The sequence below is a fragment of the Marinobacter sp. genome (assembly GCF_040882185.1).
GTDB lineage: Bacteria > Pseudomonadota > Gammaproteobacteria > Pseudomonadales > Oleiphilaceae > Marinobacter.
Window position 1 is genome coordinate 1 of sequence record NZ_JBBEBW010000018.1, and the last position, 57671, is coordinate 57671.

The following is a 57671-nucleotide window of genomic DNA, read 5'->3' on the forward strand; positions in this document are numbered from 1 at the left end:
TTCTGGCGAATTCTGGTCAGGCGGATAAGATGGGGTTCGTGGACCGCTTACGAAAAATGTACTCGTTCGGGCCCGGTTTCTTGGTGCCGAGGGTGTGGCGGTTTATGTGGTTTTGCTGAAAGGCTCATTCGCAGAACGTTTCGCAGGACTGGAAAATGTGGCGACTATTGAGGTTCCTTCTCGCGGGGGGGATTTGAACATCTTTGTCATTGCAAACTACGTCAAGATACTCAAAGAGATACATCCTGACGTTGTTTTCGCTGCCTTGAAAAAAGACTGGTGGCTTGTTTCCTTTGCCTCGACGTTAGCGCGGGTTAGCCGGGTTGTCCTTTATCTTGGAATTGCGAGGAGGATGAAAAGCCCTATCAAGAATTTTATCGTTTTCAGGTTGATGAAAGCGGTTTTGATGGTAAACAGTGATTCATTAAAAGGTGACATGTTGAAATACCCGAAGTTGTTCGGACATCACAATGTGATCAGGGTCTACAACGGATTTGAGCGGCCCTCAGTTGAGGGTGAGTCACTGGATTTAAGGACTCGATTTGATCTCCCGCCGGAAACAGTACTGGTAGGGTGTGCCGGCCGCTTTAGCCCCCAGAAAGGTTTCGATTTATTACCCGATATCCTCTCTGCTCTTCCCAATCATGTGCACGTTGTCCACGCGGGTGATGGCGAGTACGAAGACACGATTAAGGCTGCTATTAACGCTCGGTCAGAATCGAAACGAATTCATTTTGTGGGTTACCAGAGCAACATGCAGGCTTTCTTCAGAAGCATCGATCTGTTTTTATTGTGTTCACGGAACGAAGGTATGGCGAATGTGCTCAATGAGGCAATGAGCTTTGGTATACCGGTGGTTTCGACTCGCGTCCCAGGCAGTGAAGAGCTTCTGGCCCATGGAAAATACGGCGTTCTGACTGACGTTAACGATGTGCAGGCTATGGCGGAAGGCATTAGATCTATCGTTATAGGGGAGAGAGTCTTTCAGTCGGCTGACCTCAGGCAGTGGATCGATCAGGAATTTGGTTTTCAAAAAATGATCCTGGAAACAAACAGACTTTTTTTCGAAACTGAATTGAAGTGATTGTCGTGCCAATAAGTATTGTCCTAATTTTCCGGCCGCGTGCTGGCCCTGGTATGAAGGATTTATTTTGCCGATAAAGTATAAGCTGAGATCGTTTTGGATTGATGCGCGCAATAGATTTCGATATGGCGCCCATGCCCCTCGATACGCTGAGCGAATTTGGATTCACCCTGAACAGTGTAAGCACTATATCGAAGCCGCGGATTTAGTAGCCCATTTCGGAGCCAGTGTCCGGCAGATGTCTGGCCGAGTTGTATCGACCTGGCCAGCCGCGCTTGAGCAACCTTTTGATAACCATTCCAAACTCTCCTACTGTTGGCCGCACTGGCTTGAGGGACAAAGTTGGACTGAGTCAGGTGCGATAGACTTCATGATGGGGAAAATCGCTATATCGCCTACTGGGGTCACTGATAAATGCCGCACTCTTCAAGATGTCGAGAAGCGATTTGACACCCTGGATGCGATGTGGTCAGAAATCAGTGCGCGGGGTAGTTTCCCCTCCCGACTGGAGTTTATTCCTGACAATTTCCGCGAAGTGGGTGGGATTCTAATGCATCTTGGGCCCGGCGGAGAGCCTGTATTTTCGGGCGCAGGTTGCCATCGTTTTGCCATGGCGATGATGCTTGATACTCCTTTCCCCGCGCAGTTGGGTATTATCCACATCTCGGCATTGGAGCATTTGCCCGCGTTGCGCAGGCCAAATCAGTAGTTTTTGTTGCGTTTCCAATCCAGCTTCCCAGCGGCGAACTCGTGGATAGGCGTATTAGCCTTTTTGCGCATTCTTTTCAGGTTGACTGAGAAAGGCCGACACTACGACATGGCTACCGAACGGCGCTAGCCATTCTGGTTTCACAGTGACAGGTAGGCGAGCAACGGTGTTGGATAGACCTTCAGCCAATCCGTTTACTGTACGCGGTGTGAGAAAGGTTTCGAGCTCCCCGCGAAACACGTCCTTTACACCCCCGCGGCTCTGCACCGACATGATTGGCGTGCCACACGCTAGTGCCTCAGTGAGGACAATCCCCAGCCCTTCATATTCGGACGCCAGAACAAACAGGTCCGCTTGTTTCATCCAGGGGTAAGGGTTAGTACGTTTGCCTGCGAACAGAACCCGGTGAGCGATGCCTAGCTCTCCCGCTTTTCTCTCCAGTGCACTTCTGAGATGGCCATCACCTACGATAACAAGCTGGTGGGGTATGTTCGCCTGGGCGAATGCTTGTAGTAGCAAGTCATGCCCTTTTTGCGGTACCAGACGGGCAACATTAATGAGGTAGGGTTCTTCAGGAATATCCAGGTCGTTTTGCGCGGCAAGTTCCCGTATCTGCTTCACCGGACATGGATTGGTAATCACTCGCATACTCTTTGGCTGGATATCACTGGTTGCGAAGGCTTCCTCTGCTGACTCCAGAACACCAGAAGACACACCGGCGAGATGCCGGCCATGAAACACCAGCTTCCATTCGAGTTTTTTCTGCCACATTGGACGGTCGTAATGCATCACGTTTTCAAGCACGTACACATTGCGATCGTCCCGGAATGACCAGAAATATTTGAAGGTTCCCAAGCCCCGGAATATGATCCGGTCAAACCGGCCGTAACGTTTTTCCAGCGAACGGATATGGCGCTTGAGCAACCAGCCGCTGAGCCAGCCTGTCCAGATAAAATGAGAGCGCCGGATCAAAACGCCGAGCAGCAACCGTGAAAGCAGAAACACCGGTATGCCAACAACCGATTTGAACAGTGCTTGCACCTGATCGTAATGATGAAGCCTGACATCCGGATGGCTGGGTTTGAGGTCGTTGGGTTTGGCTTTGCAGGAGAGCAAGTGGCTTTCGTGGCCCTCTCCTGCAAAGGCATCGGCGAGGTTGACTGCAACGCGCTCCATGCCGCCGAGTTTGAGGCTGTGGATGATGACCAGGGTTCTCACATTATAAATCCCTTTAAAGGCACGATAACTTTCTCAAACGGACGGAGTGATGCTGGTTTTGACAATCCCGTTGCCTGCCCAGTGGGTTCTGTCCGTTTTAACCGCTTTGCGAATGGCGCGATTTTTGGCCCATATCTCTGGCTTCGAATAGCCGCGGGCATGGTCCAGGTGCAGGCAGACGGTGCTGTAGCGCATCTGTACCGACTTGTGGCCATAGTTCCAGAGCCGCTCCCCCAGCTCACGGTCGAGCCCGCCGTATTGCATGTCTTCATTGAAGCCATTTACCGCCAGCAGGTCCTTGGTCCAGGTTGAGCTGTTCATGCCGTTCCAGCTGGCGGCGGCTGGTGTTATGGCATTCAGCAGAGATTTTTTCAGCGTTGAACGGGATAGCTTCCACAGTTTGTGACTCTTCGGTTGACCGTGGGCGATCAGCCAGTGGGTGTCGAACACATCTCCGTTGCGGATATCTTCTTCGGAGATCGCCTCGGAGACGGGCATGGTGAGTTTGATGTAGCCCCCGGACAGAAAATGGCCAGGCTGGGCTAGCCGTTTGTGGGTTGCAATAAAGTCTGGCTCAGGGATGCAATCGCCGTCGGTAAAAATCAGATAGTCGCAGTCAGTCTGTTGGATAGCTTGGTTGAGAATCTGACATTTTCGAAAGCCCTGATCTTCATGCCAGACGTGATCAATTTCGAGCACACCCCGTTCTCTGAAACTCTCGATAAGCGTCCGGGTTTCGTCGGTGGAGCCGTCATCGGCCACGATGGTGCGGAAGTGCTTTTCAGTCTGATTTTCATAGCCAGTCAGCACCTTGTGGAGCCACAAAGGGGAATTGTAAGTAGTGATCACAACACCAATACGCTGTGGGGACATTAATCAGACCTGAGTTCTGCAAATGGGACGACAGTTACTTTATTAGCTGCCCGGATTATACAGTTTTTGACTGGTTGCGCGCACGGGCACTTCGGGTAGCCCCTATAACTCCCTTCAATCGTTACTTGCACACCCTGCCGGGCTGGTAGGGTTGGGGCTCGCCGGTGGGTCGATGTCGAAAGCGTTTGTATTCCCACTGGTACTGTTCGGGTATTTCCCGTACACAATGTTCGATGGAAAGGTTGAGCGCGGTGGTGGCGACCACGGGGTCCGGGTCATTGATACCCGGTTCGCATTCGCGGATCACGAGCCTGAAACCTTCTCCGTCTTTCAGCCGTTGGGCGAATGTGACCAGAGCCGTGGCGCCAGATTTCTGCAGCAGTTTGGACACCAGCGTCATGGTGCGAACCTCAATTCCGAAGAAGGGTGCAAACGCAGCACCCTTGCCCCGGCTGGGGCTCTGGTCCGGCAAAATCCCGGTAACACCACCTTCCCGTAGCAGGGAAACTAGGCGCACCAGGCCACGGCGGTCGCCAGTAACCAATTCGGATCCGAGGCGGCCGCGAACCCTGATCATGTAGTCTTCGAATTCCTTGACCGGCGGTGGGCTATAAAGGGCCGCCATTTTGTATCGTGATGAAAAGTACAGCCCGGCGAGCTCCCAGTTGCCCAGGTGCGGCGCCAGAAGAACGAGGCCTTTACCGTCCTTCAGCGCCTGGTCCAGAAGCGATTCGCCGTCAATTTCACGGATCAGCCCGAGGCATCGCTCTACCTGCCATTCCCAGATCAGTGGGATTTCCATCATGGTTTGTCCGGTGTGACGAAGGCTGGAACGCGCCAGCGCCTGGCGCTGCGGATCATCCAGTTCGGGTAGACAAAGTTTCAGATTGATTTCGGTGACGGTTTTCGAGCGGCTCGGGAAAATCCACCCCAGGCTGCCCAGAAAACGGCCAAGCCGCTGAGCTCCCCGCAACGACAGTTTGCCAGCAAGTTTGAGGGCGAATTCCAGAAATGTAGCTTTTGACAGAGCCATAGAGTGGGCACGATTATCAGTTGTCAGGTTGAGCGCGAAGCTACCACCATAAGGGCCATGCGGCAAGATGACGGAATTGCTTCATAGCTTCTGGGAGACTTCCCAACTGTTACGCCGATCCCCCAGTTCCCATTCAATTCGAAGGTAAAAACGCTGGATGCGCCGGGCAATGTAACGTGCGCGCCATGCTGGCAGAATCGCAAGGGACTCAGGTATTAGCGGCGCGCCCAGTCCATCGACAAGAAAAAGCGTTAATTCCTCCTGATGGTCTGAAACCACCAGATTGTGAGGCAGCAGGTTGCGGGTCAGGATGCCGGTGGTGCTTAGCCATTCGCAAAAGCGCGTGACAGCCGCTCGCGTTGGCGCGCCAAAACCATAATGCTGAAGATGTGTTTCCAGAGTTATTGCGGGTTCGCCACTGCTGTCCAGAATCAATTGGCTCTCATTCGCAGGGCCCAGCGTAGTATTTCTGGTGCCATAAAATTTGGGTAGGTGGGCCCAGATCAGCGTTTCCTGTCGGGTTTCGAGCAGGTGCCGGATGACAGACTGTTGATGAGCGATCTGCTCCTGTCTATTGTCATTCAATCGCTCTTTACCCAACGTCTTTTTTAGCCAGGTTTGCCGTTGGAACCGGGCTTCAATGTTTTCTGGCCGGACAATTTTTAGGCAGTGCTGGGGGTCATCAGGATGCTGGAAGCAGTGCCGATTGCTCCCTGAAGCGAAGGGGACAGAGTGGGTCAGATCAATCATGAGGGTGCTGCTGCGCAGATTTTTCTGTGACTAATACCCGGTAAAACGTCTCAGTGGACAAGGCCATATTTGCTGCCGTGAACTGGGTTCTTGCTGTTCGGAAAGCCTTAGCCTGAAGTCCCCGTAGTTTATCCATATGATCTGCATGAGCTGATACAAGCTCGGCCAGGGCCTCGGGGGAAAAATTATCTGCGAGGCTTTTTGGAGGTAGCAGATCCAGCGATCCGTTCACCGGTGTTGAGATCACCGGACAGCCAGCCTGCAGGGCTTCGATAAGGACATAGGAGAAGCCTTCCCGGTCGGAGCTGATGATGCATCCGCAGGCATGACGAAGCCAGTCTCCAACATTGTTCTGATAGCCGGTCAGAGTCACGGTCTGTTCCAGGCTGTGAGCTCGAATCAGGGTCTCAAGAGCGCCGCGCTCGCTGCCATCGCCGATGATCGTCAGATGACCCTCGGGCCGGGCCAGGCCCCAGGCCCGAATTAACCGTTCAAAGCCCTTCACGGGCTCCAGGCGACCCACCGCAACCCAGTGGGGGCCAGGGCCAGTAAACGGTGACGGTGCAGTAGCTAACGGAGCATTAGGTGACCGTCGCGGATCAGTGTGCTCAGCAGTGCCGTTGTAGATGAGTTTTTTACGAGGATGCTCAAGGCGCTCATGGATAGCCCGGTTGACTGAAATAATGCCATCCATTCGACTGTAGCCCCGATGTGACGATTTGACGCCATGAACAGTGCCAACACGTGAAGCCGTCACTGACGCTTTTATCTCGCCCAGCAGGTATGCAGCTTTGTAACCCTGAGCGTGGTGGATGCCAGCTTTGAGGGACTTCAGTACGTTAGAGAGGCGGAATTTAAGCCAGGGGTTTCGACGGCTCAGATGAAAGGGCAGTGGGTGAAAGTGAAGCGGCGTGTTAAAACGCGTCCTGTAAGCTTCATGAGCCAGGATGTGGAGGGTGTGGCCGCGGCGGATCAAAACTTCAGCCAGATTGAGCGTGTGGGTTTCCATACCGCCCCACGTAGTGCCCGGTGTAGCGATGATCAACGCTATTGTGAGCGGTTGATCGATCATCAAACAGTTCCGAGTCTCGCTGCCAATACCGAATGATAGAGTCGCAGGGTAGTTTCAGTCTGGGCTTCGAGTCGAAAACGCCAGGGGATATCAATAGTATGGTCGGTGGCGGCTAGCAGTCGCAGCGCGGTTTTAGCGAAAGCAGCGGTGTCATCCGGCGTGACGAGCCCCACGGGGAAGCAGGCCCGTAAGGTTTCAGCGGCCCCGCCCCGATCAAAGGCGACGACGGGGGTGCCAGAGGCCAATGCTTCGGTCACCGTTCGGCCAAAGGGCTCGGGTTTCGTTGACATATGGCAGACCAGGCTGGCGATCAGGTAGAGATTGCCCATATCGTTTCGCTGCCCCAGGAAGCTGACCGTTTCCCCCAGGTCCAGCTCTTTGCGGCGTTGTTCCAGTTCTGTCATGAAATGGTCTTTGCCGGGTTCAACGCCGCCAACCACGATGCCATGGCAATCCGGGTTTTGTTGCCGGATCAGCGCCATCATCTCCAGAAAATTAAGCTGGCCTTTCCATCGGGAAATACGCCCGGGCATCATGATGAGGCGCTTGCCCTTTAACTGGGGATTGGCGTTCAACAGCTCATCCCGCCATGCCGTGTCCAGTTTGCGCTCGCGAAAGCCGTCAACGTCGACGCCACGCTGAATCACGGTGAGCTGCTCCGGTGCGACCTTGAAATTATTGAGAACATAGTTGCGAACACAGTCAGAGACAGCAATGACATGATCGGCTTTTGCCATGATGGCGCTGTAGGCATTGACCGAATACATACCGTGAAACGTTGATACCAGGGCGGGTCGGTCAACACGGGGAAGGCCTTTGCAGGCTAGCCAGGTTATCCAGGCGGGCATGCGGGAGCGAACATGCACGATGTCGGGTTTGATATCCCTTAACAGGTCCCGCATGGGCAGGATCTGGCCAAAAGAGGCGGGGGATTTTCGATGTACTGGCAGTTTGATGTGCCGGGAGCCCCTTTGCACCAGTTGCTCGACCATCGGGCCGCCGTTTGAGACCACGAACGAGTCGTGGCCCTGTCTGACGAGGTCTGACGCAAATTCCACGGTGCCACGTTCTACGCCGCCACTGTATAGCGCTGGTAAGACCTGCAGGATTTTCATCGACGTTTTCCCGCCGGAAATAGCTTTATCAACCATCGGGCCGCGCGGTCCGCTTCCCATAGCGCGGGGGAGGGCTTTCTGTGGGTATCCATGACAGCGGAATGGTCTTTGTAGGCTGCCACCCGCCCACGCTCGACGAGCGCCGCTACGCTGTTGGCAACACGGCTGTTCGGGCAGGCGGTAAGTTCAAATACGCCTGTTGGCAAACCCGCAGTCACAGCTTCGAATACCATCGAGTTGCTGTCAGGTGTAACCCATGTCGCCCGTGAGGCCGCCAAGGTGTGAGGCAGCCAGTCATTATGGGTCTGGGTGGCGTCAACCACAGTGACCTTTGGCCCGGCAAGTCCGACAATGCGTTGTTGCAACACTTCGGGGGTTCGTCGGGACCCACTGATGGTCCAGCGCCAGTCAGGGTAGGTCTTGAGTAAATGCATAAGCTGGTTGAAAACCAGATCGTCATCCCAGTTGTAATGGCGTGACGGGCCACCGATCAATACCAGGGCTTCCGGTTTGTCGGTGAGACGGGCCATCGGTGAAAGAGTGTTGATGACGCCTTCTGTAATCAGGGTCGTCTTTGAGGGCTTGGCGCGATCGTGTTCCGGGATAATCGCAGCGTCGACCCAGCTCAAGGGGAAGGCGGGCCTCATCAGAACCACGGTTCTGGTTTTGCGTTTTCGGCGCAGAGCCAGCAATAGGCGATGGGTAGACGTGCCAGCGCCAAGAATCAGGTTGGGGGCAGGAAGGTCAGGGTCTGGATTTGGTGCACTACCGAGCAAGGCTCGCCACAGAGGGGTTTTGATCTGGGTTGTATCAATCCAGTGTATGCTTGCACCACTCAAGACCCGTAGGCGGTTACCCAGGCCTTTGAGCTGGTTGTAATGCCCCGGTTTGTCGTCTGTCAGCAGCCAGATCACCGGTGCTGATGGCAAGCCTGATTTTGTCCTGCTCATGTAGGTGTGGTCCGGTAAAGGTCAGGATCGGTCCGGGACGGACGGGTTTTAAAGCGTCGGTGCATCCAGAGATACTGATCCGGATGGCGCCGGATTTCCTGCTCAATGGTCTGGTTTACCAAGGTCGCGTCTGCCATGTCGTCCCCTGAGGGGAAGTTTTCCAGCGGCGGATGAAAATGCAGGTTGTAGCCGACCCGGTTCTCGCTCCTGAAATGACTGAACGGGATAACCGCGCATCTGCTATGAGCTACAATTCTGGCGGTGGCGGTGATGCTGGCTGCAGGCACATTAAAAAATGGGGCAAAAACGGCGCCCTTGCGTCCATAATCCTGATCCGTCGCATACCAGACGATCCGGTTTGCCTTAAGTCGTTTTAACAGACCTCGCAGATCTTTGCTGCCCAGAACGACACCGTACCTCCGCTCCCGAGCCCGGGTCATAACCGCGTTCATTAGCGGGTTATTGTGGTCGCGCTGCATAACATCGGCTTCGATAAACAACGTGACGAGGCTACCTCCCAGGTCCAGAGTACTGTAGTGCCCCCCCAGCAAAAGTATGCCCTTACCTTTTGCCAGGGCCGTGTTGATATGTTCTATTCCGCTTACTGTGGTGAGATTTTTAAGGGCTTCCGGTTCACGGAACCAGGCAGCGCCAATTTCCATTGCGCCGATGCCGTTGGCGCGGAAGGATTTACGCACCAGAGCCTGTCGCTCTTCGACCGTCAGTTCAGGGAAACATAGATGGATGTTGGTTTCGGTGATATGACGCCGGTTTTCCAATGTTCGAAACGCCAGCTCGCCCAACCACGTACCCAAGCGCCACTGGACCTCCATGGGAAACTTGGCCACAAGCCTCATCAGGCCGACACTGGCCCAGGTCGTCCACCAACGCGGGTGTCGATAATGACGATAGTCCATGTCTCTGGTTTTCTTCCTGGGTTTGCTCACGGGGGCAGTCCGTCCTGTCATAAGGCGTAATTCGCAAGAATAAAGCGGAATGTCTCGTCAAACCGGTAGTTTAGCAGTGTAAGTACGCCAAATATAAGTTCGGACCAGTCAGTCAGAATGCGGAGCGAGCTCGGGGGCCAGGAAACAAGCGAAATTCCGGGGGTTTCTGTAGAATGTCGCCCGACCATCCAGTCCAGTCCGGAGCAATGATGCTGCATTATCTGTATTCACTTTTTTTTCGGCTGGCGTTGCCTTTTGTGCTTATCCGTCTTTGGTGGCAGGGCCGCCAGTCTCCGGAAATCTGGCACCACTGGCAACAGCGTCTGGGGTACGTGGCCCGTTCACCTGAGCCCGTGATCTGGGTACACGCTGTCTCGGTCGGTGAAACGATCGCCGCAGCGCCGCTGGTCAAGGCGTTATTGCGCCGTAATCCGGCGGTGCCAATTCTGATGACTGCGATGACTGTAACCGGTTCTGAACGCGCCAAAGCGATGTTTGGGGATCAGGTTCATTATGCGTTTTCGCCCTATGATACGCCGGGCTCGGTGAAACGTTTTGTTGATCGGATTAACCCCAAGGCGCTGGTGATCATGGAGACAGAGCTCTGGCCCAACATGATAGCGCTGACTCACAGCCGCAACGTGCCTATTTTTTTAATCAATGCCCGACTTTCGTCCCGCTCTGCCCGAGGCTATAGCAGGGTAGGTAGCCTTGTGAAGCCGCTGTTGGAGAGTATCAGTTGGGTAGCCGCCCAGGCCGATGGAGACGCCCAACGTTTCATGAAAATAGGGGCAAAACCTGAAACGGTTTCGGTCACCGGCAGTATCAAATTTGATGTCGAAATTTCCCGCTCGCTACGGGACGAAGCTGCTGTGCTCAGGGCAACGCTGGGTGGAGAGCGCCGGCCAATCTGGATAGCCGCCAGCACCCATATTGGTGAAGACGAACAGATCCTCAGTGCCCATCAAAAACTGCTGGCTGGCGATCCAACTACTCTGCTCATTATTGTGCCCCGCCATCCGGACCGCTTTGACGACGTTGCAGCCTTGGTAAACTCTAAGGGGCTCAGTTTGGCAAGGCGCTCCCTCGGTGATGGGGGCAGCAACGCTCAGGTTTATCTCGGTGACACTATGGGCGAACTGCTGATGCTCTACGGTGTCTCCGATGTGGCTTTCGTTGGGGGGTCATTGATCGAACGCGGCGGACACAACCCACTAGAGCCCGCGGCCTGGGGTAGGCCGGTGCTTTCAGGACCACACGTCTTCAATTTTGAAACAATCTATGCCCAGCTTAAAGCGGGAAACGGCCTGTTTATCACCGATACGCAAGAGGAGCTTGCGGAGCGAGTGGCCGCCCTGTTGAATGACCTGGAGATGGCCCGAGCAGTGGGAGCCTGGGCTCTGGCAGTGGTAGATGCCAACCGCGGGGCGTTGGAGAAGGTGGTAAGCGGCATCACCGACCGGACGTGAGACGGGTAAACCAAGAAATGAGCCTGTATCCACATCAGTGGCTACAGGCTTGGTCTCAGTCCAGCGTCGGGTCTTCGAGGGTTTCCTGCTCATTGGCGAGAGCTTCAATGCCGGGAGCTGTGGCACTCAGCCAGGTATTGAGGTCAATCAGATCCTGGGGGCTGAGCGTTCCCGCCGCCTGTTTAAGGCTCAGAGTATTTATGACGTAGTCGTAGCGGGCGTTGGCGAAGTCCCGCAGGGCAACGTAGTAGTTACGCTCAGCGTCCAGAACTTCAACGATGTTTCGGGTGCCCACGTCATACCCGGCCCGGGTTGCATCGAGGGCACTGCGGCGGGAGATGATGCTTTGCTCCAGCGCGGACGCGGACTCAATGTTGGTATTGACGGTGCGGAACAGGCTGCGGGTATTCACCCGGACGTCACGACGCACGGTGAACAGAGACTGTTCTGCTACATCAACCAGTGAGCGCTGTTGGCGAACGCCTGCCTGGATGCCGCCTCCGGCGTAAAGTGGAACGTTAATAGATAAGCTGATCACGCCTTCAGTGGTAGTCCCGTCTGAAGAGCGCTGGCCGGGTACGATGACGCCAGAGTTGTCGGAAAGACCGTCAATTTTTGTGTCGCCGTAGGAGGCGTTCAAATCAAGTGTCGGGTAGTGTTCTGCCTTGGCTGCTTTCAGCGTGGACTCGCTGGCCTCCAGTTCAAAAAGGGCCGACTGGATTTGCCAGTTTTGACCGATAGCAAGTTCTTCCCAGTCATCCGGATTCATGGGCACCGGGCGCATCAGCGGAAATTCGCGCTCCAGGTTTTCCAGACTTTCGGTATATTCACCGGTCAGACGCGCCAGTTGCTCCCGGGCAATATCCAGGTCGCTTTCTGCCGCGATGCGAAGACTTTTGCTGTCGTCATAGCTGGCCCTGGCTTCGTAGACTTCCGTAATGGCAATCAAACCGACATCGTAACGCTCACGGGCCTGCTCATACTGACGCTGAATGGCGGATTCGGTGGCTCTGGCGGTGGTGAGCGTGTCACTTGCTCTCAACACGTTAAAGTACGCTTCCGCCACATCCAGTATCAGTTGTTGCTGAGCCAGGTTGTATTCCGCTCTGGCGGCTTCGCTCTGGATCTGGCTGGTCTGGAAATTGAACCAGGCATCCGCCCGAAATAAAGGTTGCGTCAGCTCAACACCGTACTGATAGCTTTTATAGGAGACGTCCTGGCCGGGCCCGTCACTGTCAATATGGCTGGCATCGCCAAAGGCGCCGATCTGCGGCAGCAACGTGCTGCGGCTGACGTCAATATTGGCCTGCTGAGCTTCAAAAGTGGCGCGGGCAGACGCTATGCCGGAGTCGTAAGAAAGCGCTTTCTCATAGGTTTCTACCAGATCCATGGCCAGAACAGGGTGGGCTGACAAGGCAGCGATCACCGCTGAGAGTATGCGTTTTTTCATAAAAACTCCTGAGGACATGAATGCGATCGGCTGTTCAAAAAGGGGCGGCAGTCATTATGGACAATAATCATTGCGATCTCTACACTTGCAGAAGGCATCGAATATCGGGAGTACTGGATGGAGGTCGTTCTGGCGCCACCCTTTTCGACAGGTGCCTGTTCAAGCGTCTTGACGGGGTGCTGGCCTTTGGCTGGCTGAGATTGCATCGCAGAACCCGCGAACCTGATCCGGTTAGTACCGGCGTAGGGATTTGAGACCAGACCGACGTACCCGCTGGTAAAGTAACGGCGGCCGCTCGCTCTCCGTCATACGCGACCTGACAATAACCCAAACAGGGGCGCAAACATGACGATACCCAGCTATCTCAGCGATGCCGCAACCGTTGATTCGGCAGCCATACAACCTTTACCCAACTCCCGCAAGATCTACGTGACCGGCAGCCGCCCGGATCTGAAAGTGCCCATGAGGGAAATTACCGTCAGTGATACGCCAACGGAAATGGGCGGTGAAAAAAACGCACCAGTCACCGTTTACGATACTTCCGGCCCTTACAGCGACCCTGCTGCACAGATCGATTTGCGCAAAGGCCTGGCACCGATTCGTGATCGTTGGATCGAAGAGCGGGGCGATACCGGGCGGCTGGCGGACTACAGCTCCGAATTCACCCGCCGTCGTTTGAAAGACCCGTTGCTCGACCCCCTGCGCTTTATGGATGAGCGTAAACCCCGGCGGGCACTGCCCGGCAAAAATGTGAGCCAGATGCATTATGCCCGCCTGGGCATTATCACTCCCGAGATGGAATATATTGCGATACGGGAAAATATGAAGCTGCAAGAAGCCCGATCTGAAGGACTTGTTGACCAACAGCACCCGGGGCAGTCATTCGGTGCGTCGTTACCCTCAGAGATAACGCCACAATTTGTGCGGGAGGAAGTCGCCCGCGGCCGCGCCATCATTCCTGCCAATATCAACCACCCGGAAACGGAGCCGATGATCATTGGTCGCAACTTTCTGATAAAAATTAATGGCAACATCGGCAACTCGGCCGTCAGTTCGTCCATTGAAGAAGAAGTGGAAAAACTCACCTGGGGCATTCGCTGGGGCTCCGACACCGTGATGGATCTGTCGACAGGCAAAAACATCCACGAGACCCGGGAGTGGATTATCCGCAACTCTCCAGTTCCCATTGGCACCGTGCCCATCTATCAGGCACTGGAGAAAGTTGGCGGTGCAGCGGAAGACCTGACCTGGGAAATCTTTCGGGACACCTTGATAGAACAAGCCGAGCAGGGCGTGGATTATTTCACCATACACGCTGGCGTGCGTCTGCATCATGTGCCCATGACTGCGAAGCGGGTGACAGGCATCGTGTCTCGGGGCGGCTCCATCATGGCCAAGTGGTGTCTGGCGCATCATCAGGAAAGCTTTTTGTACACCCATTTCGAAGACATCTGCGAAATCATGAAGGCCTACGATGTGTCATTCAGCCTGGGGGACGGCTTGCGCCCCGGCTCTATTGCAGATGCTAACGACGCTGCTCAGTTTGGCGAGTTGGAAACTCTGGGAGAGCTCACGAAAATTGCCTGGAAACACGATGTGCAGGTAATGATTGAGGGGCCCGGCCATGTGCCGATGCACCTGATCAAGGAAAATATGGACAAGCAGTTGGACTGCTGTGACGAGGCGCCGTTCTATACCCTCGGCCCACTCACCACAGACATCGCGCCCGGCTATGACCACATTACCTCGGGCATCGGCGCTGCGATGATCGGCTGGTTTGGTTGCGCCATGCTTTGTTACGTTACGCCTAAGGAACACTTGGGCCTGCCGAACAAGGATGATGTCAAAACCGGCATTATCACCTACAAGATTGCTGCCCACGCCGCAGATCTCGCCAAGGGCCACCCCGGTGCCCAGATTCGTGATAATGCTCTGTCCAAGGCACGTTTCGAGTTTCGCTGGGAAGACCAGTTCAACCTGGCTCTGGACCCGGATACCGCCCGTTCATTCCACGACGAAACCCTGCCGAAGGATTCTGCCAAGGTTGCGCACTTCTGTTCCATGTGCGGGCCCAAGTTCTGCTCCATGCAGATATCCCAGGAGGTTCGGGATTATGCCAAAGAGCATGGTCTGGACGAGGTTTCAGCGGTAGACGCCGGTATGCAGGAAAAGTCTCAGGAGTTCCTGGCGTCCGGGTCGCGGCTTTACGATAAGGTCTGAGGCAAAACCTTTATGGCCTAACATCCCCGGTGTAAGAGCGATGGAGGAGGCTCCGTGCAGAAAACGACTCGAGACGTCCCTGTGCGTCTCGGGCTCCGCCATCCATGGCTCCGCACGTTTCTGCACAGAGCCTCCTCCATCCCTCGTTCGAACTTTCGGATGTCTTTAAAGGAGGGCTACCAGAGAACAATTAAGCGTAAGTCTGTGGGAAAGCTGCTTTTCGTATAACGGTAGCGCTTTATCGGTGTGCTGGCGCCGCAGTTCGCTGGGGTCAGGCGGTAGGCGGCGTCGTAGCCGTACTGCCAGTCGGCGCCCTCGCCCTGCCTTTGGCTCACACGTCCGTTGCTGTCATAGCCATAGCTGAACTGCGTGCCCCGGCTGTCGCCAAACTGCTGGCTACTGGTTTGGCCTGCTGCGTTATACGCCGTGCTGGCGTTGCCGCCGGGGTAGTTCATGCCGATCATCTGGCCGGCGCTGTCATAACTGAAACTGTAGCTGCCCGCCGGGGTGTCCAGAGCCGTAATCTGGCCCCGGGCATTGCGGGTCAAGTCCTGGGCTTCGCCGGCATTACTTATTCGCAAAATATCCCAATCTTTTCAATCTATTTAAATACTTTACCTTGAAAACAAAAAGACCTGGAAACATTGACAAAAAATATAAAACCATCAGATAGACCATATAGAACATGCTTTCATTAAACTCCAGCCGCCATTCGTCAAAAAGTAAGAATGGGGTAAAAATCGGGACCATGAGAAACACCCCAAATATAAGATATACAGAAATAACAATCGGTATTCTTATAAGCCCTCTGAACTTAGAAAAGAATTCGAGAGCTTTTGCATAAGCCACAAACCCGGCAACTATAATCACCGAAAACACAGAAAAAAAGATGAAGGGTTCAATCCACGACATATTAAAACTGCTGCCCTGCCAGCTCACCAGCACCAACAGAGGCGCCCTCTATGACTGATCCAACTGTCTTACCGGGAGCATTACTAATCCCTGGAGAACTCAATGGCTTACCAATAATATCAAATCGGTAAGGTCCGACACCTTTGCTGGCGAAGTCGGGCTTCATGCCTTCTATGACTTCTCCGCCACTGTAGTCAGCAGGGTTGTGCACCGTCTCTCCCATAATCAAAATCGGGATGTAGGCTTCGTCCGGCACGATTGCATTGCCAGTATCCCGGCCGTTCCACTTCAAAACGACTCGCTCGCCGACAGCATTGTCCGGCACGGTGGTCTCAAGCCGTCTTACTTTGTCGCCGTCTGGGGTTTTGATAATCACTGCGAGCGTACCGGCCTCATTCGGGATTATGGGAATCTCGAAGTGCTCGCCATTGGATGGGTTGAATGCAGGTCTGTCATACTCTGCGATTGTGACTGCGGCCACGAGTGGGGGGCATACAGCGAGATAGAAAATGATTAAACGGGCTACCATTGTGAAACCTTTAGTTCGCGTAAATCGGTGATTGTTTCCGGTATAGGTACCGCTACGGCACTGTCAGAACCGTTTTTACACATCAGCTTTGATTGACCAGCCTCTCTCCGGATAAAAAACACTGCTCCGCTGGCGGATACAGCGGGGTAGAGGTCGATACCGGGTCCATCGGTCAGGCGGCTTGTTCGGCTCTCTGAAAGGTCATGAGTCCAAATCGCGTAGTTGCCATCGCCGTTGGAGCTGAAGTAAATGCGATTGGCTACCTCCGAATACACAGCCTGTTTCGAGATGCTGTTCAACAGGGTGAGTTGCCGGGAATTGGCGCTGGTCAGATCTTTGGACCACACCTCCTGGATAATTCGCCCGCAGGATTCCACGCAAGTAACGTTCGAAAAGAAGAGGGTGGACTTTGTTGCAAACGGCTCGAACTGAGCCGACCGTTGTGTCGATACAGATGTAAAAATCTGGCTGTCCAGCTCAAGCTGAATAATATCGGTGTCCTGACTGTTGCCGTCCTTCATCTCAACGAAATAGGCAGTCTCACCATTCGGATTGAGCGCAGGCTGAGTAAAGGAGGAATGGCCTTCAGGTTTGGAGATCGGATGACCACTGGTGGCGTTTGAGAGATAGATGCCATCATCAATCCCGACATAAAGAAACGTGGTAGTGTCAGGATGGTAAGCAAATGATCTTGGTTCAACTGCTAGATCTATTGTTCTGAGTTCTTTCTTGTTCTCAGCGATATAAATCTGCCAACGATCACCTTCGTACCCCATAAAAGCCAAGTCTTTGGGGTATGAGTCACAGTTAGACGCACTGACATCAGGGTTAAGTAAAATTGCTAAGGTTGTTCAGGCACTTCACGGGATCTTGTGCGCATGAATCGAGTCGGGCCAGTGCAGAGACGCTAAGTTCATTCTCTGTGGCTAAGGGGAGGCCCAGGCTCCGCCAAGCGACATACCCATGTGGGTCCATAATGGCTGAGTTCTCCACGCCGTGGTGCATGAGTTTCCTCGCCACCTCGTACCCGCGAAAATCCTTCAGGCAATAGCTAATGACGAGATCCGCACCCTTTAGCGCTACCACAGACTTGTCGTTGATGTCGCGAAGCTTGATATTGATGGCGCCTGGAATATGACTTTCCTCAAACTCTTGCGTTTCTCGGGTATCCACGAAAATAACCTTTCGGCCTGCTGCGATAGACGACAAGATATCTGCCACTTGCACAGTCTCTACGTGGTTTTTCTCTCTCAACGCAATGTCGCCTGCGCCGCCAGCAGACGACCATTCGCAATCGGCTGAAATATTGGCCAAAGCTCCGTCCAGCGCCCGGGACATTTGCACCGGGCCATCTTCTTGCTTGACGGATTGGTAAAGCGTGTCAAAGAACTGGCCATAACAGGTAGCTGGCACGTACTGTTGGTCAAAGCGAGCCTGAAGTGTCCGATAAGCCTGTTCAACTATTCGTGGTGCTTCGTCGCCTTCGAATGACCAGGTTGCGCTCTCCATGCCATGAACAATTTCCCCCATTCGGATCAGCGCGGAATCAGGTTCTTCAACCCGGTCGAGTAGCTTTTCAAATCCGGAGGAATGCTTATCTCTCGTATAGGGGCTGTTGGGGGTAGCAAAAGGGGTATCGACTTCAAGCCGCGAACCGGCAGGACGAATGACGATGTCTGCATTTGCATCGATATGGGTGCGTATCAACCATACGGACGCCCAAGAGTCAGGCTCGAGGCTTTGCCAGGTACCATAAACTTCTCCGCCAAACGAATCGATTAGGGAAGCATACGAAAAAGTTGCAATGAGAAGGGCAGATAAGGCTAATCCATGCCAGAGTTTCATGTTTAATCCCTTAAACTTTTGTAAACGAAGCCGTCATGGCTTGATGTGCCCACTTAGTTAACATATTTTAATTATTTTTGTAATCTAGCAGGAGTAACTGTTTTACTCAAATCCTTACTTCAAGAAATAATGTAACCGTGTGAAAGCATCCACAGAAATGCCAGAAAGGCTTCATTCAGGTTTGTTTCTTCTATAGTTGGCGGTCTCCATTGTTCCGGTACTGAGAAGTGGCTCCTAATCGCTGCCTCGCCGAGCTCGAACGCTGGGGCTGTGCTTGCAGTTGTCCCGCCGTTCCGGCTATCGTTCATAATCGAATTCACAACCGGATCTGAAATGACCGAGCCGTTCCAGTTTAAAGCTACCGACGTCAACATCGACAAACGCGAAACCGTCTATCAGGGCTTCTTCCGCATGGACAAGCTCTGGCTGAGCCATAAGCGGTTTGATGGCCAGGATATGCCCGTGTTTACCCGTGAGCTCTTTATCCGGGGAGATGCCACCTGCGTATTGCCCTACGATCCGCGGCGGGATGAGGTGGTCTTACTTGAACAGTTTCGGCCCGGCGCGATGGAACGTGACCAGTCGCCGTGGCTGCTTGAACTGGTCGCGGGTATGAACGAGCCTGGTGAAACCCCGGAAGACGTGGCCCAGCGGGAGGGAGACGAAGAGGCTGGACTGAGTTTCAGCGTGCTTGAACTCATCTGTAATTATCTGGTTTCCCCTGGGGGCACCACAGAAATGATTCATCTGTTCTGCGGCTGTGTAAGCACTGAATCGGCTGGCGGGCTATTTGGTGTCGAGCATGAGCATGAAGATATCCGGGCGCATATTTTTTCCGCTGATGAGGCGATTTCAATGATTGCTGATGGGCGCATCAACAATGCGGCGGCGATTATTGGCTTGCAGTGGCTGCAACTGAATCGCCAGCGCTTGCAGCAGGAGTGGCATGAGAGTGTGTGAGTGGGCGATCAAGCGTAAGCGTTATGTTCCGGACCTGCGGCGACTCGGGGCTTTATGCGAAGGTAATTACATGAGGATTTGCCGGTTGCGGCAACTCGAAGCCGGAGGCAAGCCGATTTCGGAGTTTGAGCTGCACCGGGGAGAGGAATATTTTGGTAGGGTTCGGCTCAAGTTGTTGCAGGAAGCCCGGTTCACGGAAACGGTGCTGTTTGAGCAGATTCACAACGCCGGTAAGTGGCTTAACAATCCACAACTCACAGTACGTATATACCACGATGCCTCCATGGCGGAAGTGATCAGTTGCTATCGCGATCGCCAGATTGCGGCGGTCAACGATTACCCCAACCGTTACATGCATCACCCGGATGAGAAAGTGCAGGTGAATAATTTCCTCGCTGACTGGCTTGATTTTTGTCTGCAGTTTGGCCATTTGCCACTCGCTCTGTCCAATTGGCCGTCTGCCGATAATGTGGACGAAGGTTGAATGCCTACCGTCCACTGTCTGAGGTATAGTCCTCACACTCAGGTCAAGCACCCGTCATACTGTGATGATGATTCTGGAAACCCTTCCTGAATAGCACTACTCTCCGCTCAGGTATGGTCGAGACAGCCGATTTAAGATGATAAACACCGAACAAACCTCCCCGTTTCGAGTAATGCAGCTAACTGACCCTCACTTGATGGCTGAGCCGTCAGGTGAGCTTCTGGGTGTTAATGCCCGGGATAGTCTGGATGCCGTTATCGCGTTGGCGTTACGGAATTTGGTCGCGCCAGATTTGATTCTTGCGACCGGAGATCTGGCGCAGGATGGCAGCGAGCAGGCTTATCGTGTGTTCGCTGACAAGCTTCAGGTTTTCGATTGCCCCTCAGTATGGCTGCCAGGCAATCACGATCACGTTCAGGTGCTTCAGCAGGTAATTGCCGGTACGGGCCAGGGCCGGCGCCAGGTAATCGCGGGCGGTTGGCAGTTTATCCAGTTGGATACCTCGGTGCCTGGCAAGGTACATGGAGAGTTGCTGGCGGAAGAGCTCGAGTTCCTGAACGCTTCGCTCGTGGCTCATCCTGCATTGCCTGCGATGGTAACCCTCCATCATCACCCGGTGGATATCGGGTGTGACTGGATGGCGGATATAGGCCTGCGCAATCGGGAAGCATTCTGGCAGGTGATAGACCGGTTTCCGCAAGTTAAAATCGTACTCTGGGGTCACATCCACCAGGAGTTCGACGAGATGCGTCATAACGTTCGACTGTTGGCGACCCCTTCTACCTGCATCCAATTCGAGAGTGGGTCACGCGACTTCTCGGTTGAAGAAAAGGCGCCAGGTTATCGCTGGTTCGATCTTTATCCCTCGGGTGATTTTGAAACCGGCGTTTGCCGGGCGGTGGAGTTTGAATACGACCTCGATTCCAGCAGCGCCGGATATTGATCGCTAAAAAAGGAGTCCACGGTTTGCAGGGTTCCTGTTCCGCCATACTGTCGTTTTTCAGTGTTCCTTGCCATCCCGGCGCCATCGGTTAAACTGCCCGAAAACCAGGTAAGGATTCAACGATGAGCGATATTCCCGCAGACGTTAAGTACATTGAGACCCACCAATGGGTACGGTTGGCTGAGGACGGCACCGCCACAGTGGGTATTACTGATTTTGCCCAGGATCAGTTGGGCGACTTGGTCTATATCGGTGTGCCGGACGTCGGCGCGACGGTTACCGGGGGTGAAGAGGCCGGTGTGGCGGAGTCCGTAAAATCAGCATCCGATGTATTCAGTCCGGTGACCGGTGAGGTGCTCGAAGTTAACGAGAGCCTTGAAGATGAGCCCGAGAAAGTTAACGAAGATCCCTACGGCGACGGTTGGCTATTCAAAGTCAAACTGGCGGACCCGGGAGAACTCGCCAGTCTGATGGACGCCGAGGCGTATGCCGCGCACGTGGCCGCCGAAGAATAGTTCCTGATTCTGTACAAACCTGCGGCAACATGAACCGGGTGTTCCTGTCCCGTGTATGACCCGTTTTCTTCTTTGTGTTCTCATGGATGGCTGTTATGAAGTTTCCGGTACTGTATTTGCGAAAAGGCGCAGAGCGCCGTCTGCGAGCAGGGCATCTTTGGGTATACAGCAACGAAGTGGATACCCGGCGTTCGCCGTTGACCGAATTTGAAGCTGGCAGCCAGGCTGAACTGAGATCTTCGGTGGATAAGCCGCTGGGAACGGTATTTGTTAACCCCCATACCCTGATCTGTGCGCGGCTGATCAGCCGTGACGCCTCCCACGGTATGACCGCCCAACGTTTGACCCATCGCATGGAAATGGCCCTGAGTCTGAGAGAGCGGCTATTCTCTGAACCGTTTTATCGTTGGGTATTCGGCGACGGTGACGGTCTTTCCGGCCTGGTGATCGACCGGTTTGACCAGGTTGTGGTGGTACAGATATCTACCGCTGGCATGGAGACCATGAAGGATGCCATCGTACGTGGGGTACAGCGGCTGGTGCATGACGCCATTGTAGTGTTGAAAAATGATGGCAAGATGCGTCAGGTGGAAGGTCTTGCCAGTTATACGGAACAGATGAACGGTGCAACTGTTGACGCTCTGCAGGTTCGCGAGAATGGTGTGAATTTTGAAGTACCCCTCGCTGGCGGACAAAAGACCGGCTGGTTCTACGATCACCGAATGAACCGTCAGCGTTTGCAAGCCTATGCCCAGGGCAAGCGGGTGCTGGATGTGTTCAGTTACGTCGGCGGTTGGGGGATTCAGGCGGCATGCGCGGGCGCGGCCCACGTGTCGTGTCTCGATAGCTCCGCCCAGGCGCTGGACGCCGTACACCATAACGCCGGACTTAACGGGTTGGATAACGTCGAAACGCTGGAAGGTGACGCCTTCGAAGCGTTGAAGGTGCTGTGCGATGAGAAAGAAAAGTACGATATTGTCGTGCTGGACCCGCCAGCGTTAATTCCCCGTCGTCGCGACCAGAAGGCCGGTGAGCAAGCATACGCACGACTGAATCAATTGGCTTTGCGGCTTCTGGATCGGGATGGCCTGCTGGTTTCGGCCTCCTGCTCAATGCATCTTTCTCAGGAAAAGCTGGTGGACATCATCCGCGGCAGCGGTCGTAAGATTGATCGTTTTGTTCAGCTTCTGGAGCAAGGTCATCAGGCGCCCGACCACCCTATTGTGCCCGGCATACCTGAGACAGATTACATCAAGTCCTGTTTCGTGCGCTCACTCACGGGATTCCTCTGAGTCCAGAGGCCCCAGAGCCTGCTCCTTTGTGTTTACCTGGTCAGCAGGCACATTACTCTGAGCAGATTCTTCGAGTTGGGGGGGAGGGCTCAAAGCGGCTATGAGTACGTTGAGCTCGTCCCGGGTAAGCGTGATACCGTCCACAGTCTGATTGTTGCCAGCGTCCGCATGCTGATTCAACCGCTCTGCCAGTGCTGAAAACCGGTTTTCCAGCGTGTTATCGGATTCTGCCTCACGGGCGTCTGGCATCAGTGCTGTTAGCCATCGAGTCTGTAACGCGTCGACCTGACTGGCCATTTCAGTGAAATCGGTTTTTGCGAAAGGTGCGTGCCATACGGGCATCCCATTTCTGTCTTCACCTCCCGGATTGTTTTGCCAGGCCGAGAGTCTGGGCTCAATCAACGTTTCAAGTGCTCTAGCAATGGCCTGTCTTGCGAGCGCCTTATTGTCGGCGAGCAGGGTAAGGTCTCTCATCAGAGTCTCCAATCCGGCTGCTGGACAGTGCACCCTGGCATCGCGGCTCAGGCGATGAGCTATGAGTCTGAGTAACTCGGCTCTACGGGCATGGGAATCGACCTTGTCTTCCGCGACACTCTCCTTTTGGACGTAAAGCTTTGCGCGCTCTTCAGTACCTTGGTCAGCACTTCCCCAGAGCATGGTTTCAAGTGGGTGAAACCCGAGCGTGAGGTAAAGAAAGTCTGTCGATTGGTGCTCTGACCGCAAGAAATCCGGTGTCAGCGGTACTTCTGAATAGACGATGCCACTGCGAGGATAGCCGGGTACGCGATCCAGGTAGCCAGAGAGCATCGGAAAGGCATCCTGGGTATCCCGATCCTCCTCGATATGGGGTGGTTCTCGTTCGGCCAGATTATAGGCCACCATAAGCCTTGCATAGGACTGGTGAGCCTGACGCCACTGGGCGCGCGCCTCTGATAGCGTCTCGGGGTTGGGGGAGTTCAGGAAGGTCGTAATGTTGGTTTTGAGTCCTTCCGCAGAGTCACATACCGTAGTACTCAACGCATCAACCTGGTCGCGAATAACCGCCGGGATTTCTGCGTTCGGAAAGGTCTGGCCAGCGTTCTGATTTTCCGGCTCAGGCGGCTCGCCGCAGGCGGTAAGTAAAAATAATGCTGGTAAAAACGTGATCCGGAAAACCTGCGCCCACATAGGAAAACTCCTTTCAGTCCCGTAAAGAAATTATATCCCAACCGTGTTTCTCGGCGTGGGCCGCCAGAGTGGGGTCCGGGTCGACGGCTACCGGATGAGTAACCTGCTTGAGTAACGGCAGGTCGTTGTGAGAGTCGCTGTAGAACCAGGCGCCCTCCAGGGTTCTCTGGTGTTCATCAAGCCACTCAAGCAGCCGGGTCACTTTGCCGTCCTGAAAGCTGGGTATACCCTCCACACTGCCAGTGTAGCGGCCGTTGACTATCTCGGGATTGGTGGCTATCAGGTGTTCAATATCCAATACGCGTGCGACAGGCTCGGTCACGAATCGGTTGGTGGCAGTGATGATCATCAATGTATGGCCTTGCTTGCGATGGTGTTCCAGCAATGCCGTGGCTTTGGCCTGGAGCATGGGCCGGATCTTGTGGTCGAGAAAGCGGACCCGCCATTGTTCCAGTACCTGCGGTTCGTGCAAGGACAGCGGTTCGAGGGCGAAGCGGAGATAACGAAAAATATCCAGATCGCCGTTGATGTAATCCTGATAGAACTGGTCATTGGCGTGCTTGTAGGTTTCGGCATCCACAATACCTTCTTCTACCAGAAATTCGTTCCAGGCATGATCGCTGTCACCCGCCAGTAGTGTGTTGTCGAGGTCAAATATAGCCAGCGTCAAATCACCGCTCCTTGTTTGGCTTTTCATTGAGGTTTTTTCTGGGTCTTGGGCTCTGTTCCCGTCGGCGGGAGCTATTCTAACATGCTGAAAAGATGACGGCTTCGTTTGCCGAAGGTTGGGCTTTCTGTAAGAATGAAGTCAACTTGGATTTATACCGACTTCAATACAGGACTGTGCCGTGATCGATTCAGACGGTTTCAGACCCAACGTCGGAATCATTCTGGCCAACCACAGAGGCGAGGTTCTCTGGGCAAGGCGAATAGGGCAGGACTCCTGGCAATTTCCCCAAGGTGGCATTAATCAGAACGAATCACCGGAAGAGGCATTGTACCGGGAGCTTGGAGAGGAAGTTGGCCTCGGGGTAGCGGATGTTGAAATCATCAGCTGCACCCGTGGCTGGCTCCGCTATCGGCTTCCCAGGCGCATGGTGCGACACAACTCGCACCCGGTCTGTGTTGGACAAAAACAGAAATGGTTTCTGCTGCGGATGCTTTCACCGGATGCGCGTGTGCGCGTTGACGGTACCGATTCACCGGAGTTTGATGGATGGCAGTGGGTTAGCTACTGGTACCCGCTTGGCCAGGTAGTACCGTTCAAACGAGAGGTATACAGACGCGCGCTGAGAGAGCTTGCGCCAAGACTGTTCCGGGATATGGAGCAGGCTGGTCGAGAAGATGCCCGGCGACGTTCACAGGACCAATAATGACGGATTGAGCCCGCCATGCTGAGCACACTGCGAAATATCGTACAAGAGGTGAATAGCGCCCGTGATTTGCAGGAGGCGCTGGATATTATTGTTTCGCGGGTGCAGGCAGCGATGAATACCGAAGTCTGTTCAGTCTATCTGCTGGACCCGGAAACCAATCGCTATATTTTGATGGCCACCGAAGGACTCTATAAAAAAGCAGTTGGCAAGGTCAGTCTTGCTCATTCGGAAGGGCTGATTGGCCTTGTGGGCTCCCGGGAAGAGCCGATCAATCTCGAAGATGCTCCCGCCCATCCCCGCTACCGTTATTTCGCCGAAACTGGTGAAGAGCGATTCAGGTCTTTTCTGGGTGTGCCCATTATTCACCACCGGCGTGTGCTTGGTGTGCTGGTGGTTCAGCAGCGCGAAAGTTCCCGATGTTTTGATGAGGGCGAAGAGGCTTTTCTGGTAACGGTGTCTGCGCAGTTGGCGGGTGTGATTGCCCACAGTGAGGCGACCGGTGCTATCAGCGGTTTGTCGCTGACCGGTCAGGAAGCCCGGGATGTCAGTTTCAAAGGGGTAGCGGGAGCACCGGGAGTCGCTATCGGGGAAGGTGTGGTTATTTACCCACCTGCCGATCTGGACGCGGTGCCTGAGAAACAAACCGAAGATATCCAGCAGGAACTGGCTCTGTTCGGTGAGGCCGTAACTGCGGTAAGGGAGGACATTGATCGGGTCTCGGAACGGCTGGCTTCCCAGTTGCGTCCGGAAGAGCTGGCTCTGTTTGAAGTGTATCTGAGAATGCTGGACGATAATGCGCTGCCCGGCGAGGTTGTCAGCAGGATCGAAGGCGGTCTTTGGGCCCAGGGCGCCCTCAAGCAGGTGGTAAACCAGTACGTTCGTCATTTCGAGTTAATGGGCGATCTATACCTGCGCGAGCGCGCGGTCGATATCCGGGATCTGGGTCGTCGCCTACTTGCACACCTTCAGGCAGGGGACCACCAGGACGTCGTTTATCCGGAGCGCACAGTACTGGTCAGCGAAGAGTTGACTCCGGCCATGCTGGGTGAGGTTCCCAGAGGCAGTCTGGTTGGCCTGGTGTCTGTTCGGGGGTCCGGTAATTCTCATGTTGCCATCCTTGCTCGTGCCATGGGCGTGCCCACTGTGATGGGGATGGTGGATATCCCGGTCAATCAGTTGGACGGAAAGGAATTGATTGTCGACGGCTTTGAGGGCCAGCTTTTCGCCTCTCCGTCGGCCGAGCTCCGGGCCTTTTACCAGGAAATATACGACGAAGAGGCTGCCCTGTTCCGGGGCCTGGAAAAATTACGGGACCTGCCGTGCGAAACCACCGATGGCCACCGGGTATCGTTACTGGTCAATACGGGGCTGATGACAGATGTGGTGCGATCGCTAAGCCATGGCGCTGAAGGCATTGGTCTGTATCGCACGGAAGTCCCCTTCATGATCAAGGAGCGTTTTCCATCCGAGCAGGAGCAGCGGGAGTATTACCGCGAGCAGCTTGAGGCATTCGCCCCCAATCCGGTCACCATGCGCACGCTGGATATTGGTGGTGACAAATCCCTGAGCTACTTCCCCATCAGTGAAGAAAACCCTTTCCTGGGATGGCGCGGTATTCGCGTCACGCTTGATCATCCTGAAATTTTCCTGGTGCAGGTCCGGGCGATGCTCAAAGCCAGCGAGGGTCTCAATAACCTTCAGATCATGCTGCCGATGATCAGCAATATTTCGGAAGTTGAAGAGTCTCTTCACCTGATTTATCGGGTTTACCACGAGGTCCGTGAAGAAGGTTACGACATTCACATGCCCAAAGTGGGTGTGATGGTTGAGATTCCGGCGGCGGTATATCAGGTTCGTGAATTAGCGGATCGTGTCGACTTTCTTTCAGTGGGGTCAAATGACCTGACCCAGTATCTGTTGGCGGTTGATCGAAACAATCCTCGCGTTGCTCAGCTTTACCATTCGTACCATCCAGCTGTTCTTCAGGCCCTGGTGCGTATTGCTCACGACGCTCATTCCGTGGGTAAGCCGGTGAGTATCTGTGGGGAGTTGGCTGGAGATCCCGGTGGAGCTGTGCTGCTGATGGCCATGGGCTATGACGCCCTGTCTATGAACGCAGCCAGTTTGCCGAAGGTGAAGTCCGTCATTCGTAGCATCAGTCAGGAATGGGCTGCCCAGTTACTGGAGGACGTGTTGTTGCTGGACTCACCACACGTTATCAAAAGCTGTGTTGAACTGGCATTGCGGGGCGCGGGATTCGGGCGTTATCTGCGGCCTGGCAAGGCCGCTTCGGATACGCTGAGCCAAAACTCCTGACCCAATGACACGGAACGTTACGAAAATCGTCGGGAGAATAGGCTGTGTATTCTAACCTCGCCTGCTAACGTGCAGAGATATGCTGTAATCAGGACAAGAAGCTGCCCATGACTGCGACTAAGACGGACATCAAGCCAAAACCCCGTATCGGCCTCGCCCTCGGCGGCGGCGGTCCGTTGGGTGGTATCTACGAAATTGGTGCTATGCGAGCACTTGACGAAGCGCTCGAGGGTGTCGATTTCAATGAGCTTGATGTCTATGTCGGGGTCAACGCAGGTTCGTTTGTCGCTGCCAACCTCGCCAACCAGATGACCACCGCGCAGCTTTGCCGGATTTTCGTGCGCAATGAAGCAGAAGTTCATCCTTTTCACCCGGAAGTCTTCTACCGGCCTGCCTTTAGGGAGATGGGCAGTCGTATGCTGGCGGTACCTGGCTTGATGGCCAGCGCGATCAGCCGTTTTGTAAGCAATCCTTATGATCAGAGCTTGCTTGAGGCCCTGACGATACTGGCTCAGGCAGCCCCCGCGGGCCTGTTTGATAACGAAGGCCTGCACGATTACCTCAAACGTGCATTCACCATGCTGGGCAGAACCAACGATTTCCGCCAGCTCAAACGCAGTCTTTATATTGTTGCAGCAGACGTGGAAAGCACTGAAGCCGTCTGCTTTGGTGCGCCAGGCTTCGATCACGTGCCAATTTCCAAAGCCGTTCAGGCCAGCACCTCATCGCCGGGGTTGTATGTGCCGGTTGAAATCGACGGACGCTATTATGTTGACGGTACTCTGCGCAAAGGCCTCCATGCATCGGTTGCGTTTGAGGATGGAGCTGACCTGGTGTTTGCGGTAAACCCCCAGGTTCCGATTGATGCCAGTGCAGCAGTCCGGTCAGGCTCAATGGAGCCGGGAGCTTTGACCCGTTCCGGAATGCCGAACCTGTTATCCCAGATGTTCCGGACCATGGTCTATTCCAGGATGCAATCGGGTATCGCCCAGTATGTTAATGACTATCCCGATAAAGATATTCTGCTTTTCGAGCCCACCCGGGATGACGCCAAGCTGTTCTTCTCCAATGTCTTCAGTTTTCAGTCACGCAGAATGGTGTGTGAGCACGCCTATCAGATGACCCGGAGAGATTTACTCAAGCGTGCGGATGAGTTGGAACCCAGGCTCGCACGTTATGGGATCAAGCTCCGCCGGGACCGCTTGGAAGACGAGCAGCGCACCATCAGTACCAGTCTTTACGGTGAAATGCTGCCGCTGTATGTCGCCCGAGGCCGTAAAAAGCTGGCACAAAAAAGCGGGCTTAGTGCCCGCCTTGATAACGTAACTGATCTAATCCAGAAGGCGCTTTAGGTTTTCGTTTGTGAATGTCCCGGGTGCAACTGCCTGGGCTCATATTTTCCTTAATGCCGTTTACCACCTTCCTGTTCCAGTCGTGCCAGGTAGTCCCGCCAGAAGCGTTCCTGTTGTTCCGCCAGTTCCTGCAGGTATTCCCAACTGAACAGGCCTGAGTCGTGGCCATCGCTGAAGGTCAGCTTAAGGGCGTAATTGCCGACCATGTCGGCGCCGGTCACCATCACATGCTGTTTGCCGGTCTGCAGGACGCCCGGCCCCGATCCATGCCCCCGAACTTCCGCTGACGGAGAATAGACCCGGAGCAGCTCGAAGGGCAGCTCGTAAATCCTGTGGTCGGCATATTCCAACTGGACAACCCGGCTTTGCTTTTTAATCCGAATTGCTGTCGGCCTGGATGTCTCCGTCATGACGGCTGCGCTCTTGATTTACAGAATATAGCGGCTGAGATCTTCGTCTTCTGCCAGATCCCCAAGCTTTTCATCCACGTATTCCGCGGTAACTTCGAACTGCTCGGTTATCTTGTCACCGGCATCGAAAGACAGGCTTTCAAGCAGCCTCTCCAAGACGGTGTGAAGGCGACGGGCACCGATGTTTTCGGTGGTTTCGTTAACCTTGTAGGCGATTTCGGCAATGCGGGTAATGGCGGCTTTGTTAAAGGTCAACTTTAACCCTTCGGCGTTCATTAGAGCTTCGTACTGCTGCACCAGCGAAGCGTCAGGTTCGGTCAGGATGCGCTCGAAATCGTTCGGCGTCAGTGGTTGTAATTCAACCCGTATGGGTAACCGGCCCTGAAGCTCGGGAATCAGGTCTGACGGTTTGGTCAGATGGAAAGCCCCAGAGGCAATGAACAGGATATGATCCGTTCTAACCATGCCGAATTTGGTGCTGACGGTGCTGCCTTCAATCAGCGGCAATAAGTCACGCTGAACACCTTCCCGTGAGACATCCGAGGATGCATTCTCAGAGCGCTTGGCCACTTTGTCGATTTCATCGATAAACACGATGCCGTTCTGCTCGACCGCGTAGATGGCTTTCTGTTTGATCTCATCTTCATTGACCAGTTTAGCCGCTTCTTCTTCCCGGGCGCGCAGGAGCGCATCCGATACTTTCATCTTCCGGGTCTTGCGGCGCTCTGATGACATGTTGGAAAACATGCTCTGAAGCTGGTTGGTCATTTCTTCCATGCCCGGCGGTGCCATGATTTCGACACCAGCGTTGGGGTTTCTGAGTTCGATTTCGATTTCCTTGTCGTCCAGTTCGCCTTCCCGTAATTTCTTGCGGAACAGTTGACGGGTGCTGGAGTCCTCCGCCGGCTTGCTGTTTTCCTCGAAGTCACGGGGAGGGGGTAGCAAAGCGTCCAGGATTCGGTCTTCCGCCGCATCAGCCGCCCTGTGTTCATGCCGTTTCATTTCTTTCTCTCGAAGAAGCTTCACCGCCATGTCCGCCAGGTCGCGAATAATAGACTCGACATCCCGGCCAACGTAGCCCACTTCGGTGAATTTCGTCGCTTCCACTTTCAGGAAGGGCGCATCGGCAAGTTTGGCGAGCCGCCGTGCGATTTCGGTTTTGCCGACGCCGGTGGGGCCAATCATCAGGATGTTCTTTGGCGTGATTTCGTCGCGCAGGTCGCTGTCCAGTTGCATCCGGCGCCAACGGTTGCGTAAGGCAATCGCGACCGCGCGCTTGGCTTGATCCTGCCCGACGATGTGTTTATTGAGTTCGTGAACAATCTCACGGGGAGTCATTGCAGACATGGTCGCTCCGAATCAGTCGTTGGCGGACAGCACTTCAAGAGTACGGTTATGGTTGGTGTAAATACAGATATCAGCCGCTATATCGAGACTTTTGTCTACGATGTTCTGGGCGTCCAGCTCAGTGTTCTCAAGCAGTGCCCGGGCAGCTGACTGGGCAAAAGGCCCGCCTGAACCTATCGCAATCAGGCCCTGTTCCGGCTCAATGACATCGCCGTTGCCAGTAATGATCAATGAGGCGGTTTTATCCGCAACTGCCAGAAGGGCTTCGAGTCTGCGTAACGCTCGGTCAGTTCGCCAGTCTTTTGCCAGTTCCACGGCCGCGCGGGTCAGGTTGCCCTGGTGCTTTTCCAACTGGGCTTCAAAGCGCTCGAACAGCGTGAAGGCATCAGCGGTGCCGCCCGCGAATCCGGCCAGAACCTGATTGTTGTATAGGCGCCGGACCTTGCGCGCGTTGCCCTTCATGACGGTGTTGCCCAGGGATACCTGGCCATCACCACCCATGGCAACGCTGTCGCCGCGTCGTACCGAAAGTATGGTTGTCATGTCAGCTCCGGTTAAAGGGGAGTGAATAAAACTTGGTTCCGGTTATATGGCGGCGGGGCGAGGGAATTCAAGGGCGGGAAGGCTAGCCTTCCCTGGGTACCTTGCGGACCAGTGGCTGGATGTTGATCGATACCAGTTTGTCGATGGCGGCGTTCATCTGAGAGCGGGAGTGATAGGGGCCCACATTGACCCGAAACCAGGTACTGCCGGTGTCCAGATCAATTCGATCAACTTTGGCTCTCAAACCCTGGAAGGCAATCTCGGCACGCTGGCGTTCGGCGTCCTGCTGGCTGCGAAACGACCCTGTCTGCACCACATAGGCAAAGGACTGGTCAACGGGACCAGGCGTGTATTCATCAACGTTTGGGGCGACCACCTCTGAGTCCTTGAGGATGTCGTAGAAGCGGAACCCCGGCTCGTCCTTTGTTTTTTCTTTCGCCGTGACCGCTGGCGTACTGCGCTCACTCTGTTGTTGCTGGCGCTCAGCCTGGTCGACGCTCGATTGCCCTACAGGCACAGAATTGAGGTACGCGATGAAACCGATGAAGCCTCCAACGGCAGCCAGCGACAGTATCCAGCGCACTGAAAGTCCTCCTGATTGACCATGGCCTCCAGCGGGTTGGCGCCGGGTTCCTTTAGCTGCGCCAGTTGCAGTGCGGGGGGGCTTGTTGCGATTTGCCCCGGCACTTTGTCGGCCCCGCGGACTGGTGGTTGGCGGTCGGTTTTTTTTTGCGTAGTCACGTGACATGGCGCGGTCTTACCTTGGTAGTCGACAGTCGGGTTACATTTCTTCCGGCGCGCTGACGGCCAGAAGATCCAGGCCATTGGCAATAACCTGCCTGACCGCAAGGTAAAGGCTCAGACGGGCATCACGCAATGACTCGTCTTCGATCAGCACCTTGTGGGCATTGTAATAAGTGTGAAACTGCCCGGCTAACTCGCGCAAGTAATGAGTAATGTGGTGGGGCTCCCGTTGGGCGGCCGCGTTTACGACCAGTTCAGGGTATTTGGCCAGTTGGTTGGCAAGCTCTTTCTCTTCATCCAGAGTCAATAGCGACAGGTCGCCAAGGCATTCATTCATGCCCCGGGTAACGCCGCTTTCTGCAAGCTTTCGCAGCACGCTGCAAATCCGGGCATGCGCATATTGAATGTAATAAACCGGGTTTTCATTGGTTTGGGAGCGGGCCAGATCGATGTCGAAGGTCAATTGGGAATCAACGCGCCGGGCTGCCAGGAAAAATCGGGTTGCATCCCTCCCGACTTCGTCAATCAGGTCTCGCAAGGTGACGTAACTGCCCGCGCGTTTCGATAGCTTCACCTCTTCACCGGAGCGGGTAACCATGACCATCTGGTGCAGAACATAGTCTGGCCAGCCTTCAGGAATGTCGGTTTTCAATGCTTGCAGGCCTGCCCGAACCCTGGTGACAGTGGAGTGATGATCAGCACCTTGCTCGTTAATGACGGTGCTGAACCCCCGCTGCCATTTATCCAGATGGTAGGCGACATCCGGCAGGAAGTAGGTAAAGTTGCCGTCTTTCTTGCGCATGACCCGGTCTTTGTCGTCGCCGAATTCGGTGGTTTTCAGCCAGATTGCGCCTTCGTGCTCGTAGGTGTAGCCATTCCCGGTAAGTTGTTTGACCGTCGCCTCTACTTTACCGGACTCGTACAATGAGGATTCCAGGGAGTAGACATCAAACTCGACACCAAAGGCCTTCAGGTCCAGATCCTGCTCCCGACGAAGATAGGCCACTGCAAATTCACGGATGGATTCAAGATCGTCCGGATCAGCGCTACCGGTAACTTTGCGGTCGTCGGCCAGTACTGTCTCCGCTGCCATGTAGGCTTTTGCGAGGTCGGCAATATATTCGCCGCGGTAGCCGTCTGCTGGCCAGCTCTCATCACCCGGGGTGATGCCTTTGATGCGAGCCTGGGACGAGAGGGCCAGGTTGTTGATCTGGACGCCAGCGTCGTTGTAATAGAACTCCCGCGTGACCTTATAGCCATTGGCCTCGAGCAGGCGACACAGGCAATCACCAATAGCCGCACCCCGGCCGTGACCAACGTGGAGAGGACCGGTAGGGTTGGCTGAGACAAACTCGACCTGAACCTTTTCGGCTTTGCCGGAATGGTTGCGACCGAATTGCTCAGCCTGCTCCAGAACACTGTTCACCACCTCAAAGGCGCTGGCTGTACTCATGAAAAAGTTAATGAAACCGGGCCCTGCAATCTCTACCTTTTCGATGGCCGTGCTCTTCGGCAGCGCCGATACCAATGCTTCTGCAAGTTTACGGGGCGGTCGTCTTGCCGCCTTCGCAGCTACCAGCGCAATATTGCAGGCGTAATCGCCATGGGCTTTGTCTTTGGTATTGTCCACGTTGGGGGTGAACGACTGGTCAGACGGCAGGGTACCTTCCGATTGCAATGTAGCAAGAGCGGACTCAAGCAGTTGGGTGACGGTCTCTTTCATGCTGTTTGACGGCTCGGTTGTCGGGTATTTGGGGATAGCGATATCCCGCCAGGAATCCGGGGGCGCTATTATCGCGGAAAGCACAGGGGGACTCAATGTATCATCCGTCCGTCACGGAAGTAGTGCCGCCGTGTGTTAATTCGCAGTCGATTGACGAATTAACCGGACGAGTGCCTAGCCGGTTTCCAGTGGATCAACGTCAATCTGCCATCGAAGAGAGCCTTTGCGTTTCTGCTGGTCAAGCTGCTGGCAGAGGGACTTCAATGCCTGATTCAGGCGCGTTCTGCTGTCACAAATGAGTACCAGCTGCGCGCGATAACGGTCTGCCCGGCGTGCGATGACAGCTGGCAGGGGTCCCCACAGATCTATCTGAGTGTCTGTTATCTGTTGCTTGGCGTGATCGAGAAAACCGATGCTGTCCTCCATAGTGACACCTTCTGCCCGCAGGATGGCCATGGAGCGAAAAGGAGGGAAGCCGCCGCCGGAACGTTCGGCAAGCAGATTATCCGCCAGCGGAAGATAATGGCCGCTGGCGAGTTGCCGGAGCATGGGGTGATCGCTGTGACAGGTCTGAATGATCACCTGCCCCGAGGCGTCGCCGCGGCCCGCCCGCCCGCTGACCTGCAACAGCGTCTGGATGAGTTGTTCCGGGGCTCTGAAATCGACACTGAACAAACCGCCATCAGCATTGATGACAACGACCAGAGTCACGTTGGGAAAATCATGGCCTTTAGCCAGCATCTGCGTGCCGACCAGAATGCAGGGGCGACCAGTATTTACGGTAGACAGGATGGACTGAATGCTACCTTTGCGCTGAGTGCTGTCCCGGTCGACCCGGATAACCGGCACCTCAGGAAACTGCTGCATAAGGATGTCTTCCGTGCGCTCAGTTCCTTGGCCCACGGGTTTGAACGCGTCGCTCTTGCAGGCGGGGCACTGAGCACTGGCTGCCGTCTGGTAATCGCAATGGTGGCAACGCATGGCGCGGTCCTTGCGATGATAGGTCAGGCGGGTGTCACAGCGCGGGCACTCCACCATGTGGCCGCAATCGAAACACATCATTACGGGCGCAAAACCGCGGCGGTTTACAAATACCAGGGCCTGCTGGCCTCTGGCGAGACAGTCCCGGATTGACTGTATCGTTGGCGCTGCCATGCCACCCTCCAGCGGACGACTACGAATGTCGAGAAGGTTGATTACCGGGGGCGCTGCATTACCCGCTCGCTCTTCCAGGCGCGCCAGCCGATACTTTCCAGAGGCTGCATTGTGGAGGGATTCCAGCGACGGTGTGGCTGAGCCCAGGATGATCGGACATTGATTCAGGTGGGCTCGGTAGACCGCCAGATCCCGACCTGAATAGCGAAAGCCTTCGCCCTGTTTATAGGAGCTGTCATGCTCTTCATCAACGACGATGGTGCGTAATCCGGTAAAGGGCAAAAGCACGGCGGAGCGGGTCCCGATGACGATCACAGGTGCGCCCTCCCGTATACGCAGCCAGGTATCGAGACGCTCACCGTCGTTCAGCGCTGAGTGCCATACGGCTATGCGCTCGCCGAAGTAATGACGAAATCGCTTTACGGTCTGAGGGGTCAGGTTGATTTCCGGAACCAGTACCAGCGCCTGTTCATTGTTCGCCAGGTGTTGCCTCAGGTAATGCAGGTAAATCTCCGTTTTGCCACTTCCGGTGATGCCGTACAGCAGACTGGCGGTGAACCCTTCCTTCGGTTCTGCCAGTTGTTCGTAGGCAGAGCGTTGGGCTTCGGAAAGAACCGGCGGGCTAGGCAGATTTTCGGCAGTGGACTCCTGGTGTTTCGTCTCGGTCTCTATAACCAACCCTTTCGCTGCGAGCGCTTTGAGTTGAGAGCGGGTGAAGCCTGCCTTGGTAACTGCCGAGGTTTCCCTTGCCCCCGCTTGACCCGAAAGCCAATCCAGCAGCGCTCGCTGACGAACAGCATTGGTCGAAAGTGTAGCGGTTGCGCCAGTCACTATCTGCCATTGGGTAAGGCGAGGACGCTCTGCGGGCCGGCCTTTTCGGAGGGCCGGGGGCAACGCTGTAAAAAGGCACTCGCCAAGAGGATGCTGATAATAGTTGGACGCCCAGGTTAGCAGAGACCTGGTTTCGTCGGGCAGGGCAGGCCAGTGTTCGCAGACAGACAGAATGGATTTGAGAGTGATACCTTCCGGCGCCTCGGCGTCGGCATCGACCACCAGGCCAATCGCGCTTTGTTGCCCGAACGGAACTCTCACTCGCTGGCCCGCGACGAGGGGCTGCTGTTGATCTGTCGCCAGGTAATCAAACAGCCGGCGAAGCGGGCGAGCCAGGGCAATGCGGACAGATCGGGTCAAGGTTACTCCGGCCTTTTCGGGGGCTGCCAACCAATTCGGTAAATGCGGATGTCCCGTTAGCCTGAAAGCTTGCGGAAACCCTGCGTTATGAGTAAGATTCGCGGTCTAATTGCGATGGGGCATGATTGTGCCCTGTCTTTCCGATTGTTTCAAACGATGCGGTGCCTGACATCCCGGCCTTCCTCACAGGGTCCATGATCGGGTAGCGGCATGACCTACAGAGGTTCGCCATGAGAGAAGGTATCCACCCCAAGTACGCTGAAATTACTGCAACTTGCAGCTGCGGTAATGTTATTAACACCCGCTCTACCATCGGCCGTGACCTGCAGCTGGATGTATGTTCACAGTGCCACCCGTTCTATACCGGTAAGCAGAAAGTTATGGACACCGGTGGCCGGATTGACCGTTTCCAGAAGCGTTTCGGCGGCCGGATCGCAGCGAAGAAAGACTGACTCAACGCTGTGTAACAAAAAAAGCGCCTTTTGAGGCGCTTTTTTTGTGCCTGCAGAAATAATGAAGTACCAGGTTTGACGCTGGTCACGGAATGCGCAGCGACCCTTGTTTGCATCTGGCCTTCGCGCCATAATGTCGCGTTCTCGCCGACTAACTAATAGCTTGGTGGGTTCAGAGAGATAATATTGAATCTCCGTCCTTTTAACGTGACTAACGGAACAGTGGCAATGTCTCAAGATCTGAAAGAAGCAGCCCTTGAATATCACGCCAAGCCGCGGCCTGGTAAGCTGAGTGTCGAAATAACCAAGCCTACCAAAACAGCCCGTGATCTTTCTTTGGCGTACAGCCCGGGTGTTGCAGAACCGGTCCGCGAGATCGCAAAGGACCCCGAAAACGCATACAAGTACACGGGTAAGGGCAATCTTGTTGCCGTTATTTCTGACGGTACTGCGATCCTCGGCTTGGGTAACCTTGGCCCCCTGGCGAGTAAGCCAGTCATGGAAGGAAAGGGTGTCCTCTTCAAGCGCTTTGCCGGCATCGATGTGTTTGATATCGAGGTAAACTCAGAAAGCCCGCAAGCATTTATCGAGACCGTCGAGCGGATCGCTGACACCTTCGGTGGTATTAACCTTGAAGATATCAAGGCGCCCGAGTGCTTTGAGATTGAGCGCGCCCTCATTGAAAAGTGTAACGTTCCCGTCTTTCACGACGATCAGCACGGGACAGCGATTGTAACAGCTGCAGGCATGCTGAACGCCCTCGAATTGGTTGGTAAATCGCCCGAGTCAGCGAAAGTGGTCTGTCTGGGCGCGGGCGCCGCAGCCATAGCCTGCATGAAGCTGTTAGTCAGTTGTGGCATCAAGTCTGAAAACATCTACATGCTAGACCGTAAAGGGGTAATACACGCCGGACGGGATGATCTGAACCAGTACAAGGCGATGTTTGCCAATGAAACAGACAAGCGCACGCTGGATGATGCAATTGAGGGAGCGGACGTGTTCCTCGGTCTCTCCGGCCCGGATCTGTTTCCTGTTGAGAGCCTGATGAAAATGGCTGCCAACCCGATTATTTTTGCCTGCTCCAACCCGGATCCTGAAATCAGCCCGGAAGTAGCGTTGGCGGCCCGGGATGATTTGATTATGGCGACCGGTCGGTCGGACTATCCAAACCAGGTTAATAACGTCCTGGGCTTCCCGTTCATCTTCCGGGGCGCGCTGGATGTTCGGGCGACTGCTATCAATGAAGAAATGAAAGTGGCCGCAGTTAACGCCATCCGAGAGTTGGCAAAGATGCCTGTGCCGGTGGAAATTTGTGAAGCCTATGGTGCGGCTAGCTTTGAGTTTGGCCGGGAGTATATTATTCCCAAGCCAATGGACGTACGTCTTCTGGAGGTTGTTCCTGCTGCCGTCGCTAGGGCAGCAGTGGACTCCGGTGTTGCACGAAATCCGTACCCCGCCCATTACCCGTTGAAGTCTATTGACGACATCAGGTAAGGAGTGAGTGATCAAAAAAACCGGCCCTTGGCCGGTTTTTTTATATCTGACAATAGCGATTTCGTCTGACAGCGCCTTGGCTTGAAAAGTCAGAAAATTGATTGGGGAAGGTTGCTGTCATCCCCGGGCGCTACTCCACCTCGGTTATCGTCGGCGTCTATGGCGGCAGGCGTATCCTCTTCACGGAACAGTTCAAAGATGGCGTCGGATTGGCCGGGGCGCGCACGCTTGCCGCTCTCGGGATCAATCCGGATGCTGACAATCCCGTTAGGCTGGGGCATGAAAGAGCGCGGTTCTCCCTCCATGGCAACCTGCATGTAGTCAAGCCAGACGGGCAATGCTGCTGTGGCACCATACTCCGCTCGGCCGAGCGGAGTCGGCTGGTCAAAGCCGACCCAGGCAATCGTTGCAATACTGTAGTTAAAGCCAGCAAACCAGGTATCCCTTTGCTCATTGGTGGTCCCGGTTTTACCGCCGATGTCATCGCGGCCCAAGGCCAGCGCCCGGCGACCTGTGCCTCGTGTTATCACATCTCTGAGCATTGAGTGAAGTATATAAACGGAACGTTCGTCCGCAAGGCGCTTGGCGACCCTCATAGCAGGAAAGCCCAGATCTGGGTTTGGGGAGTCGGCGGTAAGCGCGTCGCACTCGTCGTCGCACAGAACAACTGACGGTGCCTCGTAGAGGATCTCATCGTTGCTATTCTCTATGGTCTGGATCAGATAGGGCTCGACATCGTAGCCGCCATTCGCGATCACCGCAAAGCCCCGTGCAACTTCCAGTGGCGTCAGGTTGCCGCTGCCCAATGCAAGCGACAGGTCTCGTGGCATGCCCTCTGTACTGATCTGGAGTTGCTCCAGATAATCAATGGTGTTGTCTATCCCCACGTCCTGAAGCAGGCGGATTGAGACCAGGTTGCGAGATCGATACAGAGCCTCCCGGAGGCGTGTCGGGCCGTAAAACTGCCCGGAGGAGTTCTGTGGGCGCCAGGTTGTCTCCAGATTGATGTCGTCGAATACAATGGGAGCGTCGTTGAATAGAGTGGCCGGTGTTACGCCGCGCTCAAGAGCTGCAAGATACAGGAACGGTTTGAACGTTGATCCGGGCTGACGCCTGGCCTGGGTGGCACGATTGTATTTGGTTTGATTGAAGCTGTAGCCGCCCGTAAGCGCCTGAATGGCGCCAGTCTTGGCTTCCAGAGAAACCAGGGCGCCCTGTATGTCAGGCACCTGGGCAAGGGCTACTTTCTGTACCGGCACCACCGGAACCTCACCCTCATCAACGTCCGGCGCCGCCACCTCAACGTTTTCGGCAGTTTGCTGGCGCTTGACGTAGACCACATCCCCTATAGTGACGACATCTGAAGGTGATTGTGGTTCAGGACCGAGGAGGTTTTCAGTTCGATGGCGACGAGCCCAAGTCATGGTTTCGAAGGCCATGGAGAGCTCCCCCAAGTGCCTGGAGAATAAGCTGACCTCGGCTTCCCCGATTTCGGTGACCACCGCAGGATAGAGTGCTTCCACGCGGGGATAGCTTGCCATTGCCCGGGTCAGATTGTCGGGTGCGAGGTCGTCTTCTTTGATCTTGCCGACCGGGCCCCGGAAGCCATGACGCTGGTCATACGCTTCCAGTCCGTCGCGCAGGGCATCGGTTGCAGCCTGTTGCTTGGCGCTGTCGACAGTCAGTGTGACTTTATAACCATCGGTATAAGCCGCTTCGCCATAACGGGTGAACAGCTCGGAGCGTGCCATTTCGGCCACGTAATCTGCGTCGACTTCGGTGGACGGCGCGTTATAGCTCGCTGTAACCGGAGCCGCTGCCGCCAGTTCGTAGGCATCTGGGGTGATGTTGCCCAAATCTCTCATCCGGCCCAGAACCCAGTTCCTGCGAATCGTCGCGCGTTCAGGGTTCGCAATCGGATTATAGGCGGAGGGGGCTTTGGGTAACGTCGCCAGCATCGCCATCTGTGCCAGGGTCAGTTCATTGACGCTTTTATCGTAGTAAACCCTCGCAGCAGACCCAATACCATATGCCCGATTGCCGAGATAAATCTTATTGAGATAGAGCTCCAGGATCTGATCCTTAGGGAGTTCGCGTTCGATCTGAAGAGCCAGGAGTATCTCGTTGAACTTCCGGATGAAGGTTCGGTCACGTGACAAAAAGTAATTTTTTGCAACCTGCATTGTGATGGTACTGCCACCGGATTGTATTTCTCCGGTGGTCACCAATTCGACGGCAGCCCGCATCAGGCCTCTTAAATCGACCCCGAAGTGCTCATAGAAACGGCTGTCTTCCGCAGCCAGAAAGGCATGTAACTGAATTGTAGGGATCTGTTCTATTGTGATGGGAGCCCTTCTCTTTTCACCGAATTCTGCTATTAATCTGTTGTCTGCGCTGTAGACCCTTAATGGAGTCTGCAACTGGATGTCTGTCAGTTGATCGACAGAGGGAAGACCCGGCCTCAGGTAGAGATAAAAACTGGAGGCCATGATTACGGCGAGACTTATACCCGTCAGGAAGAACCAGGCAAAGACGCGGGATGTACGGAAGAGTCGGGACATTTTTTCTGACAACTATTGGATATAGGTCTATCATTTGAGAAATTGCTTTAGGTAAGACGAATAAGTTTCGTCAATACAATGACTCTCAAAATAACGAAGTGGCATTGTAGACGTAAAGCAGAAAAAATTCTCTTAAAAAAAACACATAACCGGGTGCATGTAACCAGGTATAGGGTGAGCGCGTGTTCGGATTGTTCGGTAAGAAATCCAGTGCTGTTCTGGGTGTGGATGTCAGCTCCAGCTCGGTAAAGCTTTTAGAGCTCTCTAAACAGGGCGATCGCTACAGGGTGGAAAGCTACGCAGTGGAACCACTGCCAGCGAATGCTGTAGTCGAGAAAAATATAACAGATGTAGAGGCCGTCGGTGAGGCGCTCAAGCGTGTTGCTGGCAAGGCCCGAACGGGCGTCAAACATGCTGCTGTCGCAGTGTCTGGCTCTGCTGTTATAACCAAGCTGATACAAATGAATTCGGGTCTGAACGAATTCGAAATGGAAGATCAAATAGCCCTCGAAGCTGATCAATACATTCCATATCCCCTTGATGAGGTCGCCATCGACTTCGAAGTTCAGGGCTCCTCCGAATCCAATCCTGATCAGGTTGATGTTCTGTTGGCGGCCTGCCGCAAAGAGAACGTCGACATTCGTGAAGATGCGCTAAGTATTGCATCGCTTACGGCAAAGATCGTTGATGTAGAAGCCTATGCGCTTGAACGGGCTTATTCATTAATTGAACCGCAGCTTGAATCCCAGGGCGAAGAACTCGTGGTGGCCATCGTGGATGTCGGCGCAACCATGACAACGCTGAGTGTTCTTGCGGACGGCAAAACCGTCTACACCCGGGAGCAGATCTTCGGCGGTAAACAGTTGACCGAAGAAATCCAGCGTCGCTACGGCCTTTCACTTGAAGAGGCAGGGCTCGCCAAAAAGCAGGGTGGACTGCCTGATGATTACGAGTCCGAGGTGCTGGCACCGTTCCGGGAAGCGGTTGTGCAGCAGGTTGCCCGGGCTCTGCAGTTTTTCTTTGGCGCCAGTCAGTACAACGCAGTTGATTACGTGATTCTTGCGGGCGGTACGGCTTCGATTCAGGGTCTGGTTGAGATGGTCGAAGATAAAACCGGCACGCATACATTGGTGGCAAACCCGTTTGCCGATATGGCCGTTGGTTCTCGTGTTAACGCATCTGCATTGGGCAATGACGCCCCATCGCTGATGATAGCCTGTGGTTTGGCGATGAGGAGCTTTGACTGATGGCGAATATTAACCTCAGGCCCTGGCGTGAAGAGCTCAGGGCAGAAAAACAGCAACAGTTCATCGTTATGCTTGTTGGTGCAGCCATTGTCGCCGCGGGGCTCGCATTTCTCTGGAAGTCAGATATGGACAACCGGATAGCGTATCAGCAGTCCCGTAATGCCTATGTCCAGACCGCGATGAAGGAGCTGGACAGCCAGATCAAGGAAATTGAGAACCTGCGGCGTCAACGGGACGAGTTGCTGGCGCGCATGCGAGTGATCCAGGACTTGCAGGGCAAGCGTCCGGTCATCGTGAGGGTCTTCGATGAGTTGGTGCAGACTTTGCCGGACGGGTTGTTCTACAGCGACCTCAAAAAGGTAAATGAGCGCATCGACATCATTGGTATGGCTGAATCCAATAGTCGGATTTCAGCACTTATGAGACGTTTCGAGAATTCAGAATGGTTTGATGATCCAAACCTTTCCAATGTTGCTGCAGCCGATAATCGGCGGGCTGGATATAGCCAGTTCAACCTGTCAGTGACTCAGCGAACTCCAGGTGTCGAAGAGGAGACCAAGCAATGAGCCTCGCAGATTCGATGAAAAGCCTGAACGAGTTTGATATTAACGATCTTGACGTTAATAACGCCGGTATATGGCCGGCGCCGGTCAAAGCTATTGTAGTTCTGATTGTGTTTGGCCTGATTCTTGGCGGCGGTTATTGGTTCTTTATTAAAGATCAGTATACGAAACTTGCCGGAGTTGAGAAGACCGAGTTGGAGCTAAGACAGCAATACGAACAGAAAGCTTACAAGGTCGCGAATCTGGAAGTATTCAAAAACCAGATGGTTGAAATGGAAGAAACGTTCGGGGCGCTGGTCAAGCAGTTACCAAGTGACACCGAAGTACCGGGACTGCTCGAAGATATTACCAACACGGCTGTTGGAAGTGGCCTTGAACTCCAGGAAATCAAACTTCAGTCGGAGCAGCGCCGGGATTTTTATATAGAGCTTCCGATCAACATTCAGGTTTCTGGCACTTATCACGAGCTGGCTTCGTTTGTCAGCAGTGTGGCCAGCTTACCGCGCATCGTAACGCTGCATGACTTTACGATTAAACCAACAAGTGGTGAAAGTGACAGACTGGATATGCAGGTTCTGGCACGCACATACCGCTACCGGGCGGGAGAATGAGCATGATGAAGCAGCATGCTGGAAAAGCCTGGTTGGGCTTCTGCCTTGCGTCCCTGTTAGCAGGCTGTTCCCAGGGTAATGGGTTTTCAGACCTGGATCAGTTTATGGAAGAAACACGTTCCAAGCCCCGGGGATTCGTTGAGCCTTTGCCGGAGTTCAACGCTTATGAGGCATTTACCTATGCCTCCGCTGACCGGAGAGCCCCGTTTGAGCCGCCGGTAGACGTACAACTGACCATGGTGGATGAACAGCCTCAGAGTGATGTTGAGCCTGACCTCGACCGACCCAAAGAAGTGCTCGAAAACTATGCGCTCACTGAATTAGAGATGGTTGGCACCCTGGGTGGCAGCAACGAAAACTCATTCGCGCTCGTTTCTGATAGTGAAGGCGGTGTACATCGGGTCAGAACCGGGAATTACATGGGGCAGAATTACGGGCGCATTATTGGTGTCAGTGATTCCCGTGTCGAATTGATGGAAATCGTACCCAACGGCCGGGGAGGCTGGGTAGAACGCCCCCGATCCCTTTCACTGGATGAGGGTTAAGGAGCGGCATGATGACAACTGAAAGAAAAACACACGAACGATACAGTTTGGGGTCGAGGCTAGCGATGTTCAGAAAATTTACCGTATGCGTCAGCATGGTTGCTCTTGGGATGATGTCCTGTCTGGCCAGTGCGGTCACCCTTCAGGATGTATCCTTCTCTTCACTTCCGGGTGACCGGACACAGGTAACGCTGAGCTTTGATGGCCAGCCGCCGAAACCCACTGGGTATACCATAGAAAGGCCTGCTCGTATCGCAGTAGACCTGCGTGACACCCAAAGTGGGCTTGAGAGCAGGAACATCTCCCTGGGTTCAGGCAATGCTCAAAGCATGACGGTGGTTGAAACCAAGGACCGGACCCGCTTGATATTCAACCTGGTGGAACTGGCGCCTTACCAGACCTCACAAACCGGCAATGCGCTGGTACTCACTATTGGTGGCAACGCGGGTAGCGCTGCCCCAGTAGCGCAGTCTGAGCCGAGTTCGAGTCAACAAGAGAGCGCTTCGGTGAGTCGCTCTGATTCTGGGGTGACGGGTGTTGATTTCCGACGCGGCCAGAACGGTGAGGGGCGCGTGATTGTGTCTCTTGGTGATAGCAAGACGCCGGTTGACCTTACTGAGTCCGGTGGGCGTATCCGCCTGGTACTGGAAGACACTGAGGTTCCGGCTAACCTGCGCCGACGGCTTGATGTAACGGACTTCGCCACGCCGGTTTCTCGCGTGGACACCTATATGGAAGGTAATAACGCGGTCATTGAGATTCGCCCAGAGGGTAGCTACGACTATATCGCCTACCAGGCAGACAAGGTCTTTACCGTCAGCGTAGAGCCACTTACTGAAGAAGAAGCAGAACTTCGCCGTGAGGACAAGTTCCCGTATACCGGCGACAAGTTGTCCCTCAACTTTCAGGACATCGAGGTGCGTTCGGTTCTTCAGTTGATTGCTGATTTCACCGGGCTGAACCTGGTTGCCAGCGACACCGTCAGCGGCAGCATTACACTTCGCCTCCAAAATGTGCCTTGGGATCAGGCTCTGGACCTGATTCTTAAAACCAAAGGTCTGGATAAGCGACAGATTGGCAACGTGCTTCTTGTTGCTCCCGCTGACGAAATTGCGGCCCGTGAGCGTCTTGAGCTGGAAACGACCAAGCAAATTGCGGAACTGGCACCTGTTCGGCTGGATATCATCCAGGTCAACTACGCCAAGGCTGCGGATATCGTGGCGTTGATTCAAGCGGATGAAGAACTGATTTCTGATCGTGGCTTCGTGTCTTCTGACGCGCGCACAAATACCATCAGCGTGAGAGAGTCGACTGACAAGCTTGAACAAATCCGCCGTTTGGTCACGACCTGGGACGTGCCGGTGAGACAGGTGTTAATCGAAGCACGACTGGTTCGGGCACAGACAGATTTGGCAGAAGAGCTCGGCGTTCGTTGGGGCGCCGCCGGCCGGTCGGACGCTAATGGTGGAAGTAATAACTTCGGGTTTGGTGGTGCAATTGGCCAAGGCCAGCTCGGCAATAACGTTGACCTGGGTGGATTGAATGTGGATCTCGGGGTTAGCCGGGCAAATACGTCTTCTGTATCCTTTGGATATATAGGGTCTGACTTCCTGGTGGATCTGGAGTTGTCCGCTTTCGAGAGTGACGGCCAGGCAGAAATTGTGGCTCAGCCCAAGGTCGTGACAGCTGATCGTCAGACGGCGAGAATCCAGTCGGGTGAGGAAATTCCCTACCAGGAAGCTTCTTCAAGTGGTGCTACATCGGTGTCATTCAAGGAGGCTGTATTGTCACTGGAGGTGACCCCTCAGATTACGCCGGACGACAAGATCATTATGGACTTGACGGTTAACCAGGATTCGCGTGGTGAAGTTACTAATGGTGTGCCGAGTATCAACACCAATGAAGTGACAACGCAGGTTCTGGTGCGGAATGGGGAAACGGTGGTGCTCGGCGGTATTTTCCAGTCAGAGACATCCACCACCATTACCAAAACCCCCTTCCTGGGAGATATCCCTTATCTTGGGCGCCTGTTTACCCGCAAGACGTCCCTTGATGAGCGTAGTGAGTTACTTATCTTCATTACACCAAAGATCCTTAAGGGCGATTTAGTGAACTAATCGTACGGCACGAAAAAGCCGCCCTGTCAGGGGCGGCTTTTTTTTGCCTGAAAAACCTGCAAATCTTATGGAACGTGAGTGCCTATGCTATTCTCACCCGCCACGATTTATATGAGCGAATGTCATGACGTTGCCAAAGCGTGTAGTTCTCGTTGGACCCATGGGGGCTGGTAAAAGCACCATCGGTCGCCTGTTGGCCAGAGAGCTGGGCTATCGTTTTGTCGATACTGATCGTCTGATAGAAGAGCGTTGCGGCGCTAATATTCCGTGGATTTTCGATGTTGAGGGCGAGGCAGGGTTTCGCCAGCGAGAGTCCGCGATGTTGTCTGAGCTGGTGGGGATGGGTGACATTGTCCTGGCCACCGGGGGTGGCGCTGTTACGCAAGCTGAAAACCATGTCAGCCTTAAGCAGGACGCTCTGGTTATCTATTTGAAAACGTCAGTCGAACAACAAGTCGAAAGAACCCGGCGGGACCGCAATCGTCCCCTGCTTCAGAATGATGATCCAGAGGCAGTACTCCGGCACTTGTTTTCGATGAGGGACCCCCTCTATACCGCGCTTGCGGATATCGTCATGTATACCGATAAAAAAAGCCCAAGGCTGGTGGTAAGGCAGTTGATTAATCGCATGCAGCCCAAAACATCACGACAAAAGCGTCAAGTCAGAAAGGAGGGTCACAAGCATGTCTGAGGCGTCACGGGAGCTAAGGGTTAACCTCGGTGAACGAAGCTATCCGATACTGATTGGCCAAGGTTTACTCGGGACCACGGACCTGTCGCCCTATGTGCGTGGTGAGCGAGTGATGATTGTCACCAACACCGTGGTTGCGCCGCTCTATCTGGAGCAGGCAACCCTATGCTTCCCGGGAAAAATCGTCGACTCCGTGATACTGCCGGACGGCGAACAACATAAGGACTGGCAAACCCTGAACCGGATATTTGACGCCCTGCTTGAGCAGCGCCACTCGCGGCATACCACGGTTGTCGCGCTCGGTGGCGGTGTGGTGGGTGATATGGCGGGTTTTGCAGCGGCCACTTATCAGCGTGGGGTCCAGTTCATACAAATACCGACCACGCTGTTGTCGCAGGTCGATTCGTCGGTTGGTGGCAAAACCGGTATCAATCATCCGCTGGGAAAGAACATGGTGGGTGCGTTTCATCAACCTCAGGTGGTTCTGATCGACACGGACACGCTTGCAACGTTGCCTCCCCGTGAAATTCCAGCAGGATTAGCCGAGGTGATCAAATACGGGCTTATCCGGGATCTGCCGTTTCTGGAGTGGCTTGAAAGCAACATTGCAGCGCTGACCGAACTCGATACCGCTGCCCTGTCTGAGGCAATACTGCGATCCTGTACCTGCAAGGCGGAAGTAGTCGCTATAGATGAGCACGAAGGCGGACTGCGGGCCATTCTCAATCTGGGGCATACCTTTGGACATGCGATGGAGACTTTCGCCGGGTATGGGCAGTGGTTGCATGGGGAAGCGGTGGGCGCCGGGATGGTCATGGCCGCCGATTTGTCACACCGTCTCGGGCTGATCAATCAGGAGTCGCTGGAGCGCGTGAGGTATTTGATCAAGCGCGCCGGGTTGCCTGATCGGGCTCCCGGAGGAATGCGCCCTGACGATTTCCTGGAGCGAATGGCAGTCGACAAAAAAAACGTGGATGGCCATCTGCGTCTGATTCTTCTGCGCGCGCCAGGTGAAGCCGTCATCACATCGGACTTTGATCATGCCCTGCTGGTTGATACTTTGAACGCCTTCTGTGGCAAGTCCTGATTCTGGTAAGGCACGAAGGCGCGCGAGCTCTAGAGAGGCAAAAATGTCCGACGACGGAATGACTGGGCTGGATACCGGCGGACTGTTTGCAAGGCTGCAGCAGCGTTACGGTCTCAGAGCCGACCCGCTGGCAATGGAAGCACCCTTTTACCCCGACGCCCAGAGACAACAGGCGCTCGAAACGTTGCGTCACCTTTGCGGATTTGGGGATCTGGCTTTGTTACTCACAGGGGCCAGGGGCGCCGGAAAAACCAGAATGCTTGCTGAACTGGAGAGGAGCGAGTCTGCAAGACTGGATTTCGTGCGGTTGGCACCGAGCAGCCTATCGAGTATCCAGGCACTTGCAAAGGCGTTGCTGGCGTCTGCTCATCAAAGTTTGGCGGCCACTGATACCCCGACCGAAGCAGTTTTCGGGTTTTTCCGTTGGAGCGAAACCACGACCCGGAAAGGCAGGCGGCTGGTTGTGTTGATAGATGATGCTGACGAGGTAGCCCCGGAGCTTACTCGGGTGCTGCTGGCCGCTTACGCCGCCTCCGACACTTCAAAGTCCGCAGTGCCGCTGTTCAGTGGGTCAGACCAACTTGTTCAAAGCCTCGGTCTGGTGGAAAGCGGCGGTGATCTGATGGGGGTGCATCAGATTCATTTGCGACCCCTGACACGCGATGAGGTGGCAGGATATCTGGAGCCCAGGGTAAGCGCCGCGGGCGGGAAAATTGACGAGTTATTGTCGGGTCGTTTCCTTGACAGGATTTACGAACTCAGTCAAGGCAGTCTGGGACGGGTCAGGCAAGTTGCTCCGGCCGTATGGTTGGATCTGACAGCCACCCCTGTCAGGTCGGGAGCAAATAACCAGTGGCTGAAGGGGCTGCGTTGGCCAGCTTTGGCCTTGGTACTGCTCGGCATATCGTGGTGGTTTGTATCGGCACAATATGACTCTATGATTGATGAAGAAGGGCTAGCGCGACCTGAAGCGGAACCCGAACGAACGCGCTCGATTATCTCCCTGGGGCCGGATAATCCGGAGTTGCCGGTCGTGGAAATTGAGGCTGAAAAGCCCTTCGGCACGGAAGTGGTGGATGGCGAAGAGATCGCCGTTGTGAATGGGCCTGAGACGGATTTAAAGGTAGACACTGGCGTTGCCAGCCAAGCAGCATTGGAGCCAGAGCCAGAGCCAGAGCCAGAGCCAGAGCCAGAGCCAGAGCCAGAGCCAGAGCCACCATTAGAACCCGAACCAGCAGTTAGCTCTGGTGGCCAGCTAGCCTTTCAGCCTAAAAATCCGGCTCAGTATGTGGCCGTAGAGGGGCTTCGCAGGCAGGATGGCATGACTGCGCAGTATATCGCGGGCTACAACGAATCAACGGCACTGCGCTTTTTGGAGCAACACAGCGCTGCGGAAGACCTGAGATACACCCGAAGTGAAAGAGCGGGACGTGACTGGTTTGTGGTATTCTATGGCAATTATGCCGACCCCGAATCAGCTTACGCAGCCGTGGAATCTTTAACCGGCCCTTTGGGTAGCCTGGATGTCTGGGTGCGCCCGCTCAGTGGTATGTAGTTTGCCTTGCCTCTTCAGAACGTGAAGGGGAGCTTTCCCGGCGCGGAATCTGTTTGCGCCCGACTGACGTAGCCTCGTGATACTTGCTCGTTCGTTTGAGTAGGTACTTCTACGTGTGTAAAATGGCCAGCCCCCTTTTCAGTGTCAAAGGTCGATTTTACTGCAGGTTCAGTATTGTCCCTCTGATTGAAAAAGAATTTCTTTGCGAGAGAACGCTTATGATGACAGGTTTGTATCATCCCGATGAATTCAGGGACAACTGCGGATTTGGTCTCATTGCCCATATGAAGGGGCAGACCAGTCACAAGTTGTTGCAAACTGCTATTGAGTCGCTGACCTGCATGACCCACCGGGGTGGTATCGCGGCAGACGGCAAGACTGGCGATGGTTGTGGCCTGTTGATCCAAAAGCCGGATACGTTTCTGCGCAAGGTAGCCAAAGATGCTTTCGGGAAAAAACTCAGCCCCTCCTTCGCGGTCGGGCAGATTTTTCTTAGCCAAGACGATGCCAAGGCTGAGGCAGGCCGTGCGGCCATTGAGAAGCGGCTCACTGAGCAAGGCTTGGGCATTGCTGGTTGGCGGGTCGTACCAACCGACAATGAGTGTCTAGGCCCCATGGCACTGGAGTGCCTGCCCAAAATAGAACAGATCTTTGTCGAACCAGCGGGTAAGAACGAACGCCAGTTTGCCATCAGCCTGTTTGTCGGTCGTCGCCACGCGGAAAGCGACATGGCGGAAGACCCGGAGTTCTATATCTGTAGCCTGTCGCATCAGACCCTTTCCTATAAAGGGTTGATGATGCCAGCGGATTTAACGACTTTTTATCCGGATCTTGGCGACCCGTTGCTGGAAACAGCGATTTGCGTCTTTCATCAGCGTTTCTCCACCAACACCATGCCGCGCTGGCCACTGGCCCAGCCATTCCGCTACCTTGCACACAACGGCGAGATCAATACTGTGTCGGGTAATCGTAATTGGGCCATTGCGCGAGCGTCCAAGTTCAATTCGCCAGAACTTCCGGATCTGCAAACCCTGCAGCCGCTGGTGAACCTGACCGGTTCTGACTCCTCCAGCATGGACAACATGCTGGAAGTGCTTCTGGCAGGTGGCGTTGACCTGTTTCGGGCGGCCAGAATGATGATTCCGCCAGCGTGGCAGAATGTCGACACCATGGACTCTGAACTGCGGGCGTTCTACGAATACAATTCCATGCACATGGAGCCCTGGGACGGCCCGGCGGGGCTGGTGCTATCGGATGGTCGCTACGCCGTCTGCATGCTCGATAGAAATGGTCTGCGCCCGGCACGTTGGGTTATTACCAAAGACGATTTCATTACCCTGGCGTCTGAAATTGGCACCTACAGCTACAAGCCTGAAGATGTCGTAGCAAAAGGCCGCGTCGGCCCGGGCCAGATGATTGCGGTTGATACCGAATCCGGTGAACTGCTGCACACCCAGGACATCGACAACCGTCTCAAGTCCAGTCAGCCCTACAAGCGTTGGCTGCGTGAGAATAGTTTGCGGGTGGAGGCTACGCTAAATCAGGAAACACCTGAATTCAAACTGATGGATGCCGACGACCTGTTGGTTCATCAGAAAATGTTCATGGTATCTTTTGAAGAGCGCGATCAGATACTTCGGCCACTGGCGGAGAATGGTCAGGAAGCGGTCGGTTCCATGGGAGATGATACTCCCATGGCCGTCCTGTCGAGCCGTGTGCGACACGTTGCCGATTATTTTCGTCAGAAATTTGCTCAGGTGACCAACCCGGCCATAGATCCGTTACGGGAATCCATCGTGATGTCGCTTGAGACCTGTCTCGGGGCTGAGCAAAACGTTTTCGAGGAAACGGCAGATCACGCTAACCGCATTATTCTTTCCACGCCGGTGCTGTCTCCAGCCAAATTCCTGCGCATCGTTAACAACGAAAGGCCCGGATTTGAAGTGGTTCAGATCCAACTGGGCTATCGCCCTGAACTCGGTCTGAATAAGGCGGTGGAAGCGGTCTGTGAGGAAGCCGAGCAAGCTGTGAGAAACGGCAAGGTGTTGCTGGTTCTGACTGATAAGAATCTCCAGAAAGGTGATCTGCCGGTCAACGCCCTGATGGCCACTGGCGCAGTACACCATCACCTGGTCGAGAAAGGCCTCCGTTGCGACGCCAATATCCTTGTAGAAACGGGATGGGCACGAGATCCGCACCATTTCGCTGTGCTGTTCGGGTTTGGTGCAACGGCGGTTTATCCGTATCTGGCGTATCAGGTGTTAAACGACCTGATCCGGACTGGCGAAGTTCTGATGGACCCCATCGAAGCCAAGAACAACTATCGCAAAGGTATTAACAAAGGCTTGCTCAAGATCCTGTCCAAAATGGGCATCTCCACGGTGACGTCCTATCGGGGCGCCCAGCTGTTCGAGGCCATCGGTATTGCGGATGAAGTCGTCGATCTTTGCTTCAAGGGCGTTGCCAGTCGCATACAGGGGGCCGGTTTCTATGAATTCCAACAGGATCAGGAACAACTAGCCGATGTAGCCTGGAAGCCGCGCAAACAGATTTCTCCTGGCGGGTTGCTCAAATACATCCATGGTCAGGAGTATCATGCGTTTAACCCCGATGTTGTGACGACGCTCCAGCAGGCGGTGACCACCGGGGCGTACGGGACTTATCGGGAGTATGCTGCGCTGGTCAACGAGCGTCCTGTCGCGACACTGAGGGATTTGCTGACCTTTCGCCGGGATATCAAAGGGATTGATCTGGCGGAGGTTGAACCGGTCGAGGCAATCTTCACTCGCTTCGACTCTGCCGCCATGTCATTGGGCGCGCTTTCGCCGGAAGCCCACGAAGCTCTGGCGATGGCAATGAATCGCCTGGGTGGGCGTTCCAACTCCGGAGAAGGCGGTGAAGACCCCGCCCGTCATGGCACCGAGCGGCGGTCCAAGATCAAACAGGTGGCTTCGGGCCGCTTCGGGGTGACCGCAGAATATCTGCGCAGCGCTGACGTCATGCAGATCAAGGTAGCGCAAGGCGCCAAACCAGGGGAGGGTGGCCAGTTACCTGGTGGCAAAGTCAATGAGTTGATTGCCCGTTTGCGTTACTCGGTGCCGGGTGTGACACTGATTTCGCCACCGCCGCATCACGATATTTACTCAATCGAAGATCTTGCCCAGCTTATTTTTGATCTCAAACAGGTCAACCCGAATGCGCTGGTGTCGGTCAAACTGGTATCGGAACCGGGTGTGGGCACCATCGCGGCGGGCGTTGCCAAGGCTTATGCTGATCTGATCACGATTTCAGGTTACGACGGCGGTACGGCTGCCAGCCCGCTGACGTCGATCCGTTACGCGGGGTCGCCGTGGGAGCTGGGTTTGAGTGAAGCCCAACAGGCTCTGCGCGCGAATGATTTGCGAGGCAAGATCCGCCTGCAGACCGACGGCGGTATCAAGACCGGTCTGGACGTGGTGAAAGCCGCAATACTGGGCGCCGAAAGCTTCGGCTTTGGCACCACCCCGATGGTAGCTCTTGGCTGCAAATACCTTCGTATTTGTCATCTTAATAACTGTGCAACGGGTGTTGCGACTCAGAATCAGCGTCTACGGGATGAGCACTTTGAAGGCACCGTAGAGATGGCCATGAACTTCTTCCGGTTTGTTGCTGAAGAGACCCGTGAATGGCTGGCCAAGCTGGGCGTAAGGTCGCTTGAGGAACTGGTCGGCCGGACGGAATTGCTTGAGCGCTTGCCGGGAGACACGGCAAGGCAACAGAAGCTGGATCTGTCACGGTTGCTCGGCAATGATATGATTCCAGCTGACAAGCCCCACACCTGCCAGGTTGAGCGTAACCATCCGTTTGATAAGGGCGCACTTGCGGAACGCATGGTGCAGGACGCCATGGAGGCGATTAAAACCAAAGCGGGGGGCACTTTCAGCTACAAAGTCACCAACTGCGATCGGTCCATCGGCGCTCGGTTGTCTGGTGAAATAGCAGCGTTACATGGTAACCAGGGTATGGTTGATGCGCCGATCACCCTTGAACTTGAAGGTACCTCCGGCCAGAGCTTTGGCGTCTGGAACGTGTCAGGCCTCAATATGATTCTTGATGGCGACGCCAACGATTACGTCGGTAAAGGTATGACCGGTGGCAAACTGGTCATCCGTCCGCAAAAAGTCAGTTCGTTCAAATCCCAGGAAACCTCCATCGTGGGTAACACCTGCCTCTATGGCGCGACCGGTGGCAAAATGTTTGCTGCGGGGACCGCCGGTGAGCGCTTCGGTGTTCGTAATTCGGGAGCTCACGCCGTTGTTGAGGGCGTAGGTGATCACTGTTGCGAGTATATGACCGGAGGTCTGGTAACTGTTTTGGGTTCGACGGGCCATAATTTCGGGGCTGGCATGACGGGTGGCTTTGCCTACGTCATGGACCAGAAAAACACGTTTGTGGACAAGTACAATCATGAACTGGTCGAAATCCAGCGCATTTCCAGCGAAGACATGGAGCCTTACCGTAATCATTTGCGGGGTGTAGTGCGGGAGCATGTGTCAGAAACCGGTAGTGAGTGGGCCAGGCATATTCTTGACAATTTCGATGATTATATCGGTCGTTTCTGGCTGGTGAAGCCCAAGGCTGCAAGCCTGAGAAGTTTGTTGGCCAGCACCCGTGGTCGTCCTGAATAGGGCGTTTCGACGGAATGGGCCAGGCCAGGCATCCTTAAGCTGCCTGGCTCTCGAAATTGAGCTGATGAGAGCAACCTAATGAAAGAACGTCTTAACAACGACTTCCAGTTTGTCGAAGTCGGCCGTGTCGACCCGAAGAAGGTGCCGGCTAAAAAACGCAAAAAAGAATTTGGCGAGATTTATCATCCGTTCAAGCAGGATGAAGCGGCCGAGCAATCGCACCGCTGCCTGGAGTGTGGCAACCCTTATTGCGAATGGAAATGTCCGGTACACAATTACATACCGAACTGGCTGAAGCTGGTGGCTGAAGGCAACATTCTCAAAGCAGCTGAGCTGTGTCACCAGACCAACTCATTGCCGGAAGTGTGTGGTCGGGTTTGCCCGCAGGACCGCCTGTGCGAGGGTGCCTGTACCCTGAATGATGGGTATGGTGCCGTCACTATCGGGTCGGTGGAAAAGTACATTACCGATACCGCATTCGCACTGGGCTGGCGGCCGGATCTGTCTCACGTCACCTGGACTGATAAAAAAGTGGCAGTCATAGGGGCCGGGCCCGCTGGTCTCGGATGTGCAGACATATTGGCCCGAAATGGGGTCAGACCGGTCGTTTTTGACCGCTATCCAGAGATTGGCGGCTTGCTGACCTTTGGTATTCCCGAGTTCAAACTCGAAAAGTCTGTCATGACCCGCCGTCGCGCTATATTTGAGGAAATGGGCGTTGAATTCCGGCTCTCTACCGAAGTGGGTAAAGACGTCATGATGGAAGATATCATCGATGACTACGATGCCGTGTTCATGGGTATGGGGACCTATACCTATATGAAAGGTGGTTTCCCGGGTGAGGACTTGGCAGGGGTTTACGACGCGCTGCCGTTCCTGGTGTCCAACGTGAACCGTCGTCTTGGATTCGAAAATGACGCCGACGAGTTCATCGACATGAAGGGTAAACGAGTGGTCGTGCTCGGTGGTGGCGACACTGCCATGGATTGCAACCGAACCTCGATTCGGCAGATGGCTACCAGCGTGGCTTGTGCTTATCGTCGTGATGAAGCCAACATGCCAGGCTCCCGTCGTGAGGTGTCTAATGCCAAGGAAGAAGGTGTGAAGTTTCTGTTCAACCGGCAGCCGATCGCGATTCTTGGGGAAGACCAGGTCGAAGGCGTGAAAGTCGTACAGACCCGGCTGGGCGAGCCCGATGAAAATGGGCGTCGCCGCCCGGAAGTGATTCCGGGCAGTGAGGAAGTGATCCCGGCGGACGCTGTTCTCGTAGCATTCGGTTTCCGCCCAAGCCCCTCCGACTGGTTTGGAGTGCTCGAGGTAGAGACTGACGAGTCCGGGCGCGTCACAGCGGAAGAAAAAGCTGAGTATCCGTTCCAGACCTCCAACGCCAAAATCTTCGCAGGAGGCGATATGGTTCGCGGCTCCGACCTGGTGGTAACGGCTATTTGGGAAGGCCGTCAGGCCGCTGAGGGCATACTCGATTACCTCGACATCTGAATGTCGTCCCCCGACCAAACAGGATTTGCATGACCGAACTTAAGAATGACCGCTTTCTCCGTGCCTTGATGCGACAGCCCGTCGATCGCACGCCAGTCTGGATGATGCGGCAGGCTGGGCGCTACCTGCCGGAGTACCGGGCTGCCCGCGAGAAAGCCGGCGATTTTCTCAGCCTTTGCAAGAATACAGAGCTGGCCTGTGAGGTGACGCTACAGCCACTTGAGCGTTTTCCCCTGGATGCAGCGATTCTGTTTTCGGATATCCTGACGATCCCTGATGCCATGGGGCTGGGCTTGTACTTTGAAACCGGCGAAGGTCCGAAATTCCGCAAAACCGTGCGTACGGCTGAAGATGTGGATGCCCTGCCAACACTGAAGGCTGATTCAGACCTCGAATACGTGATGAATGCGGTCAGTACTATTCGGCGAGAGTTGAATGGCCGGGTGCCGCTGATCGGCTTTTCGGGCAGCCCCTGGACGCTCGCGACTTATATGGTCGAGGGCAGTTCCTCGAAGGATTTCCGCGAAGCCAAACGGCTGATGTACTCGGAGCCGGAGGTTATGCATCGACTGCTGGATCATCTCGCCATTGCGGTGACGGATTATCTCAACTGCCAGATTCGTGCAGGCGCCCAGGTAGTGCAGATTTTCGACACTTGGGGTGGCGTGCTCAGCAGCTGGGCTTATGAGGAATTCTCTCTGGCTTACATGAAGAAGATCGTGGATGGCCTGATTCCCGAGCATGAAGGACGGCGCGTTCCGGTGATTCTGTTCACCAAGAACGGAGGTCAGTGGCTGGAAACTATGGCTGCAACCGGCGCCGATGCGCTTGGGCTTGATTGGACCACGGACATTGGCAAGGCCCGTGCGCGGGTAGGGGACACCGTCACCCTGCAAGGCAATATGGATCCGTCGATGCTGTATGCCCCCAAAGCCAGAATTCGGGACGAGGTGGCGGATATACTGCGACGGTTTGGTGAAGGTAGCGGGCATATCTTCAACCTGGGGCATGGTATTACGCCGGATGTTGACCCCGCCCATGCAGGTGCTTTTATTGAGGCTGTCGTTGAACTGAGCCCTGCTTACCACAAGGGCTGAACACGCGCTGGCATACGGGCACGCGGCGAACTATAGTGCGGGTATATTCGGTTTAAATGACAAGGCCGCAAACCTGTGAATATCATTCGTCCGGAAAAGCGTCAGTTTCATCGCATCTTGTTTGATGCGCGCTGTGATATCTATCAGCAGGATGAGAGGTGGACCACGCAACTGCTGGATATTTCCCTTAAAGGTGTTTTGGTCCGGCGCCCGCGCAACTGGTCAGCACCTCTCAACCAGGCTTTTGAATTGACCATCCATCTCGATGACCGCGAAAGCGGAATTGTCATGGCAGTTGAGCTGCGTCATGTCGAAGCAGGCAAGTTAGGCTTCGAATGCCAGTATATTGATCTTGAAAGCGCATCCCATCTCAAACGCCTGGTCGAACTTAACCTTGGTGATCAGGTAATGCTCGACCGGGAACTTGGCCACCTGGTGGGTGAGTGAGAGGCGAGGAAGCCTAAAGCTCTTCCAGCGCCGTCAACGCATCGCTCAGTTTGGTCACGGGAATAACCTTCATATTCTCGATAGTTTTGCGCGGCGCGTTCCCTTTTGGCACGAGGGCGCGAGTAAAGCCGTGTTTGGCAGCTTCATAAATACGCTCCTGCCCGCTGGGTACAGGCCGAATCTCGCCAGATAATCCCACTTCGCCAAAAATCACCAGATCCTGAGGCAGCGCCCGATCCCTGAAGGACGAAACAACGGCCGCGAGTAATGCCAGGTCAGCACTGGTTTCGCTTACCTTGACGCCACCCACCACGTTGACGAACACGTCCTGATCGGCGCAGTGCAGGCCGCCATGACGATGCAAAACCGCCAGCAGCATGGCCAGTCGGTTCTGGTCCAGCCCCACGGCCACCCGGCGGGGATAGCCACCCTGAGCCACATCAACCAGGGCCTGGATCTCAACCAGCATCGGGCGGGTGCCTTCCCATATCACCATGACAACACTGCCGGGTGCCGCGTCCTCTCCCCGGTTCAGGAAAATGGCACTGGGGTTTTTAACCTCTTTCAGTCCTTGCTCCAGCATGGCGAAGACGCCCAATTCGTTGACCGCGCCGAAGCGGTTCTTGGTGCCCCTCAACGTGCGATAACGACTATCACTGGAGCCCTCAAGCAGAATAGAGCAGTCGATCATATGCTCGAGCACTTTGGGGCCTGCCAGGCTGCCATCCTTGGTGACATGGCCAACCAGGAACAGGATGGTGCCGGTCTGTTTGGCAAAGCGCGTCAGGTAGGCGGCGCTCTCCCGAACCTGAGAGACGCTGCCCGGCGCAGATTCCACATCACTGATATGCATGACCTGAATACTGTCCACCACCAGAACCCGTGGTTTTTCTGCTTCCGCAATCTGGATGACGCGCTCAACGCTGGTTTCCGACAGCATCATAAGTTTACTGGTGGGGAGTTCGAGACGTTTGGCCCGCATAGCAACCTGTTGCAGCGATTCCTCACCGGTCACATACAGTGCAGGAATCCTGCTGGCCAAATGGCAGACTGTCTGGAGCAAGAGTGTGCTTTTGCCCGCACCGGGGTGTCCGCCCATCAGGATGGCCGAGCCCTCAACCAAACCTCCGCCAAGCACCCGGTCGAGTTCCTGCATGCCGGAGCTGATGCGGGACTGCTCACTGAGATTGACGGAGTCGAGCGTTTGAACAGATGAAAGGCTGCCGGCAAAACCCTCAAACCGGATGCCCCGGCTGCCGCCCCCGCCGGAGGGAGCGGTCACGCCACGCACTTCACTGATCGTATTCCAGGCCTGACAGGCGGTGCATTGGCCCTGCCATTTGGAG

49 protein-coding genes, 1 pseudogene and 1 riboswitch (1 of these 51 running past the window's edge) are annotated in these 57671 nt (G+C 54.8%); of the genes and pseudogenes, 27 read left to right on the forward strand and 23 right to left on the reverse strand.

From position 1 onward, the window contains the following. Positions 1–82: 82 nt before the first annotated feature. From WEB64_RS10095 to WEB64_RS10105, 3 genes and pseudogenes are all read left to right on the forward strand, one after another. Positions 83–322: pseudogene (locus WEB64_RS10095) on the forward strand (glycosyltransferase); the annotation flags it as partial. A gap of 30 nt (positions 323–352) precedes the next feature. Continuing rightward, complete coding sequence (locus WEB64_RS10100) at positions 353–1084, forward strand: glycosyltransferase (RefSeq protein WP_368061558.1); 732 nt, start codon at positions 353–355, stop codon at positions 1082–1084. A gap of 370 nt (positions 1085–1454) precedes the next feature. Next, a complete protein-coding gene (locus WEB64_RS10105) occupies positions 1455–1793 on the forward strand; it encodes a hypothetical protein (protein ID WP_368061555.1) in 339 nt (112 codons plus the stop codon). Positions 1794–1847: 54 nt separating this feature from the next. On the opposite strand, the gene WEB64_RS10110 is transcribed toward WEB64_RS10105, so the two are convergent. The 8 genes from WEB64_RS10110 to lpxL all read right to left on the reverse strand — a co-directional run bounded on the left by WEB64_RS10110 (position 1848) and on the right by lpxL (position 9751). Further along, positions 1848–3011 (reverse strand): glycosyltransferase, encoded by a 1164-nt coding sequence (locus WEB64_RS10110; RefSeq protein ID WP_368061554.1) that lies wholly within the window; start codon positions 3009–3011, stop codon positions 1848–1850. A 33-nt stretch (positions 3012–3044) separates the two neighbouring features. Further along, positions 3045–3884, reverse strand: a complete 840-nt coding sequence (locus WEB64_RS10115; RefSeq protein WP_368061553.1) for a glycosyltransferase family 2 protein — start codon at positions 3882–3884, stop codon at positions 3045–3047. A 121-nt stretch (positions 3885–4005) separates the two neighbouring features. Next, on the reverse strand, positions 4006–4917 hold the full coding sequence (locus WEB64_RS10120) for a lysophospholipid acyltransferase family protein (RefSeq protein WP_368061552.1): 912 nt from the start codon (positions 4915–4917) through the stop codon (positions 4006–4008). 81 nt (positions 4918–4998) lie between these two features. After that, positions 4999–5667, reverse strand: coding sequence for a YrbL family protein (locus tag WEB64_RS10125; protein ID WP_368061551.1), 669 nt, complete (start codon positions 5665–5667; stop codon positions 4999–5001). After that, positions 5660–6739 (reverse strand): glycosyltransferase, encoded by a 1080-nt coding sequence (locus WEB64_RS10130; RefSeq protein ID WP_368061550.1) that lies wholly within the window; start codon positions 6737–6739, stop codon positions 5660–5662. The genes WEB64_RS10125 and WEB64_RS10130 overlap by 8 nt, the downstream gene beginning before the upstream one ends. Next, the gene (locus tag WEB64_RS10135) at positions 6739–7854 is read right to left on the reverse strand and encodes a glycosyltransferase family 4 protein (protein ID WP_368061549.1); all 1116 of its coding nucleotides are present in this window, start codon (positions 7852–7854) and stop codon (positions 6739–6741) included. The genes WEB64_RS10130 and WEB64_RS10135 overlap by 1 nt, the downstream gene beginning before the upstream one ends. Further along, positions 7851–8804 (reverse strand): mitochondrial fission ELM1 family protein, encoded by a 954-nt coding sequence (locus WEB64_RS10140; protein WP_368061548.1) that lies wholly within the window; start codon positions 8802–8804, stop codon positions 7851–7853. Before WEB64_RS10140 ends, WEB64_RS10135 begins: the two co-directional genes overlap by 4 nt. After that, positions 8801–9751: an LpxL/LpxP family Kdo(2)-lipid IV(A) lauroyl/palmitoleoyl acyltransferase gene (gene lpxL / locus WEB64_RS10145; RefSeq protein ID WP_368061547.1), complete on the reverse strand. Its 951-nt coding sequence runs from the start codon at positions 9749–9751 to the stop codon at positions 8801–8803. Before lpxL ends, WEB64_RS10140 begins: the two co-directional genes overlap by 4 nt. 209 nt (positions 9752–9960) lie before the next feature. Here lpxL and waaA point away from each other — a divergent pair, with 209 nt between their 5' ends. Continuing rightward, positions 9961–11220, forward strand: a complete 1260-nt coding sequence (gene waaA / locus WEB64_RS10150; RefSeq protein ID WP_368061546.1) for a lipid IV(A) 3-deoxy-D-manno-octulosonic acid transferase — start codon at positions 9961–9963, stop codon at positions 11218–11220. A 55-nt stretch (positions 11221–11275) separates the two neighbouring features. On the opposite strand, the gene WEB64_RS10155 is transcribed toward waaA, so the two are convergent. Beyond that, positions 11276–12670, reverse strand: a complete 1395-nt coding sequence (locus WEB64_RS10155) for a TolC family outer membrane protein (protein WP_368061545.1) — start codon at positions 12668–12670, stop codon at positions 11276–11278. Positions 12671–12832: 162 nt separating this feature from the next. Next, positions 12833–12937, forward strand: a riboswitch (TPP riboswitch). 78 nt (positions 12938–13015) lie between these two features. On the opposite strand from WEB64_RS10155, the gene thiC reads away from it, so the two are divergent. Continuing rightward, positions 13016–14890, forward strand: a complete 1875-nt coding sequence (gene thiC, locus WEB64_RS10160; protein ID WP_368061544.1) for a phosphomethylpyrimidine synthase ThiC — start codon at positions 13016–13018, stop codon at positions 14888–14890. A 176-nt stretch (positions 14891–15066) separates the two neighbouring features. Here thiC and WEB64_RS10165 read toward each other — a convergent pair whose 3' ends face one another. From WEB64_RS10165 to WEB64_RS10180, 4 genes are all read right to left on the reverse strand, one after another. Then, the gene (locus WEB64_RS10165; protein ID WP_368061543.1) at positions 15067–15471 is read right to left on the reverse strand and encodes a hypothetical protein; all 405 of its coding nucleotides are present in this window, start codon (positions 15469–15471) and stop codon (positions 15067–15069) included. A 332-nt stretch (positions 15472–15803) separates the two neighbouring features. Then, on the reverse strand, positions 15804–16331 hold the full coding sequence (locus WEB64_RS10170) for a hypothetical protein (RefSeq protein ID WP_368061542.1): 528 nt from the start codon (positions 16329–16331) through the stop codon (positions 15804–15806). Then, the gene (locus WEB64_RS10175) at positions 16325–17107 is read right to left on the reverse strand and encodes a TolB family protein (RefSeq protein WP_368061541.1); all 783 of its coding nucleotides are present in this window, start codon (positions 17105–17107) and stop codon (positions 16325–16327) included. Before WEB64_RS10175 ends, WEB64_RS10170 begins: the two co-directional genes overlap by 7 nt. A 52-nt stretch (positions 17108–17159) precedes the next feature. Continuing rightward, positions 17160–18176 carry a chromate resistance protein ChrB domain-containing protein gene (locus tag WEB64_RS10180; RefSeq protein WP_368061540.1) on the reverse strand — a complete coding sequence of 339 codons (1017 nt, stop codon included), beginning with the start codon at positions 18174–18176 and terminating at the stop codon, positions 17160–17162. Between the two features lie 333 nt (positions 18177–18509). Between WEB64_RS10180 and WEB64_RS10185 the strand changes: the two genes are divergently transcribed. The 5 genes from WEB64_RS10185 to WEB64_RS10205 all read left to right on the forward strand — a co-directional run bounded on the left by WEB64_RS10185 (position 18510) and on the right by WEB64_RS10205 (position 22370). After that, positions 18510–19136: an NUDIX domain-containing protein gene (locus WEB64_RS10185; protein ID WP_368061539.1), complete on the forward strand. Its 627-nt coding sequence runs from the start codon at positions 18510–18512 to the stop codon at positions 19134–19136. Then, entirely contained in the window at positions 19129–19620 is a 492-nt protein-coding gene (locus WEB64_RS10190; RefSeq protein ID WP_368061557.1) for a DUF1249 domain-containing protein, read from the forward strand. Before WEB64_RS10185 ends, WEB64_RS10190 begins: the two co-directional genes overlap by 8 nt. A 136-nt stretch (positions 19621–19756) precedes the next feature. After that, the gene (cpdA, locus tag WEB64_RS10195; protein WP_368061538.1) at positions 19757–20563 is read left to right on the forward strand and encodes a 3',5'-cyclic-AMP phosphodiesterase; all 807 of its coding nucleotides are present in this window, start codon (positions 19757–19759) and stop codon (positions 20561–20563) included. A gap of 122 nt (positions 20564–20685) precedes the next feature. Further along, positions 20686–21078 carry a glycine cleavage system protein GcvH gene (gcvH, locus tag WEB64_RS10200; RefSeq protein ID WP_368061537.1) on the forward strand — a complete coding sequence of 131 codons (393 nt, stop codon included), beginning with the start codon at positions 20686–20688 and terminating at the stop codon, positions 21076–21078. Between the two features lie 95 nt (positions 21079–21173). After that, positions 21174–22370 carry a class I SAM-dependent rRNA methyltransferase gene (locus tag WEB64_RS10205; protein ID WP_368061536.1) on the forward strand — a complete coding sequence of 399 codons (1197 nt, stop codon included), beginning with the start codon at positions 21174–21176 and terminating at the stop codon, positions 22368–22370. Here the strand turns inward: WEB64_RS10205 and WEB64_RS10210 are convergent. Together WEB64_RS10210 and WEB64_RS10215 are read right to left on the reverse strand one after the other, a co-directional pair. Next, a complete protein-coding gene (locus tag WEB64_RS10210; RefSeq protein WP_368061535.1) occupies positions 22350–23537 on the reverse strand; it encodes an imelysin family protein in 1188 nt (395 codons plus the stop codon). The two genes, WEB64_RS10205 and WEB64_RS10210, sit on opposite strands and share 21 nt — an antisense overlap. Positions 23538–23550: 13 nt before the next feature. After that, positions 23551–24207 carry an HAD family hydrolase gene (locus WEB64_RS10215; RefSeq protein WP_368061534.1) on the reverse strand — a complete coding sequence of 219 codons (657 nt, stop codon included), beginning with the start codon at positions 24205–24207 and terminating at the stop codon, positions 23551–23553. Between the two features lie 178 nt (positions 24208–24385). On the opposite strand from WEB64_RS10215, the gene WEB64_RS10220 reads away from it, so the two are divergent. The 3 genes from WEB64_RS10220 (at position 24386) to WEB64_RS10230 (ending at position 28581) form a co-directional block, all read left to right on the forward strand. Continuing rightward, positions 24386–24910: an RNA pyrophosphohydrolase gene (locus WEB64_RS10220; protein WP_368061533.1), complete on the forward strand. Its 525-nt coding sequence runs from the start codon at positions 24386–24388 to the stop codon at positions 24908–24910. A gap of 18 nt (positions 24911–24928) precedes the next feature. After that, the gene (gene ptsP / locus WEB64_RS10225; RefSeq protein ID WP_368061532.1) at positions 24929–27229 is read left to right on the forward strand and encodes a phosphoenolpyruvate--protein phosphotransferase; all 2301 of its coding nucleotides are present in this window, start codon (positions 24929–24931) and stop codon (positions 27227–27229) included. A 107-nt stretch (positions 27230–27336) separates the two neighbouring features. Continuing rightward, positions 27337–28581, forward strand: coding sequence for a patatin-like phospholipase family protein (locus tag WEB64_RS10230; protein WP_368061531.1), 1245 nt, complete (start codon positions 27337–27339; stop codon positions 28579–28581). Positions 28582–28631: 50 nt separating this feature from the next. Here the strand turns inward: WEB64_RS10230 and WEB64_RS10235 are convergent, their stop codons facing one another. The 6 genes from WEB64_RS10235 to WEB64_RS10260 form a co-directional block, all read right to left on the reverse strand. After that, positions 28632–28991: a gamma-butyrobetaine hydroxylase-like domain-containing protein gene (locus tag WEB64_RS10235; protein ID WP_368061530.1), complete on the reverse strand. Its 360-nt coding sequence runs from the start codon at positions 28989–28991 to the stop codon at positions 28632–28634. An 18-nt stretch (positions 28992–29009) separates the two neighbouring features. Next, positions 29010–30338 (reverse strand): ATP-dependent protease ATPase subunit HslU, encoded by a 1329-nt coding sequence (gene hslU, locus WEB64_RS10240; protein WP_368061529.1) that lies wholly within the window; start codon positions 30336–30338, stop codon positions 29010–29012. Positions 30339–30350: 12 nt separating this feature from the next. Further along, entirely contained in the window at positions 30351–30881 is a 531-nt protein-coding gene (hslV, locus tag WEB64_RS10245) for an ATP-dependent protease subunit HslV (protein ID WP_368061528.1), read from the reverse strand. 82 nt (positions 30882–30963) lie between these two features. Next, a complete protein-coding gene (locus tag WEB64_RS10250; protein ID WP_368061527.1) occupies positions 30964–31464 on the reverse strand; it encodes an SPOR domain-containing protein in 501 nt (166 codons plus the stop codon). 198 nt (positions 31465–31662) lie between these two features. Then, on the reverse strand, positions 31663–33348 hold the full coding sequence (gene argS, locus WEB64_RS10255) for an arginine--tRNA ligase (RefSeq protein ID WP_368061556.1): 1686 nt from the start codon (positions 33346–33348) through the stop codon (positions 31663–31665). Between the two features lie 174 nt (positions 33349–33522). Beyond that, positions 33523–35694 (reverse strand): primosomal protein N', encoded by a 2172-nt coding sequence (locus WEB64_RS10260; protein ID WP_368061526.1) that lies wholly within the window; start codon positions 35692–35694, stop codon positions 33523–33525. A 230-nt stretch (positions 35695–35924) separates the two neighbouring features. On the opposite strand from WEB64_RS10260, the gene rpmE reads away from it, so the two are divergent. Then, a complete protein-coding gene (rpmE, locus tag WEB64_RS10265) occupies positions 35925–36146 on the forward strand; it encodes a 50S ribosomal protein L31 (RefSeq protein WP_368061525.1) in 222 nt (73 codons plus the stop codon). A gap of 228 nt (positions 36147–36374) precedes the next feature. Next, a complete protein-coding gene (locus WEB64_RS10270) occupies positions 36375–37640 on the forward strand; it encodes a malic enzyme-like NAD(P)-binding protein (protein WP_368061524.1) in 1266 nt (421 codons plus the stop codon). A gap of 89 nt (positions 37641–37729) precedes the next feature. Here WEB64_RS10270 and WEB64_RS10275 read toward each other — a convergent pair whose 3' ends face one another. Next, positions 37730–40201, reverse strand: coding sequence for a penicillin-binding protein 1A (locus tag WEB64_RS10275; RefSeq protein WP_368061523.1), 2472 nt, complete (start codon positions 40199–40201; stop codon positions 37730–37732). Positions 40202–40383: 182 nt separating this feature from the next. Between WEB64_RS10275 and WEB64_RS10280 the strand changes: the two genes are divergently transcribed. From WEB64_RS10280 to WEB64_RS10335, 12 genes are all read left to right on the forward strand, one after another. Further along, the gene (locus WEB64_RS10280) at positions 40384–41448 is read left to right on the forward strand and encodes a pilus assembly protein PilM (RefSeq protein ID WP_368061522.1); all 1065 of its coding nucleotides are present in this window, start codon (positions 40384–40386) and stop codon (positions 41446–41448) included. Further along, positions 41448–42014, forward strand: coding sequence for a PilN domain-containing protein (locus tag WEB64_RS10285; RefSeq protein ID WP_368061521.1), 567 nt, complete (start codon positions 41448–41450; stop codon positions 42012–42014). The genes WEB64_RS10280 and WEB64_RS10285 overlap by 1 nt, the downstream gene beginning before the upstream one ends. Further along, a complete protein-coding gene (locus WEB64_RS10290; protein WP_368061520.1) occupies positions 42011–42622 on the forward strand; it encodes a type 4a pilus biogenesis protein PilO in 612 nt (203 codons plus the stop codon). The genes WEB64_RS10285 and WEB64_RS10290 overlap by 4 nt, the downstream gene beginning before the upstream one ends. Before the next feature lie 2 nt (positions 42623–42624). Continuing rightward, positions 42625–43167 (forward strand): pilus assembly protein PilP, encoded by a 543-nt coding sequence (locus WEB64_RS10295; protein WP_368061519.1) that lies wholly within the window; start codon positions 42625–42627, stop codon positions 43165–43167. Between the two features lie 65 nt (positions 43168–43232). Continuing rightward, a complete protein-coding gene (pilQ, locus tag WEB64_RS10300) occupies positions 43233–45284 on the forward strand; it encodes a type IV pilus secretin PilQ (RefSeq protein WP_368061518.1) in 2052 nt (683 codons plus the stop codon). Positions 45285–45408: 124 nt separating this feature from the next. Continuing rightward, positions 45409–45975, forward strand: a complete 567-nt coding sequence (gene aroK / locus WEB64_RS10305) for a shikimate kinase AroK (RefSeq protein WP_368061517.1) — start codon at positions 45409–45411, stop codon at positions 45973–45975. Then, complete coding sequence (aroB, locus tag WEB64_RS10310; protein ID WP_368061516.1) at positions 45968–47062, forward strand: 3-dehydroquinate synthase; 1095 nt, start codon at positions 45968–45970, stop codon at positions 47060–47062. The genes aroK and aroB overlap by 8 nt, the downstream gene beginning before the upstream one ends. Before the next feature lie 43 nt (positions 47063–47105). Then, positions 47106–48617, forward strand: a complete 1512-nt coding sequence (locus WEB64_RS10315) for an AAA family ATPase (RefSeq protein ID WP_368065587.1) — start codon at positions 47106–47108, stop codon at positions 48615–48617. A gap of 218 nt (positions 48618–48835) precedes the next feature. Then, positions 48836–53284 (forward strand): glutamate synthase large subunit, encoded by a 4449-nt coding sequence (gltB, locus tag WEB64_RS10320; RefSeq protein WP_368061140.1) that lies wholly within the window; start codon positions 48836–48838, stop codon positions 53282–53284. Between the two features lie 78 nt (positions 53285–53362). Continuing rightward, positions 53363–54781, forward strand: a complete 1419-nt coding sequence (locus tag WEB64_RS10325) for an FAD-dependent oxidoreductase (RefSeq protein WP_368061139.1) — start codon at positions 53363–53365, stop codon at positions 54779–54781. A 29-nt stretch (positions 54782–54810) separates the two neighbouring features. Continuing rightward, on the forward strand, positions 54811–55878 hold the full coding sequence (hemE, locus tag WEB64_RS10330) for a uroporphyrinogen decarboxylase (RefSeq protein ID WP_368061138.1): 1068 nt from the start codon (positions 54811–54813) through the stop codon (positions 55876–55878). Between the two features lie 75 nt (positions 55879–55953). Further along, positions 55954–56325, forward strand: a complete 372-nt coding sequence (locus WEB64_RS10335; RefSeq protein ID WP_368061137.1) for a PilZ domain-containing protein — start codon at positions 55954–55956, stop codon at positions 56323–56325. Positions 56326–56338: 13 nt separating this feature from the next. Here the strand turns inward: WEB64_RS10335 and radA are convergent, their stop codons facing one another. Further along, a protein-coding gene (gene radA / locus WEB64_RS10340) for a DNA repair protein RadA (RefSeq protein WP_368061136.1) crosses the window boundary here: on the reverse strand, positions 56339–57671 show its 3' portion. The gene runs 50 nt beyond the window's last position; 1333 of the gene's 1383 nt are visible here — the last part of the coding sequence; its start codon lies beyond the right edge, outside the window — the gene reads right to left on this strand; its stop codon occupies positions 56339–56341.

Bases quoted from the DNA above. Each gene is read 5' to 3' on its own strand.
- WEB64_RS10100 (WP_368061558.1), top strand. From the start codon at position 353: ATGAAAAGCCCTATCAAGAATTTTATCGTTTTCAGGTTGATGAAAGCG.
- WEB64_RS10105 (WP_368061555.1), top strand. From the start codon at position 1,455: ATGATGGGGAAAATCGCTATATCGCCTACTGGGGTCACTGATAAATGC.
- WEB64_RS10115 (WP_368061553.1), bottom strand. From the start codon at position 3,884: ATGTCCCCACAGCGTATTGGTGTTGTGATCACTACTTACAATTCCCCT.
- WEB64_RS10120 (WP_368061552.1), bottom strand. From the start codon at position 4,917: ATGGCTCTGTCAAAAGCTACATTTCTGGAATTCGCCCTCAAACTTGCT.
- WEB64_RS10125 (WP_368061551.1), bottom strand. From the start codon at position 5,667: ATGATTGATCTGACCCACTCTGTCCCCTTCGCTTCAGGGAGCAATCGG.
- WEB64_RS10130 (WP_368061550.1), bottom strand. From the start codon at position 6,739: ATGATCGATCAACCGCTCACAATAGCGTTGATCATCGCTACACCGGGC.
- WEB64_RS10135 (WP_368061549.1), bottom strand. From the start codon at position 7,854: ATGAAAATCCTGCAGGTCTTACCAGCGCTATACAGTGGCGGCGTAGAA.
- WEB64_RS10140 (WP_368061548.1), bottom strand. From the start codon at position 8,804: ATGAGCAGGACAAAATCAGGCTTGCCATCAGCACCGGTGATCTGGCTG.
- waaA (WP_368061546.1), top strand. From the start codon at position 9,961: ATGCTGCATTATCTGTATTCACTTTTTTTTCGGCTGGCGTTGCCTTTT.
- WEB64_RS10155 (WP_368061545.1), bottom strand. From the start codon at position 12,670: ATGAAAAAACGCATACTCTCAGCGGTGATCGCTGCCTTGTCAGCCCAC.
- thiC (WP_368061544.1), top strand. From the start codon at position 13,016: ATGACGATACCCAGCTATCTCAGCGATGCCGCAACCGTTGATTCGGCA.
- WEB64_RS10170 (WP_368061542.1), bottom strand. From the start codon at position 16,331: ATGGTAGCCCGTTTAATCATTTTCTATCTCGCTGTATGCCCCCCACTC.
- WEB64_RS10175 (WP_368061541.1), bottom strand. From the start codon at position 17,107: ATGGGGTACGAAGGTGATCGTTGGCAGATTTATATCGCTGAGAACAAG.
- WEB64_RS10180 (WP_368061540.1), bottom strand. From the start codon at position 18,176: ATGAAACTCTGGCATGGATTAGCCTTATCTGCCCTTCTCATTGCAACT.
- WEB64_RS10185 (WP_368061539.1), top strand. From the start codon at position 18,510: ATGACCGAGCCGTTCCAGTTTAAAGCTACCGACGTCAACATCGACAAA.
- cpdA (WP_368061538.1), top strand. From the start codon at position 19,757: ATGATAAACACCGAACAAACCTCCCCGTTTCGAGTAATGCAGCTAACT.
- gcvH (WP_368061537.1), top strand. From the start codon at position 20,686: ATGAGCGATATTCCCGCAGACGTTAAGTACATTGAGACCCACCAATGG.
- WEB64_RS10205 (WP_368061536.1), top strand. From the start codon at position 21,174: ATGAAGTTTCCGGTACTGTATTTGCGAAAAGGCGCAGAGCGCCGTCTG.
- WEB64_RS10210 (WP_368061535.1), bottom strand. From the start codon at position 23,537: ATGTGGGCGCAGGTTTTCCGGATCACGTTTTTACCAGCATTATTTTTA.
- ptsP (WP_368061532.1), top strand. From the start codon at position 24,929: ATGCTGAGCACACTGCGAAATATCGTACAAGAGGTGAATAGCGCCCGT.
- WEB64_RS10230 (WP_368061531.1), top strand. From the start codon at position 27,337: ATGACTGCGACTAAGACGGACATCAAGCCAAAACCCCGTATCGGCCTC.
- WEB64_RS10235 (WP_368061530.1), bottom strand. From the start codon at position 28,991: ATGACGGAGACATCCAGGCCGACAGCAATTCGGATTAAAAAGCAAAGC.
- hslU (WP_368061529.1), bottom strand. From the start codon at position 30,338: ATGTCTGCAATGACTCCCCGTGAGATTGTTCACGAACTCAATAAACAC.
- hslV (WP_368061528.1), bottom strand. From the start codon at position 30,881: ATGACAACCATACTTTCGGTACGACGCGGCGACAGCGTTGCCATGGGT.
- argS (WP_368061556.1), bottom strand. From the start codon at position 33,348: ATGAAAGAGACCGTCACCCAACTGCTTGAGTCCGCTCTTGCTACATTG.
- rpmE (WP_368061525.1), top strand. From the start codon at position 35,925: ATGAGAGAAGGTATCCACCCCAAGTACGCTGAAATTACTGCAACTTGC.
- WEB64_RS10270 (WP_368061524.1), top strand. From the start codon at position 36,375: ATGTCTCAAGATCTGAAAGAAGCAGCCCTTGAATATCACGCCAAGCCG.
- WEB64_RS10275 (WP_368061523.1), bottom strand. From the start codon at position 40,201: ATGTCCCGACTCTTCCGTACATCCCGCGTCTTTGCCTGGTTCTTCCTG.
- WEB64_RS10285 (WP_368061521.1), top strand. From the start codon at position 41,448: ATGGCGAATATTAACCTCAGGCCCTGGCGTGAAGAGCTCAGGGCAGAA.
- WEB64_RS10290 (WP_368061520.1), top strand. From the start codon at position 42,011: ATGAGCCTCGCAGATTCGATGAAAAGCCTGAACGAGTTTGATATTAAC.
- WEB64_RS10295 (WP_368061519.1), top strand. From the start codon at position 42,625: ATGATGAAGCAGCATGCTGGAAAAGCCTGGTTGGGCTTCTGCCTTGCG.
- pilQ (WP_368061518.1), top strand. From the start codon at position 43,233: ATGTTCAGAAAATTTACCGTATGCGTCAGCATGGTTGCTCTTGGGATG.
- aroK (WP_368061517.1), top strand. From the start codon at position 45,409: ATGACGTTGCCAAAGCGTGTAGTTCTCGTTGGACCCATGGGGGCTGGT.
- aroB (WP_368061516.1), top strand. From the start codon at position 45,968: ATGTCTGAGGCGTCACGGGAGCTAAGGGTTAACCTCGGTGAACGAAGC.
- WEB64_RS10315 (WP_368065587.1), top strand. From the start codon at position 47,106: ATGTCCGACGACGGAATGACTGGGCTGGATACCGGCGGACTGTTTGCA.
- gltB (WP_368061140.1), top strand. From the start codon at position 48,836: ATGATGACAGGTTTGTATCATCCCGATGAATTCAGGGACAACTGCGGA.
- WEB64_RS10325 (WP_368061139.1), top strand. From the start codon at position 53,363: ATGAAAGAACGTCTTAACAACGACTTCCAGTTTGTCGAAGTCGGCCGT.
- hemE (WP_368061138.1), top strand. From the start codon at position 54,811: ATGACCGAACTTAAGAATGACCGCTTTCTCCGTGCCTTGATGCGACAG.